The 56,006-nt window shown below is 41.4% G+C and carries 68 protein-coding genes, 1 rRNA gene, 1 pseudogene and 2 other annotated features; of the genes and pseudogenes, 69 read left to right on the top strand and 1 reads right to left on the bottom strand.

The annotated features are described in order from the left end of the window. The 68 genes and pseudogenes from rrf to rpsI form a co-directional block, all read left to right on the top strand. Positions 1–72, top strand: a 5S ribosomal RNA gene (gene rrf, locus ACFX4H_RS26890); the annotation flags it as partial. A gap of 360 nt (positions 73–432) precedes the next feature. Beyond that, positions 433–894: a CtsR family transcriptional regulator gene (locus tag ACFX4H_RS25155; RefSeq protein WP_034305095.1), complete on the top strand. Its 462-nt coding sequence runs from the start codon at positions 433–435 to the stop codon at positions 892–894. A 21-nt stretch (positions 895–915) separates the two neighbouring features. After that, positions 916–1,467, top strand: a complete 552-nt coding sequence (gene mcsA, locus ACFX4H_RS25160; protein WP_034305093.1) for a protein-arginine kinase activator protein McsA — start codon at positions 916–918, stop codon at positions 1,465–1,467. Continuing rightward, the gene (gene mcsB, locus ACFX4H_RS25165; RefSeq protein WP_034305092.1) at positions 1,464–2,540 is read left to right on the top strand and encodes a protein-arginine kinase McsB; all 1,077 of its coding nucleotides are present in this window, start codon (positions 1,464–1,466) and stop codon (positions 2,538–2,540) included. The genes mcsA and mcsB overlap by 4 nt, the downstream gene beginning before the upstream one ends. A 130-nt stretch (positions 2,541–2,670) precedes the next feature. Next, on the top strand, positions 2,671–5,112 hold the full coding sequence (gene clpC, locus ACFX4H_RS25170) for an ATP-dependent protease ATP-binding subunit ClpC (RefSeq protein WP_034305090.1): 2,442 nt from the start codon (positions 2,671–2,673) through the stop codon (positions 5,110–5,112). A 198-nt stretch (positions 5,113–5,310) separates the two neighbouring features. After that, positions 5,311–6,699 carry a DNA repair protein RadA gene (gene radA, locus ACFX4H_RS25175; RefSeq protein WP_034305087.1) on the top strand — a complete coding sequence of 463 codons (1,389 nt, stop codon included), beginning with the start codon at positions 5,311–5,313 and terminating at the stop codon, positions 6,697–6,699. Positions 6,700–6,701: 2 nt separating this feature from the next. Continuing rightward, on the top strand, positions 6,702–7,775 hold the full coding sequence (disA, locus tag ACFX4H_RS25180) for a DNA integrity scanning diadenylate cyclase DisA (RefSeq protein ID WP_034305085.1): 1,074 nt from the start codon (positions 6,702–6,704) through the stop codon (positions 7,773–7,775). A 226-nt stretch (positions 7,776–8,001) separates the two neighbouring features. Then, positions 8,002–9,081, top strand: coding sequence for a PIN/TRAM domain-containing protein (locus tag ACFX4H_RS25185; protein ID WP_096340940.1), 1,080 nt, complete (start codon positions 8,002–8,004; stop codon positions 9,079–9,081). 21 nt (positions 9,082–9,102) lie between these two features. Continuing rightward, on the top strand, positions 9,103–9,792 hold the full coding sequence (gene ispD, locus ACFX4H_RS25190) for a 2-C-methyl-D-erythritol 4-phosphate cytidylyltransferase (RefSeq protein ID WP_034305081.1): 690 nt from the start codon (positions 9,103–9,105) through the stop codon (positions 9,790–9,792). Between the two features lie 14 nt (positions 9,793–9,806). Next, complete coding sequence (gene ispF, locus ACFX4H_RS25195) at positions 9,807–10,286, top strand: 2-C-methyl-D-erythritol 2,4-cyclodiphosphate synthase (RefSeq protein ID WP_034305078.1); 480 nt, start codon at positions 9,807–9,809, stop codon at positions 10,284–10,286. An 89-nt stretch (positions 10,287–10,375) separates the two neighbouring features. Next, entirely contained in the window at positions 10,376–11,833 is a 1,458-nt protein-coding gene (gltX, locus tag ACFX4H_RS25200) for a glutamate--tRNA ligase (protein WP_034305075.1), read from the top strand. Between the two features lie 42 nt (positions 11,834–11,875). Further along, positions 11,876–12,124 (top strand) — a binding site (T-box leader). 85 nt (positions 12,125–12,209) lie between these two features. Next, positions 12,210–12,860 carry a serine O-acetyltransferase gene (cysE, locus tag ACFX4H_RS25205; RefSeq protein ID WP_034305073.1) on the top strand — a complete coding sequence of 217 codons (651 nt, stop codon included), beginning with the start codon at positions 12,210–12,212 and terminating at the stop codon, positions 12,858–12,860. A gap of 1 nt (position 12,861) precedes the next feature. Next, entirely contained in the window at positions 12,862–14,259 is a 1,398-nt protein-coding gene (gene cysS / locus ACFX4H_RS25210; protein ID WP_057276472.1) for a cysteine--tRNA ligase, read from the top strand. 3 nt (positions 14,260–14,262) lie between these two features. After that, positions 14,263–14,685 carry a Mini-ribonuclease 3 gene (locus ACFX4H_RS25215; protein ID WP_034305071.1) on the top strand — a complete coding sequence of 141 codons (423 nt, stop codon included), beginning with the start codon at positions 14,263–14,265 and terminating at the stop codon, positions 14,683–14,685. Further along, the gene (rlmB, locus tag ACFX4H_RS25220) at positions 14,682–15,425 is read left to right on the top strand and encodes a 23S rRNA (guanosine(2251)-2'-O)-methyltransferase RlmB (protein ID WP_034305069.1); all 744 of its coding nucleotides are present in this window, start codon (positions 14,682–14,684) and stop codon (positions 15,423–15,425) included. The genes ACFX4H_RS25215 and rlmB overlap by 4 nt, the downstream gene beginning before the upstream one ends. A 4-nt stretch (positions 15,426–15,429) precedes the next feature. Then, the gene (locus ACFX4H_RS25225) at positions 15,430–15,939 is read left to right on the top strand and encodes an NYN domain-containing protein (RefSeq protein ID WP_034305067.1); all 510 of its coding nucleotides are present in this window, start codon (positions 15,430–15,432) and stop codon (positions 15,937–15,939) included. 85 nt (positions 15,940–16,024) lie between these two features. After that, positions 16,025–16,657: an RNA polymerase sporulation sigma factor SigH gene (gene sigH / locus ACFX4H_RS25230; RefSeq protein WP_094246690.1), complete on the top strand. Its 633-nt coding sequence runs from the start codon at positions 16,025–16,027 to the stop codon at positions 16,655–16,657. A gap of 193 nt (positions 16,658–16,850) precedes the next feature. Beyond that, entirely contained in the window at positions 16,851–17,000 is a 150-nt protein-coding gene (gene rpmG, locus ACFX4H_RS25235; protein WP_072273931.1) for a 50S ribosomal protein L33, read from the top strand. A gap of 50 nt (positions 17,001–17,050) precedes the next feature. Beyond that, positions 17,051–17,233: a preprotein translocase subunit SecE gene (gene secE, locus ACFX4H_RS25240; protein WP_034305062.1), complete on the top strand. Its 183-nt coding sequence runs from the start codon at positions 17,051–17,053 to the stop codon at positions 17,231–17,233. A 258-nt stretch (positions 17,234–17,491) separates the two neighbouring features. Then, positions 17,492–18,025: a transcription termination/antitermination protein NusG gene (gene nusG / locus ACFX4H_RS25245; RefSeq protein ID WP_048677866.1), complete on the top strand. Its 534-nt coding sequence runs from the start codon at positions 17,492–17,494 to the stop codon at positions 18,023–18,025. A gap of 174 nt (positions 18,026–18,199) precedes the next feature. Next, a complete protein-coding gene (gene rplK, locus ACFX4H_RS25250) occupies positions 18,200–18,625 on the top strand; it encodes a 50S ribosomal protein L11 (RefSeq protein ID WP_034305057.1) in 426 nt (141 codons plus the stop codon). A gap of 104 nt (positions 18,626–18,729) precedes the next feature. Beyond that, positions 18,730–19,422 carry a 50S ribosomal protein L1 gene (rplA, locus tag ACFX4H_RS25255; protein ID WP_048677868.1) on the top strand — a complete coding sequence of 231 codons (693 nt, stop codon included), beginning with the start codon at positions 18,730–18,732 and terminating at the stop codon, positions 19,420–19,422. Between the two features lie 50 nt (positions 19,423–19,472). Continuing rightward, positions 19,473–19,623 (top strand) — a sequence feature (ribosomal protein L10 leader region). A 39-nt stretch (positions 19,624–19,662) separates the two neighbouring features. Then, positions 19,663–20,163 carry a 50S ribosomal protein L10 gene (rplJ, locus tag ACFX4H_RS25260; RefSeq protein ID WP_048677870.1) on the top strand — a complete coding sequence of 167 codons (501 nt, stop codon included), beginning with the start codon at positions 19,663–19,665 and terminating at the stop codon, positions 20,161–20,163. Positions 20,164–20,225: 62 nt separating this feature from the next. Continuing rightward, positions 20,226–20,585 carry a 50S ribosomal protein L7/L12 gene (gene rplL, locus ACFX4H_RS25265; protein ID WP_048677872.1) on the top strand — a complete coding sequence of 120 codons (360 nt, stop codon included), beginning with the start codon at positions 20,226–20,228 and terminating at the stop codon, positions 20,583–20,585. Between the two features lie 195 nt (positions 20,586–20,780). Then, positions 20,781–21,386 (top strand): class I SAM-dependent methyltransferase, encoded by a 606-nt coding sequence (locus tag ACFX4H_RS25270; RefSeq protein WP_063577540.1) that lies wholly within the window; start codon positions 20,781–20,783, stop codon positions 21,384–21,386. Positions 21,387–21,624: 238 nt separating this feature from the next. Then, positions 21,625–25,194, top strand: a complete 3,570-nt coding sequence (gene rpoB, locus ACFX4H_RS25275) for a DNA-directed RNA polymerase subunit beta (protein ID WP_377436470.1) — start codon at positions 21,625–21,627, stop codon at positions 25,192–25,194. A 184-nt stretch (positions 25,195–25,378) separates the two neighbouring features. Beyond that, positions 25,379–28,975 (top strand): DNA-directed RNA polymerase subunit beta', encoded by a 3,597-nt coding sequence (gene rpoC / locus ACFX4H_RS25280; protein WP_053537043.1) that lies wholly within the window; start codon positions 25,379–25,381, stop codon positions 28,973–28,975. Between the two features lie 295 nt (positions 28,976–29,270). After that, on the top strand, positions 29,271–29,519 hold the full coding sequence (locus ACFX4H_RS25285) for a 50S ribosomal protein L7ae-like protein (protein ID WP_034305040.1): 249 nt from the start codon (positions 29,271–29,273) through the stop codon (positions 29,517–29,519). A 104-nt stretch (positions 29,520–29,623) separates the two neighbouring features. Continuing rightward, positions 29,624–30,046: a 30S ribosomal protein S12 gene (gene rpsL / locus ACFX4H_RS25290; RefSeq protein WP_034305038.1), complete on the top strand. Its 423-nt coding sequence runs from the start codon at positions 29,624–29,626 to the stop codon at positions 30,044–30,046. Between the two features lie 41 nt (positions 30,047–30,087). After that, the gene (gene rpsG / locus ACFX4H_RS25295) at positions 30,088–30,558 is read left to right on the top strand and encodes a 30S ribosomal protein S7 (protein WP_048677878.1); all 471 of its coding nucleotides are present in this window, start codon (positions 30,088–30,090) and stop codon (positions 30,556–30,558) included. Positions 30,559–30,602: 44 nt separating this feature from the next. Next, positions 30,603–32,681 carry an elongation factor G gene (fusA, locus tag ACFX4H_RS25300; protein WP_048677880.1) on the top strand — a complete coding sequence of 693 codons (2,079 nt, stop codon included), beginning with the start codon at positions 30,603–30,605 and terminating at the stop codon, positions 32,679–32,681. A gap of 121 nt (positions 32,682–32,802) precedes the next feature. Then, on the top strand, positions 32,803–33,990 hold the full coding sequence (tuf, locus tag ACFX4H_RS25305; RefSeq protein WP_054398381.1) for an elongation factor Tu: 1,188 nt from the start codon (positions 32,803–32,805) through the stop codon (positions 33,988–33,990). 410 nt (positions 33,991–34,400) lie between these two features. Beyond that, entirely contained in the window at positions 34,401–34,709 is a 309-nt protein-coding gene (gene rpsJ, locus ACFX4H_RS25310) for a 30S ribosomal protein S10 (RefSeq protein WP_019244375.1), read from the top strand. Between the two features lie 40 nt (positions 34,710–34,749). After that, the gene (gene rplC, locus ACFX4H_RS25315; protein WP_048677885.1) at positions 34,750–35,379 is read left to right on the top strand and encodes a 50S ribosomal protein L3; all 630 of its coding nucleotides are present in this window, start codon (positions 34,750–34,752) and stop codon (positions 35,377–35,379) included. A 25-nt stretch (positions 35,380–35,404) separates the two neighbouring features. Beyond that, complete coding sequence (rplD, locus tag ACFX4H_RS25320; protein WP_034305025.1) at positions 35,405–36,028, top strand: 50S ribosomal protein L4; 624 nt, start codon at positions 35,405–35,407, stop codon at positions 36,026–36,028. Further along, positions 36,028–36,312, top strand: a complete 285-nt coding sequence (gene rplW, locus ACFX4H_RS25325; protein ID WP_034305023.1) for a 50S ribosomal protein L23 — start codon at positions 36,028–36,030, stop codon at positions 36,310–36,312. The genes rplD and rplW overlap by 1 nt, the downstream gene beginning before the upstream one ends. 26 nt (positions 36,313–36,338) lie before the next feature. Then, on the top strand, positions 36,339–37,169 hold the full coding sequence (gene rplB, locus ACFX4H_RS25330; RefSeq protein ID WP_034305021.1) for a 50S ribosomal protein L2: 831 nt from the start codon (positions 36,339–36,341) through the stop codon (positions 37,167–37,169). 60 nt (positions 37,170–37,229) lie between these two features. Then, complete coding sequence (gene rpsS, locus ACFX4H_RS25335) at positions 37,230–37,508, top strand: 30S ribosomal protein S19 (protein WP_034305018.1); 279 nt, start codon at positions 37,230–37,232, stop codon at positions 37,506–37,508. A 17-nt stretch (positions 37,509–37,525) separates the two neighbouring features. After that, positions 37,526–37,867 carry a 50S ribosomal protein L22 gene (rplV, locus tag ACFX4H_RS25340; RefSeq protein WP_034305017.1) on the top strand — a complete coding sequence of 114 codons (342 nt, stop codon included), beginning with the start codon at positions 37,526–37,528 and terminating at the stop codon, positions 37,865–37,867. A gap of 3 nt (positions 37,868–37,870) precedes the next feature. Beyond that, positions 37,871–38,527: a 30S ribosomal protein S3 gene (gene rpsC, locus ACFX4H_RS25345; protein ID WP_034305014.1), complete on the top strand. Its 657-nt coding sequence runs from the start codon at positions 37,871–37,873 to the stop codon at positions 38,525–38,527. A gap of 1 nt (position 38,528) precedes the next feature. Further along, on the top strand, positions 38,529–38,963 hold the full coding sequence (gene rplP, locus ACFX4H_RS25350; protein ID WP_034305012.1) for a 50S ribosomal protein L16: 435 nt from the start codon (positions 38,529–38,531) through the stop codon (positions 38,961–38,963). Next, positions 38,953–39,156 (top strand): 50S ribosomal protein L29, encoded by a 204-nt coding sequence (gene rpmC, locus ACFX4H_RS25355; protein WP_034305010.1) that lies wholly within the window; start codon positions 38,953–38,955, stop codon positions 39,154–39,156. Before rplP ends, rpmC begins: the two co-directional genes overlap by 11 nt. Before the next feature lie 18 nt (positions 39,157–39,174). After that, complete coding sequence (rpsQ, locus tag ACFX4H_RS25360) at positions 39,175–39,438, top strand: 30S ribosomal protein S17 (protein WP_048677887.1); 264 nt, start codon at positions 39,175–39,177, stop codon at positions 39,436–39,438. A gap of 41 nt (positions 39,439–39,479) precedes the next feature. Further along, positions 39,480–39,848, top strand: a complete 369-nt coding sequence (rplN, locus tag ACFX4H_RS25365; protein ID WP_034305005.1) for a 50S ribosomal protein L14 — start codon at positions 39,480–39,482, stop codon at positions 39,846–39,848. 43 nt (positions 39,849–39,891) lie between these two features. After that, the gene (rplX, locus tag ACFX4H_RS25370; protein WP_034305002.1) at positions 39,892–40,203 is read left to right on the top strand and encodes a 50S ribosomal protein L24; all 312 of its coding nucleotides are present in this window, start codon (positions 39,892–39,894) and stop codon (positions 40,201–40,203) included. A gap of 29 nt (positions 40,204–40,232) precedes the next feature. Continuing rightward, complete coding sequence (gene rplE, locus ACFX4H_RS25375; protein ID WP_048677889.1) at positions 40,233–40,772, top strand: 50S ribosomal protein L5; 540 nt, start codon at positions 40,233–40,235, stop codon at positions 40,770–40,772. A gap of 25 nt (positions 40,773–40,797) precedes the next feature. Further along, complete coding sequence (locus ACFX4H_RS25380; RefSeq protein WP_034304998.1) at positions 40,798–40,983, top strand: type Z 30S ribosomal protein S14; 186 nt, start codon at positions 40,798–40,800, stop codon at positions 40,981–40,983. A gap of 30 nt (positions 40,984–41,013) precedes the next feature. Further along, complete coding sequence (gene rpsH / locus ACFX4H_RS25385; RefSeq protein ID WP_034304995.1) at positions 41,014–41,412, top strand: 30S ribosomal protein S8; 399 nt, start codon at positions 41,014–41,016, stop codon at positions 41,410–41,412. A 30-nt stretch (positions 41,413–41,442) separates the two neighbouring features. Continuing rightward, complete coding sequence (rplF, locus tag ACFX4H_RS25390) at positions 41,443–41,979, top strand: 50S ribosomal protein L6 (protein ID WP_048677892.1); 537 nt, start codon at positions 41,443–41,445, stop codon at positions 41,977–41,979. Positions 41,980–42,011: 32 nt separating this feature from the next. Continuing rightward, positions 42,012–42,374 carry a 50S ribosomal protein L18 gene (rplR, locus tag ACFX4H_RS25395; RefSeq protein ID WP_034304989.1) on the top strand — a complete coding sequence of 121 codons (363 nt, stop codon included), beginning with the start codon at positions 42,012–42,014 and terminating at the stop codon, positions 42,372–42,374. 22 nt (positions 42,375–42,396) lie between these two features. Continuing rightward, positions 42,397–42,897 carry a 30S ribosomal protein S5 gene (rpsE, locus tag ACFX4H_RS25400; protein ID WP_034304987.1) on the top strand — a complete coding sequence of 167 codons (501 nt, stop codon included), beginning with the start codon at positions 42,397–42,399 and terminating at the stop codon, positions 42,895–42,897. 16 nt (positions 42,898–42,913) lie between these two features. Next, positions 42,914–43,096 (top strand): 50S ribosomal protein L30, encoded by a 183-nt coding sequence (gene rpmD / locus ACFX4H_RS25405; RefSeq protein WP_034304984.1) that lies wholly within the window; start codon positions 42,914–42,916, stop codon positions 43,094–43,096. 32 nt (positions 43,097–43,128) lie between these two features. Beyond that, positions 43,129–43,569 carry a 50S ribosomal protein L15 gene (gene rplO / locus ACFX4H_RS25410; RefSeq protein ID WP_034304982.1) on the top strand — a complete coding sequence of 147 codons (441 nt, stop codon included), beginning with the start codon at positions 43,129–43,131 and terminating at the stop codon, positions 43,567–43,569. Beyond that, positions 43,569–44,864: a preprotein translocase subunit SecY gene (gene secY / locus ACFX4H_RS25415; RefSeq protein WP_034304981.1), complete on the top strand. Its 1,296-nt coding sequence runs from the start codon at positions 43,569–43,571 to the stop codon at positions 44,862–44,864. Before rplO ends, secY begins: the two co-directional genes overlap by 1 nt. A 58-nt stretch (positions 44,865–44,922) precedes the next feature. Further along, positions 44,923–45,576, top strand: coding sequence for an adenylate kinase (locus ACFX4H_RS25420; protein WP_048677894.1), 654 nt, complete (start codon positions 44,923–44,925; stop codon positions 45,574–45,576). Positions 45,577–45,647: 71 nt separating this feature from the next. Continuing rightward, a pseudogene (locus ACFX4H_RS25425) lies at positions 45,648–46,099 on the top strand (M24 family metallopeptidase); the annotation flags it as partial. 42 nt (positions 46,100–46,141) lie between these two features. Then, positions 46,142–46,360: a translation initiation factor IF-1 gene (gene infA / locus ACFX4H_RS25430; protein ID WP_028390440.1), complete on the top strand. Its 219-nt coding sequence runs from the start codon at positions 46,142–46,144 to the stop codon at positions 46,358–46,360. Positions 46,361–46,400: 40 nt separating this feature from the next. Further along, positions 46,401–46,514 (top strand): 50S ribosomal protein L36, encoded by a 114-nt coding sequence (gene rpmJ, locus ACFX4H_RS25435; RefSeq protein ID WP_003156543.1) that lies wholly within the window; start codon positions 46,401–46,403, stop codon positions 46,512–46,514. Between the two features lie 22 nt (positions 46,515–46,536). Beyond that, positions 46,537–46,902: a 30S ribosomal protein S13 gene (gene rpsM / locus ACFX4H_RS25440; RefSeq protein ID WP_034304978.1), complete on the top strand. Its 366-nt coding sequence runs from the start codon at positions 46,537–46,539 to the stop codon at positions 46,900–46,902. A 22-nt stretch (positions 46,903–46,924) separates the two neighbouring features. Further along, positions 46,925–47,314, top strand: coding sequence for a 30S ribosomal protein S11 (rpsK, locus tag ACFX4H_RS25445; protein WP_028390438.1), 390 nt, complete (start codon positions 46,925–46,927; stop codon positions 47,312–47,314). A gap of 176 nt (positions 47,315–47,490) precedes the next feature. Further along, the gene (locus ACFX4H_RS25450) at positions 47,491–48,435 is read left to right on the top strand and encodes a DNA-directed RNA polymerase subunit alpha (RefSeq protein WP_034304976.1); all 945 of its coding nucleotides are present in this window, start codon (positions 47,491–47,493) and stop codon (positions 48,433–48,435) included. A gap of 83 nt (positions 48,436–48,518) precedes the next feature. Then, on the top strand, positions 48,519–48,881 hold the full coding sequence (gene rplQ / locus ACFX4H_RS25455; RefSeq protein WP_034304973.1) for a 50S ribosomal protein L17: 363 nt from the start codon (positions 48,519–48,521) through the stop codon (positions 48,879–48,881). Between the two features lie 366 nt (positions 48,882–49,247). Then, complete coding sequence (locus tag ACFX4H_RS25460; protein WP_034304970.1) at positions 49,248–50,087, top strand: energy-coupling factor ABC transporter ATP-binding protein; 840 nt, start codon at positions 49,248–49,250, stop codon at positions 50,085–50,087. Further along, complete coding sequence (locus tag ACFX4H_RS25465) at positions 50,063–50,929, top strand: energy-coupling factor ABC transporter ATP-binding protein (protein WP_053537046.1); 867 nt, start codon at positions 50,063–50,065, stop codon at positions 50,927–50,929. Before ACFX4H_RS25460 ends, ACFX4H_RS25465 begins: the two co-directional genes overlap by 25 nt. Next, on the top strand, positions 50,929–51,726 hold the full coding sequence (locus ACFX4H_RS25470) for an energy-coupling factor transporter transmembrane component T family protein (RefSeq protein ID WP_048677921.1): 798 nt from the start codon (positions 50,929–50,931) through the stop codon (positions 51,724–51,726). Before ACFX4H_RS25465 ends, ACFX4H_RS25470 begins: the two co-directional genes overlap by 1 nt. Before the next feature lie 14 nt (positions 51,727–51,740). Beyond that, the gene (truA, locus tag ACFX4H_RS25475) at positions 51,741–52,481 is read left to right on the top strand and encodes a tRNA pseudouridine(38-40) synthase TruA (RefSeq protein WP_187050331.1); all 741 of its coding nucleotides are present in this window, start codon (positions 51,741–51,743) and stop codon (positions 52,479–52,481) included. Positions 52,482–52,748: 267 nt separating this feature from the next. Further along, entirely contained in the window at positions 52,749–53,186 is a 438-nt protein-coding gene (rplM, locus tag ACFX4H_RS25480; RefSeq protein ID WP_034304960.1) for a 50S ribosomal protein L13, read from the top strand. A gap of 20 nt (positions 53,187–53,206) precedes the next feature. Beyond that, a complete protein-coding gene (gene rpsI, locus ACFX4H_RS25485) occupies positions 53,207–53,599 on the top strand; it encodes a 30S ribosomal protein S9 (protein ID WP_034304957.1) in 393 nt (130 codons plus the stop codon). A gap of 127 nt (positions 53,600–53,726) precedes the next feature. Here rpsI and ACFX4H_RS25490 read toward each other — a convergent pair whose 3' ends face one another. After that, complete coding sequence (locus ACFX4H_RS25490; protein WP_283866910.1) at positions 53,727–55,175, bottom strand: DHA2 family efflux MFS transporter permease subunit; 1,449 nt, start codon at positions 55,173–55,175, stop codon at positions 53,727–53,729. Positions 55,176–55,344: 169 nt separating this feature from the next. Here ACFX4H_RS25490 and ACFX4H_RS25495 point away from each other — a divergent pair, with 169 nt between their 5' ends. Continuing rightward, on the top strand, positions 55,345–55,893 hold the full coding sequence (locus ACFX4H_RS25495; protein WP_063589557.1) for a TetR/AcrR family transcriptional regulator: 549 nt from the start codon (positions 55,345–55,347) through the stop codon (positions 55,891–55,893). Positions 55,894–56,006 lie beyond the last annotated feature (113 nt).

Raw genomic sequence — 56,006 nt, forward strand, 5'->3', positions numbered from 1 at the left:
CACGGCAGTTAAGCTCTTCAGCGCCGATGGTAGTTGGGGGTTTCCCCCTGTGAGAGTAGGACGCCGCCAAGCCATTTAAAAAGATCAGCCATCCGGCTGGTCTTTTTTTGTTTGTAATTAAAAAATTTTTCCGTTTGCAGGGACAGTACGGGCTGGCCTTATTTGAATTGGTTGCCATATCATGAGGAGGAATGGATGAGCTGGGGAAAAGGGGCAGAATTCTTAAGGAGAAGAAAAATTTCAGGTTTTACATCCATCTATATAGGGTATTTATGTAAGATATTTCAACTTTAATGTTCAATGGGGTATGTAACTACATATAATTTGGAGAAAATGGATATTACAGAAAGAAAATGCGTTTAAGTTGCAAAATGCATTATTCCTTGTATAATAATAGTCAAATATAGTCAAAGTCAGAATGGAGGAGGCTGAGTGAGAAACATATCTGATGTTATCGAAACTTATTTGAAGCAAGTACTTGAAATAAGTCAAAAAGATATCTTGGAGATAAAAAGAAGTGAAATAGCGGATAAATTTCAGTGTGTTCCTTCTCAAATCAATTACGTAATAAATACCAGGTTTACCATCGAGAGAGGTTATGTTGTAGAGAGTAAGCGTGGAGGCGGCGGTTATATACGCATCATGAAAGTGGAATCACAGGATTCCGTGCAACTTATCAACCACTTATTATCGCTTATTGGTTCCAGGGTAACTCAATCGATGGCTGAAGGAGTAATTTCACGGCTGATGAATGAAGACGTCATTAATGAAAGAGAAGCAAAGATTATGATGAGCGTCATAGATAGATCGGTGATTTATATCGACCTGCCTGACCGCGATGAGCTTAGGGCAAGAATTTTAACAGCGATGCTTACTACTTTAAAATATAAATGAAACTGGCAGAGGTGATGAACGTTGATTTGCCAAGAATGTCATCAAAGGCCTGCTACCCTGCACTTCACCAAAATCATCAATGGGAAAAAGACTGAAGTCATGATTTGTGAGAAATGTGCTCAGGAAAAAGGTGAAATGTTCATGGAGGCAGGTGGACCTGGTTTTTCAATAAATAATTTATTAGCAGGATTGTTGAATATGGAGTCGAATATTCAACAGACAAAGGCAAATGCATTTCCGAAAACGGAAGAGAGGCGCTGCCCGCATTGTCATCGATCTTATAAAGAATTTGTCCATATTGGCAAGTTTGGCTGTGCCGAATGTTATAAAACGTTCAATGAACAGTTAAATCCCATTTTAAAGAGGGTTCATAGCGGCAATACAGCACACATAGGGAAAATTCCAAAAAGGATTGGCGGCGCCATATATCTTCGAAAGCAAATTTTGGATTTGAAAGAAGTTTTAAAGGTCCACATTGATCAAGAGGAGTTTGAGAAGGCGGCAGAAGTAAGAGATAAGGTTCGTTCCCTTGAAAAAAGGTATGAAGCACAAGAGGGAGGCGAGGAATTATGAGCTTGGAAAAGTTTGTAGAAAACGCCTTGAGTTCCTGGATGAGTGCCGAAGGTCCGGAAATCGATATTGTATTGAGTTCACGGATTCGGCTGGCCAGGAATTTCAAAGACTTTACCTTCCCAACCTCCTTTTCGAACGAAGAAGCTAATAAAATCATTGAATTGATTAAAAAAAGGATCGAAGAGGAAGTAACACCAGAGATTGGGAAATTGGAGCTATTAGAGATTGACCAATTGCAGCCACTGGAAAAGCGCGTTCTGGTTGAAAAACATTTAATCAGTCCTCATTTAGTTGAAGATTCAGCGAAAAGCGCATGTCTCCTTTCGGAAAATGAAGAAATAAGTATCATGATAAACGAAGAGGACCATCTCCGTATTCAATGTTTAATGTCGGGGTTGCAGCTAAAGGAAACCTTAAAGATTGCAAATGTTCTTGACGATTGGATTGAAGAATCCATAGACTATGCATATGATGAAGAAAGAGGATACCTGACTAGTTGTCCGACTAATGTGGGAACAGGGTTAAGGGCTTCAGTCATGATGCATCTGCCGGGTCTGGTCCTTACACAGCAGATGAATAATATCATACCGGCTATCAATCAATTGGGGTTGGTGGTTCGAGGGATTTATGGAGAGGGCAGTCAAGCGTTGGGGAATATTTTTCAAATTTCCAATCAAATCACTCTTGGAAAATCGGAAAGGGATATCGTTGAAGATCTAACGAGTGTAGTGCAACAAATCATAGCCCAGGAACGGTCAGCGAGGGATGCATTGGCGAGGACTTCCCACATACAATTAGAAGATAGAATTTTCCGTTCATATGGGGTTTTGTCCAATGCTCGAATAATCGAGACAAAGGAAGCAGCTACATGTATCTCCGATGTTAGGTTAGGGATAGATCTTGGGTATATAAAGAGTATTTCCAAAAGCATTCTAAATGAATTGATGATTTTGACGCAGTCGGGATTTTTACAAAAGTACGCAGGCGGCCCTTTAAGACCCCATGAAAGGGATATCCGTAGAGCAGCACTCATCCGGGAACGCTTGAATTTCACGGAATCTTCCTCCTCATAGAGGTTATTGACCCCTTTAGGGAGAATTAAATTTCATGTAATAGATATGGAGCAAGAATAAGCTTCTGCCATTACTTAGAGAATTGCCAGCAATTTTATTCAAAACGAAAATTCTTAAGGAGGAATTCCCTATGATGTTTGGTCGTTTTACTGAAAGAGCCCAGAAAGTATTAGCATTAGCCCAAGAAGAAGCAATCCGTTTAGGTCATAATAATATTGGCACGGAACATATTTTACTGGGCCTGGTCCGAGAGGGTGATGGTATTGCAGCCAAAGCGTTATATGCTCTTGGATTGGGTCCGGAGAAGATTCAGAAAGAAGTGGAAAATTTAATTGGCCGTGGACAGGATACGGCTCAAACGATACATTATACCCCAAGAGCCAAGAAGGTCATTGAGCTTTCCATGGATGAAGCAAGAAAATTAGGTCACTCATATGTTGGGACAGAGCATGTCCTTCTAGGTCTTATACGAGAAGGGGAAGGTGTCGCTGCCCGCGTATTGAATAATCTGGGAGTAAGTTTAAATAAAGCCCGACAACAAGTATTACAACTTTTGGGCAGCAATGAATCAGGTGGTCATCAAGGTTCAGCCGCTGCAAATGCAAGCACGCCGACACTAGATGGCCTTGCCCGTGATTTAACGGCGATTGCCAGGGAAGGAAGCTTGGATCCGGTTATCGGAAGAAGTAAGGAAATACAGCGTGTCATTGAGGTATTAAGCCGTCGTACAAAAAATAACCCAGTATTGATCGGTGAACCTGGCGTTGGTAAAACAGCCATTGCTGAAGGGCTTGCCCAACAGATTATCAATAATGAGGTACCTGAGATTTTACGTGATAAACGCGTCATGACACTTGATATGGGTACTGTTGTGGCTGGCACTAAATACCGGGGTGAATTTGAGGATCGGTTGAAGAAAGTCATGGATGAAATACGCCAGGCAGGTAATATCATCCTATTCATCGATGAATTGCATACATTGATTGGTGCAGGTGGTGCAGAAGGTGCCATCGATGCCTCCAATATCCTTAAACCATCATTGGCCCGTGGTGAATTACAATGTATCGGTGCTACAACTTTGGATGAGTACCGCAAGTATATTGAAAAGGATGCTGCCCTTGAACGTCGCTTCCAGCCAATCCAAGTCGATGAACCGACAATTGAGGAATCCATCCAAATTCTCAAAGGTCTTCGTGACCGTTATGAGGCACATCACCGCGTATCGATCACTGACGAAGCGATTGATGCTGCAGTCAAATTATCAGACCGTTATATTTCCGATCGCTTTTTACCTGATAAAGCGATTGACTTGATTGATGAAGCTGGTTCCAAAGTTAGGCTGCGCTCATACACAACGCCACCTAACCTAAAGGAACTTGAAGTGAAACTAGATGATGTTCGCAAGGAAAAGGATGCTTCCGTTCAAAGTCAGGAATTTGAAAAAGCTGCTTCGCTTCGCGATACAGAACAACGCTTAAGAGAACAATTGGAAGAAACGAAAAAAACTTGGAAAGAAAAACAAGGGCAGGAAAACAGTGAAGTGACCGTGGATGACATTGCACACGTCGTATCCAGCTGGACGGGAGTGCCGGTCACTAAATTGGCGCAAACGGAGTCAGACAAACTGCTTAATATGGAGTCAATCCTCCATGATCGTGTAATTGGGCAGGAAGAGGCCGTCATTGCGGTTTCTAAAGCAGTACGACGTGCAAGGGCAGGTTTGAAAGATCCTAAGCGTCCAATTGGTTCATTCATCTTCTTGGGGCCTACAGGGGTCGGTAAAACCGAGCTAGCCCGTGCTTTGGCTGAATCCATTTTTGGTGATGAAGATGCCATGATCCGCATCGATATGTCCGAATATATGGAGAAACATTCGACTTCACGTCTTGTTGGATCGCCTCCAGGATATGTTGGGTACGAAGAAGGCGGTCAGTTAACGGAAAAAGTGCGGAGGAAACCATACTCCGTCGTTCTTCTTGATGAAATAGAAAAGGCGCATCCGGATGTCTTCAATATTCTTCTTCAAGTGTTGGAAGACGGAAGACTGACAGATTCCAAGGGGCGTACTGTCGATTTCAGGAATACCATTCTGATCATGACATCGAATGTAGGGGCGTCTGCCTTGAAAACTGATAAGTATGTCGGCTTTAACATCCAGGATACTGGGCAGGACTATAAAAATATGAAAGGGAAAGTGATGGAAGAACTCAAACGTGCATTCCGTCCGGAATTCCTGAATCGTATTGATGAAACTATCGTGTTCCACTCATTAGAGAAAGATCATTTGAAACAAATCGTTACATTAATGTCAAATCAGCTTACTACCCGTTTGAAAGAACAGGAGATATACTTGGAGCTGACAGATGCGGCTAGAGAAAAAATTGCCACGGAAGGTTTTGATCCGGAATATGGGGCAAGGCCAATCCGCAGGGCGCTTCAGAAGCATGTAGAGGATTATCTATCCGAAGAGTTGCTTAAAGGCAACGTGAAAAAAGGGCAAACGGTAGTAATGGATGTCGTGAATAATGAGTTTGCAATCCGACAAGGCGAGCCTGTTAATGTAAGTGAATAACCTGATCCTAAACTTCGAGGTACACGCAGATTCTTTTGCAGTGTACCTCTGTTTTTTATCCATAGGTAGATATGAGTATAAACGGGACAAGCAAAGTGAATATTTTTTTAAAAAAACTTAGCCTTAAGAAGGTTTAAATAAAACAGAGATATAATATCCTTAATATAGATATTTTTTCCAAAGGAAGAGGAGTAATTTATGGCTGTAAAAAAGAAAACGAAATTTATGTGTCAGTCTTGTGGGTATGAGTCCGCGAAATGGATGGGGAAATGCCCAGGCTGCGGTGAATGGAACAAAATGGTCGAGGAAACCGAAATCGTTAAACCTGCAAGAAAAGGCGCTTTTACCCATTCAGAGGTTAGAGTTTCCGGGGAACGGGAGAAGGCAGCACCCATAACGACCATTCAATCGGAAAAAGAACCACGCATTAAGACGGATCTAATGGAATTGAATCGTGCTCTTGGGGGCGGGATCGTACAGGGATCACTTGTATTGATCGGAGGGGACCCGGGTATCGGTAAGTCCACCCTGCTTTTACAGGTATCATCCCAATTGGCGCATAAACAGAAAAAAGTGCTTTATATATCAGGTGAAGAATCAGTCAAGCAAACCAAATTGAGAGCGGACCGGCTTGGGACCATGTCGGAAAATCTATTCGTTTATTCTGAAACCGATATGGACTATATCCAACAAGCAATTACAGACGTTAAACCGGATTTGGTCATTATTGACTCGATTCAAACGGTTTACCATTCGGAGGTTACATCTGCCCCGGGAAGCGTTTCACAAGTGAGGGAATGCACAGCCTCACTCATGCGCATTGCTAAAACGAACGGGATTGCGATTTTTATCGTCGGTCACGTTACAAAAGAAGGGGCCATTGCGGGACCACGGCTGCTTGAGCACATGGTTGACACCGTATTATATTTTGAAGGTGAAAGACACCATACATATCGAATTATACGTGCGGTTAAAAATCGCTTTGGTTCGACGAATGAGATGGGTATTTTTGAAATGAAAGAACATGGATTGGAAGAGGTGGCGAATCCATCGGAAATTTTCCTTGAAGAACGGTCGCAAGGAGCTTCGGGGTCCACAGTCGTCGCATCCATGGAGGGCACAAGGCCGGTGCTTGTTGAAATTCAAGCATTGATTTCTCCTACGAGTTTTGGCAATCCGAGGCGGATGGCCACGGGAATTGATCACAATCGAGTTTCGCTTTTAATGGCTGTCCTGGAAAAGAGAGTGGGCTTGCTGCTCCAAAACCAAGATGCGTATTTAAAGGTTGCTGGCGGTGTCAAGCTGGATGAACCGGCAATTGACCTCGCTGTCGCAATAAGCATTGCATCAAGCTTCCGTGATAAACCAACAAACCCTGCCGATTGCATCATTGGTGAAGTGGGGCTGACTGGTGAAGTTAGAAGGGTGTCTCGAATTGAACAAAGGGTGCAGGAAGCAGCGAAATTAGGGTTTGAGCGGGCTATCATACCGGCTAATAATATAGGAGGGTGGACCGCGCCGAAAGGTATTAAGATCATTGGTGTTTCATCGGTTTCGGAGGCTCTTAAACAATCGTTAGGGGGTTAAGCATGACAGATAAAAAAGGGTATGAGAAAACAAAATTGGAAATTCTGCAAATCGTAGCACCGGGTACCCCGCTTCGGGAGGGTATTGAAAATGTCCTGAGGGCGAACACGGGCGGTTTGATAGTGGCCGGATATAATGAGAAGGTGCGAACGATCGTGGATGGCGGCTTCGAAATCAACTGCAGCTGTACCCCCAGTACATTATATGAGTTGGCGAAGATGGACGGGGCCATCATTTTAAATGAAACCGCCGATAAGATCATTTTCGCAAATGCCCAATTAGTGCCTGATAACAGTACACCTTCCACTGAAACGGGAATGAGGCATAGGACAGCGGAACGGGTGGCAAGGGAGACCAAGTCGTTGGTCATCGCAATCTCACAACGCCGGAATGTCATCACTTTATATCAGGGCAATTTCCGGTATGCCCTTAAAGATATAGGAGTCATACTTGCCAAGGCTAATTTAGCCATCCAGACCTTGGAAAAATACAAGGTGGTCCTGCAGCAGAGCATATCGGTTTTAGGAGCGCTCGAGTTTGAGGAAATCGTGACCTATGCCGATCTTTTGCAGGTATTTCACCGTTATGTGATGGTGCTCAGGATCAAGGCGGAGCTGCTGACGTACCTTAATGAGCTTGGTACGGAAGGAAGGCTGATCCGTTTGCAAATGAATGAAATCCTGGCAGATATCGAAACGGAAGGGAAATGGCTTATCAAGGATTATACCTCCAGTAATGATGAAAATCCCGAGGAAATCATTTTTAGGCTTCAAGAGTTGGCCATGCAGGAAAAATTGGATGAAAGCATTCTTCTTAAGGTGCTGGGCTATCATGGATACATTCATCTTGATGAGTCAGTACATCCCCGTGGTTACCGTATTCTTCATAAAATCCCACGCTTGCCGGGTTTGATCATCGAAAATTTAGTGAAACAGTTCGGAAGCTTTAGTGAAGTCAATAAAGCTACGGTTGAAAACCTTGACGACGTGGAGGGCATAGGAGAAGTCCGGGCCAATAAAATTAAAGAAGGACTCCGAATTTTGAAAAATCAGCTGGTCACAAATAGAAGGATGTAAGGTGCAGCCGGCTTTAAAAATACTCCTGAACGGGCTTGAAATTGATTGGTGTTTATTTTTGACACTCAAAACTCGGGGTGCTAGGCTAATATTACGAAAAAGAGAAGAATTCATATTTGTAAATCCACTAATTCCTTAAGTGAATTTAACGTATATAGTGAAAACGAATTTTCGAAGGTTTCATTTTATTTTATTGGTCAATAATGAGTAGAAGGAGGTGAAAGGGATGTTAAAACGCATTATACAAGCATGCTTCTTAATAGTAGGCGGAACACTTGGTATGTTGCTTATTCCGGAATTATTAACTGTTCTACATGCAGACGATATTGCTTTATTAAACAATCCTTATGTAAGTGTACTGTTGGGTGCCATTATCTTTTATCTTATAACTTTTTGGGCAGTAGATCACGTGATCTATTTTATGAAATGGCTGGAGGAACAGCTTGTAAAGATACCGATTACGGATATAATCTTTGGCAGCGTAGGTCTTTTAGTTGGATTGCTGGCAGCGTTCTTGGTTGGATCCGCATTCAGTGCCATCAAGGTGGTTCCTATCATCCTTACGCTTTTATTTGGATATCTTGGTTTTCAGGTGGGCTTTAAAAAACGCGATGAGCTATTGAGTTTATTCACGAAAAGCAATAAGAAAAAGAACACGGATGGTGAAGCAAGCGAAGAGGATGAAGAGGGGTATAGCAAGCGCCTGAAGATTCTCGATACAAGCGTCATCATTGATGGCAGAATTGCGGATATTTGTCAGACAGGCTTTCTGGAGGGTACCATAGTCATTCCTCAATTCGTATTAAACGAATTGCAGCACATTGCCGATTCATCTGATGCATTGAAAAGGAATCGTGGAAGGCGCGGTTTGGATATCCTGAATCGGATTCAAAAAGACCTGCCGATTAAAGTGGAGATGTACGAGGGGGATTTTGAAGACATTCAGGAAGTGGACAGTAAACTGGTGAAGCTTGCCAAAATATCGGGCGGAATGGTCGTTACCAATGATTTCAATTTAAACAAAGTATGCGAGTTTCAAAATGTGGCGGTACTTAATATCAATGACCTGGCCAATGCCGTAAAACCTGTTGTGCTTCCTGGGGAAGAGATGAACGTTCAGGTCATAAAGGACGGGAAAGAGCAGAACCAGGGCATCGCTTATTTGGACGATGGAACCATGATCGTTGTCGAGGGTGGCCGTGACCATATCGGGAAACGGATCGATGTACTTGTCACAAGTGTATTGCAAACCTCTGCAGGCCGCATGATATTCGCTAAACCGAAACTATTAGAAAAAGCATTATAAAGAAGAGTAGGAGAAACCGTTATGTTTTATGAAGTAGTGATACCTGCAGCTGGACAAGGCAAAAGAATGAAAGCGGGCAAGAATAAACTTTTTATTGAACTATCGGGTATCCCGATCATTGTTTATACACTGCGTGTCTTCGAAGAAGATCCTGACTGCCGGGGGATTATCCTTTCGATAAACCCGGCAGAAAAGGATTATTTCAATCAATTGATAGCAGCGTATGGTCTTAAAAAGGTCAAGAAACTGGTCATGGGTGGCAAGGAGCGGCAACAAAGCGTTTATAATGGACTGCAACATGCAGATGAAGACATCGTCCTGGTCCATGACGGTGCCCGCCCTTTTATTACCCTAGGTCAAATCAGTGAATTGACTACTGCCGCCTCCCTTCATGGAGGTGCCGTAATTGCAGTGCCTGTTAAGGATACGATTAAAAAAGCGGCAAACAAAAAGGTATTGGAAACAGTGGAACGATCAAGCTTGTGGGCGGTGCAAACTCCACAAGCTTTTCGTGTATCCATATTAAAAAGGGCGTATGAACAGGCAGAAGCTGAAGGATTTTTAGGGACGGACGATGCAAGTTTACTAGAGCGGATCAATGAACAGGTAGTTATTATTGAGGGCAATTATGATAATATTAAGATTACGACTCAGGAAGACCTTTATTTTGCAGAAGCGATTTTACATAAACAACAACATGGAAAACGATGATTGGGGAGAATGATATGTTTAGAATAGGACAAGGATATGACGTTCATCAGCTTGTGGAAGGCAGGCCTTTGATAATTGGCGGGATTACGATTCCGTATGAGAAAGGACTGCTGGGTCATTCGGATGCGGATGTCCTTCTGCATACTGTTGCCGATGCCTGCTTGGGGGCAATTGGTGCAGGGGATATCGGTAAGCATTTTCCGGATACGGACCCTGAATTTAAAGATGCCGATTCGGCAAAACTGCTGCAGTATATTTGGGCGATCGTAAAAAAAGAAGGATATTCCCTAGGCAATGCGGATTGTACAATCATTGCACAAAGCCCGAAAATGGCACCTTATATCGAGGAAATGCGAGGCAGGATTGCAGAACTTTTAGATGCCTCGATAGACAGGATTAATGTAAAGGCGACCACTACGGAGAAACTTGGATTTACAGGCAGGGGCGAAGGAATCGCGGCACAGGCTGTTGTCTTATTGGTCAAATCAAACTAAATCGTTTTTAGAGTGGATGCCTTTATCCCAATGTATTTAAATGATAATATAAACAATAGAATAGAACGACTGGGAGGTCTATATATATCATGAGCAGCGATATTCGAGTTCGCTATGCACCGAGTCCGACTGGACATTTACATATTGGTAATGCACGGACTGCTTTATTTAATTATTTATACGCACGAAATAAAGGCGGGAAATTCATCATCCGTATTGAAGATACCGACCAAAAGAGAAATATTGAAGGCGGAGAGGAAAGTCAGCTTAAATATTTGAAATGGCTTGGCATGGATTGGGATGAAGGTGTTGATGTTGGCGGTGAATACGGTCCATACCGTCAATCCGAAAGGAACGACCTTTATCAGGAATTGTATCAAGAGCTTTTGGATAAGGGTTTAGCATATAAATGCTATTGTACGGAAGAAGAGCTTGAAGCAGAGCGTGAAGGACAGGTCGAACGCAATGAAACGCCAAAATATTCCGGGAAGTGCAAGCATTTAACTGAGGAAGAGCAAGCGGAACTAGTGGCACAAGGAAGAAAACCGAGCATTCGCTTTGCCGTTCCAGCTGGGAAGGTCCTTACCTTCAAAGATATGGTCAAGGATGAGGTTTCATTTGAAACGGATGGCTTTGGTGATTTTGTCATCGTTAAAAAAGATGGCATTCCAACTTATAACTTTGCAGTGGCCGTCGATGATCACTTGATGAAGATTTCCCATGTCCTTCGCGGTGATGATCATATCTCCAATACTCCAAAACAATTGATGATTTATGAAGCTTTCGGCTGGGAACCGCCGGTATTCGGACATATGACGCTGATTGTAAACGAAAGCAGGAAGAAACTGAGTAAACGTGATGAGTCGATCATTCAATTCATTGAGCAATATGAAGAGCTTGGTTATGTACCTGAAGCTTTATTCAATTTCATTACATTACTAGGATGGTCTCCGGTCGGGGAGGAAGAGATATTCACGAAGGAAGAATTCATTAATCTTTTCGATGCTGACCGTCTGTCTAAATCACCTGCACTTTTCGATAAGCAAAAGCTTACTTGGATGAATAATCAATATGTGAAGCAATTGGACGTCAATCGTGCAGTGGAATTGTCATTGCCTCACTTAATTAAAGCCGGGAAGGTTTCAGAGACACTGACCGCCGAAGAAGAAGAGTGGGTACATGGGCTTGTTTCACTTTTTCAAGAACAGATGAGCTATGGAGCGGAAATAGTCGAGCTTTCTGAACTGTTTTTCAAGGATGACGTCGAGTTCGAGCAAGAAGCTAAGGAAGTGCTGGCTGAAGAACAGGTACCGGAAGTCATGAAAGCTTTCCTTCAGGAGATCGAAGGGCTTGAAGAATTTAATGCGGATGAAATCAAGAAGTCGATTAAAGCCGTACAAAAAAGCACAGGGCATAAAGGGAAAAAATTATTCATGCCGATAAGGGCTGCCGTCACAGGTCAAACACATGGTCCTGACTTGCCTAAGGCAATTTCATTACTGGGCCAAGAAAAAATTAAACAGCGTATTCAGAGTATTTTATATTAACAATTTGTCGAAAATGTAATATAGTATTTAATAATCTTACAAAAGAACGCGTAGATGGGGAGAAGTAAGTAAACGAAGCTTTTTAGAGAGAACCATAACCTGCTGAAAGTGGTTCAGGCCTCTCGTTTTCTGAAATGCACCCTTGAGTCCTTTGCTGAACTAACCTATAGTAGGCACAGGCGGAATGTCCTCCGTTACAGGGATTAAAGTTGGGGATGAAAAAACAGGAAAAAGCTTTACCTGGTTCGTACATTCCAAACAGAGTGGAACCGCGCTTCAAGCGTCTCTGTCTATTTGGACAGAGACGCTTTTTTATATGCTTTAAAAGCTTCAAAAGGGGATGTTGGAAAAGGACGGAACATAGGGGGGAATCATTTTGTTAAAGATGTTTAAAGAAGATATCGAAGTGGTTTTTGATCAAGATCCTGCTGCGCGCAGCTATTTGGAAGTCATATTGACGTACGCGGGTTTACATGCGATTTGGAGTCATAGGATGGCTCACGCACTATTTAAGAGGAAATTCTTTTTCCTGGCGAGAAGCATATCTCAAATCAGCCGGTTTTTTACCGGAATTGAAATTCATCCAGGGGCTACGATTGGCCGTCGTTTCTTCATTGACCATGGTATGGGGATCGTCATTGGCGAAACTTGTGAAATTGGCGACAATGTATCCGTCTTTCAAGGTGTAACCCTTGGGGGGACCGGAAAAGAAAAGGGAAAACGTCATCCTACGATAAAGGATAATGTTTTGATAGCTACAGGAGCAAAAGTGCTGGGTTCCATCACTGTTGGGGAAAACTCGAAAATCGGTGCGGGATCGGTCGTTTTAAAGGAAGTGCCACCTAATTCTACAGTGGTGGGCATTCCAGGTAAAGTGGTCATTCAAGATGGTATCAAAATCAATAAAGACCTAAATCATTGTGATCTTCCTGATCCAATCGCTGATCGCTTTAAGGAATTGGATAGTGAAATCAGAGCCTTAAGAGCAAGGTTGGCCGAACAGAAGCAGGAAGAAAGGAGTCTATAATATGGCGATTAAAATATATAACACAGCAACAAGAAAAAAGGAAACCTTCGTCCCGATTGAAGAGGGAAAAGTGAAGATGTATGTATGCGGACCCACTGTCTATAATTACATTCATATTGGCAATGCAAGACCGGCAATCGTATTCGATACCGTTCGTAGGTATTTGGATTACCGTGGATATGATGTGCAATTCGTTTCGAACTTCACGGATGTGGATGATAAGCTGATTCGCGCGGCAAAAGAATTGGGGGAAGATGTCCCGACCATATCTGAGCGTTTCATCAAGGCGTATTTTGAAGACGTGTCGGCACTGGGCTGCAAAAAAGCGGATGCTCACCCGACCGTAATGGAGAACATGGATGCAATCATTGAATTCATCTCGGCGCTAATCGAGAAAGGTTTCGCTTATGAATCGGAAGGGGATGTGTACTACCGCACTCGTAAGTTTGAAGGATATGGCAAGCTTTCACATCAGTCCATCGATGAGCTTCGAGTGGGGGCACGTATTGAAATAGGGGAGAAAAAACAAGATGCCCTTGATTTTGCCCTTTGGAAAGCGGCTAAGGATGATGAAATATCATGGGAGAGCCCATGGGGTAAGGGGCGTCCTGGTTGGCATATCGAATGCTCCGCAATGGTCAAAAAGTATTTGGGGGATACCATCGATATTCATGCAGGAGGTCAAGATCTGGCATTCCCGCATCATGAAAATGAAATTGCACAATCCGAAGCATTGACGGGTAAGACCTTTGCGAATTATTGGATGCATAATGGGTATATAAATATTGAGAATGAAAAAATGTCTAAGTCCTTAGGCAATTTCGTCCTTGTGCATGACATCATTCAGAAGCATGATCCACAAGTGTTACGCTTCTTCATGTTATCAGTACATTACCGTCATCCGATCAATTATAGTGAAGAAGTGCTTGAAAATGTAAAAGCGTCCCTTGAACGCTTAAGGACATCATATCAAAATTTAAAGCATCGCCTTCAAGTAAGTGACGGATTGACTGAGAATAATGATGTTTGGTTGGAGAAGCTGAATGATTTACATGAACAATTCATTAAGGAAATGGACGATGATTTCAACACGGCTAATGCAATATCCATGCTTTTTGAACTTTCCAAACAGGCAAATTATTACTTGATGGAGAAAAACACAGACAAGGAAGTAATTGATGCTTTCCTTGATAAATTCAACACCTTATTTTCTGTCCTCGGTTTGTCCCTTGAAGAAGAGGGGCTACTGGATGAAGAAATTGAAGGGTTGATACAGCAAAGGATTCAAGCGCGGAAAGATCGCAATTTTGGCTTATCTGATGAAATTCGCGATCGCTTGAAAAACATGAATATCATATTAGAGGATACCCCTCAAGGTACAAGATGGAAAAGAGGGTAATTAATGCTTCATTACGATAGTAAGGTAGATGCAAAAATGCTGAACAGTCTTGCTTTAGCATATATAGGTGATGCTGTATACGAAACGTATATACGGCATCACCTCATTCAAAAAGGGGCGGTCAAGCCCAATCTACTTCACAAAAAAGCTACATCTTTTGTAGCTGCTAAAGCGCAAAATAAAATCATCCACTTCTTTCTGGAGTCAGATTGGCTATCGGAAGAGGAATCCGCTGTCGTTCGGCGCGGCCGAAATGCGAAATCCGGTACGGTACCGAAGAATACAGATGTGCAAACGTATCGCTACAGTACAGCCTTCGAGGCTCTTATGGGATTTTTGTATTTATCCGGTCGAATAGAAAGAATGGAAGAACTCATCAAAAAATCCATTGAATACATTGAAGAAGAAAAGGGGAGTAACCCATGAGCGAAGAATATATCATTGGCAGAAACCCCGTATTGGAGGCACTTCGCTCCGAACGGGAAGTTAATAAAATTTGGATAGCCGAGGGCTCGCAAAAAGGCTCGATGCAACCACTTATCGGTCTCGCGAAGGAAAAGAAGGTTCTCGTGCAAATCGTACCGAAGAAAAAAATTGACCAAATGGTAGAAGGCATCCATCAAGGCGTTATCGCGCAAGTGGCTGCATATGAATATGTGGAACTGGATGACTTATTCGCTAAAGCGGCTGAACGGGACGAAGCACCTTTTTTCATGATCCTTGATGAGGTTGAAGATCCGCATAATTTAGGTTCGATCATGAGGACGGCCGATGCAGTCGGGGCCCATGGAATCATCATACCGAAAAGAAGAGCGGTTGGCTTGACGGCAACAGTGGCTAAAGCTTCGACTGGTGCAATCGAATATATTCCTGTAGCTCGCGTTACAAATTTGGCAAGAGCGGTGGAAGAATTGAAAGAGCGAGGGGTATGGATAGTCGGTACCGATGCGAAAGGCAGCGATGATTACCGTAACATGGACGGAAAGATGCCTATCGGACTTGTTATCGGCAGCGAAGGAAAAGGCATGGCCCGGTTAATGAAAGAGAAATGTGATTTTCTCATCCGTCTTCCAATGGCAGGAAAAGTAACTTCGTTAAATGCATCGGTAGCAGCCGGTTTATTGATGTATGAGGTTTATAGAAAAAGAAATCCCCTAGGGCAATGACGAAATGAATATTCTGTTGGTGGACGGTTATAACATTATTGGAGCTTGGCCGGAACTGAGAGAATTAAAAGAACGGGATCTTGCTGCTGCAAGGGACCGATTGATAGAAATGATGGCGGAATATCAAGCATTTACCGGATACCGTGTAATTGTCGTATTTGATGCTCAATATGTTCAGGGAATTGCCCGCATATTCAAAAATCACAAAGTTGACGTAATTTTTACAAAAGAAAATGAAACTGCGGATGAAAGAATAGAAAAGATGGCCATCGAACTGAATAATGTCAAAACGCAAATTCAAGTGGCAACCTCTGACTTCACGGAACAGTGGGTGATCTTTGGCCAAGGGGCTCTAAGGAAATCTGCTCGTGAACTGCTAATTGAAATGGAAGAAATTCAAGGCGAAATCAAGAAAGATGTAAGAAAAACAACAACGATAAGACCAGTTGCTAAAATTCCTTTAAGTGAAGAAGTGGCAGAAATTTTCGAAAAATGGCGCCGGGGGAAAATTTGAACCATTGACGGGTAAAATTTACCTGCTGTATAATATTTCTATCTGAGTCAGGTCAGGGGGATATAATGTGGGTCTCAAATTCGGAATGAAGCTGAACGAAAAGTATCTTCAGTTTGAGGATGATGAATTGATAGGGTTGGTGCACACTGGAGACAGTGAAGCGCTTGATTATTTGATCCAAAAGTATCGTAATTTTGTAAGAGCGAAGGCAAGGACTTATTTCTTGATTGGTGCCGATAAGGAAGACATCGTGCAAGAAGGTATGATTGGTTTATATAAAGCCGTCCGTGATTTTAAAGGGGATAAGTTATCTTCTTTTAAAGCATTTGCAGAACTATGCATTACGAGGCAGATCATTACAGCTATCAAAACAGCAACACGTCAAAAACATATTCCGCTCAATTCCTATGTTTCCCTGGACAAGCCAATTTATGATGAGGAATCGGACCGAACTCTAATGGATATCATATCGGGTACGAAGGTTTTGGACCCGGAAGAACTGATCATCAACCAAGAAGAGTTTGACGATATCGAATTAAAGATGGCCGAGCTCCTGAGTGATCTTGAGAGAAAAGTGTTAGCTCTTTACCTGGATGGACAAACCTACCAAGAAATTTCGGAAGAGTTGAACCGGCATGTTAAGTCAATCGACAACGCCCTTCAGCGGGTGAAAAGAAAGCTCGAGCGCTATCTGGAAGTAAGGGAAATCAGTTTATAATCCCTCCGCTTTTTCCGCTTAATTTCATCTGTCCCTTCTCCACATGGAAGTTTTTTATTCACTAAGATTTTTAGATGCAAGCCGATGTTTTGATTTACGTTGTCCATAATGGGTGGAACCCGCTTTGATATTGACAATAAAAAACAGTCGTGATAAGGTTTTATGGATATAGTAGATAGGATAGGTGTATCTAATGCGAAAAAAAATAGTTCTTGCCTGCAACGATTGCGGTTCAAGAAATTATAGTTATGAGAGCAAACAATCGACAAGCGGCGAACGGCTGGAAATCAAGAAATTTTGCAGTACGTGCAACTCACACTCGATTCACAAAGAAACGAAATAACCGTTTTATAAATAGATTGACAGAAGCTTCTAATGCTTGGAGGTACATTCATGAAACGTTTTACCGAATTTTTCAGCGGAGTCGCTCGCGAAATGCAAAAGGTAAGCTGGCCGAAACGCAAGGAGCTTACCAAATATACAATCGTGGTGGTAACGACTGTAGTATTTATGGCTTTATTCTTTACAGTGGTCGATTTGGGTATTTCCGAATTAATTCGCTTAGTTATTGAATAAGAGATTCGAAAATAAGGTATAATAGTGATAGAATAATATGTGTCAGCAGAAAAGCCCGGAAACGGGTTTTTTAATTTGTCTTTTTTAATAAGTGAAGAAGTTCAAAAACGAGTGCTGCTGTAATACGAATCATCACAATATATTCTAGTTAAGTTCGGGATGACGCCTGTATGGTTTTTTGGCTAAAACGTTCAAAGATAAAGATTAATAAAGAAAATGATCGATTGCAGGGAGGGAAGGACGTTAAAGTCCTAACACATGGAAAAGAATTGGTATGTAGTTCACACCTATTCAGGTTATGAGAACAAGGTTAAAGCTAACTTGGAAAAACGTGTTGAAACTATGGGGATGGAAGACAAGATCTTTCGCGTTGTAGTTCCAGAAGAAGAAGAAACAGAAGTGAAAGATGGCAAAAAGAAAGTGACCAAAAAGAAAGTGTTTCCAGGTTATGTGTTGGTTGAGATCATCATGACGGATGATTCATGGTATGTTGTCCGGAATACGCCTGGGGTAACAGGTTTTGTGGGTTCATCTGGAGCTGGGTCAAAACCGACTGCATTGCTTCCGGAGGAAATTGAAGTCGTTCTTAAACGCATGGGCGTAGATGAAAGCAAAATCGAAGTTGATTTTGAAATCGGTGATACGGTTCAAGTTAAAGAAGGACCATTTGCAACTTTTGCAGGACCGATTGAAGAACTTGATAAAGACAAAGGGAAAGTAAGGGTCCTAGTCAATATGTTCGGCCGTGATACACCGGTAGAACTTGATTTTAATCAAGTGGAAAAATTATAAACGGAAAAAAACTTGAAATTGCCTTTTGAAAGTGGTAAAATTTCAAAGGTCAGTATGTTTCAATTTTTAGGCCTCAACGATACAAGCATTCTTTATTAATATATAAAGAATTCAAGATGAGTGGGAGGGTATTACCCTATTACCACATCACGGACTTATAAGGAGGTGTGTCTCGTGGCTAAAAAAGTAATTAAAATGGTTAAATTGCAAATTCCTGCTGGTAAAGCGAATCCGGCACCGCCAGTCGGTCCTGCATTAGGTCAAGCTGGTGTAAACATCATGGGATTCTGTAAGGAGTTCAACGCTCGTACAGCAGATCAAGCTGGTCTAATTATTCCTGTTGAAATCACGGTATTTGAAGACCGTTCATTTACATTCATTACAAAAACTCCACCGGCTGCAGTATTGCTTAAGAAAGTAGCTGGTATCGAGTCTGGTTCTGGTGAACCTAACCGTAATAAAGTTGCTACAGTCAAGCGTGATCAAGTGCGCGAGATTGCTGAAACTAAAATGCCTGACCTAAACGCTGCAAGCGTCGAAGCTGCAATGCGTATGGTTGAAGGTACTGCTCGCAGCATGGGTATTGTCATCGAAGACTAATCCATGTAATTGCTATTTGTTTCTACGGGGTTGCGATTGATACTCGCAACCTTTATTCGTGGGAGGTCATTCCGTTAAAACCACAATTTAGGAGGATTTATATCATGGCAAAAAAAGGTAAAAAGTATCTTGAAGCAGCTAAGCTTGTAGAAGTTTCTAAGGCTTATGCTGTAACTGAAGCAATCGAAGTTGCTAAAAAAGCAAACTTCGCAAAATTCGATGCGACTGTTGAAGTTGCTTTCCGTTTAGGCGTAGACCCTAAGAAAGCTGACCAACAAATTCGTGGAGCTGTTGTTCTTCCGAATGGTACTGGTAAAACTCAACGCGTATTAGTATTCGCAAAAGGCGAAAAAGCAAAAGAAGCGGAAGCTGCTGGTGCTGACTACGTTGGCGAATCTGACTACATCAACAAAATCCAACAAGGATGGTTCGAATTCGATGTAATCGTTGCGACTCCAGACATGATGGGTGAAGTTGGTAAACTTGGCCGTGTATTAGGACCTAAAGGTTTAATGCCTAACCCTAAAACTGGCACAGTAACTTTCGATGTAACGAAAGCTGTTAATGAAATCAAAGCTGGTAAAGTTGAATACCGCGTAGATAAAGCTGGTAACATCCATGCTCCAATCGGTAAAGTATCTTTCGAAGATGCTAAACTAGTGGAAAACTTCACTACTATCTATGATACATTATTGAAAGTTAAACCTGCGGCTGCTAAAGGAACTTACATGAAAAACGTTTCTGTAACAACTACAATGGGCCCTGGCGTGAAAGTTGATCCTTCTTCTTTCAAATAAATAATTGACATACCAAAACTATTATTGTTATAATAAGTTTTGTTGTGAATAAATGAATACTATTTGTACCGTAGACAGTAGGTGCTCATTACGAGCTTAATTCCCTGCCGAGGTAATTCGATAATAATAGTCCTTGACTATGACTTTTGAAATTACTGCCTTCATGTCTGCAATAGAGATGAAGGCTTTTTCTTTGAAACGGTATAAATGTTTTCAAGCAAATCTACAGGAGGTGTAAGGATGAACGCAATTATTGAACAAAAGCAAAAAATCGTTGCTGAGATTTCTGAAAAGTTAACTTCAAGCCAATCAACAGTAGTTGTTGACTACCGTGGATTGACTGTTGCTGAAGTAACAGAACTTCGTAAGCAACTTCGTGAAGCTGGCGTTGAGTTTAAAGTTTACAAAAACTCTATGACTCGCCGTGCTGCTGAAAGTGCTGAACTTAGCGCTTTGAACGAATCATTAACAGGTCCAAACGCAATTGCATTCTCAACTGAAGATGTTATTGCGCCAGCAAAAATCCTTAACGATTTTGCGAAAAAACATGAAGCGTTAGAAATCAAAGCTGGAGTTATCGAAGGAAATGTTGCAACTGCTGAAGAAATTAAAGCTCTTGCAGAACTACCTTCACGCGAAGGCCTACTTTCAATGCTACTCAGCGTGCTACAAGCACCTATGCGCGGACTTGCTCTTGCTACAAAAGCTGTTGCAGAGCAAAAAGAAGAACAAGGCGCGTAAGCTAACCGCTTATTTAGCCTGCTGATTCAAAAAAAACCAACCATTTCGAGGAGGAAATAAAAATGACTAAAGATCAAATCATTGAAGCAGTTAAAAACATGACTGTTTTAGAATTAAACGACCTTGTAAAAGCAATCGAAGAAGAATTTGGCGTAACTGCTGCTGCACCTGTAGCTGTAGCTGCTGCTGGTGGCGCTGCTGCTGAAGAAAAAACTGAGTTTGATGTAGTTCTTACATCAGCTGGAGATCAAAAAATCAAAGTTATCAAAGCTGTACGTGAAGTTACAGGTCTTGGACTTAAAGAAGCAAAAGAACTTGTTGACAACACTCCAAAAGCAATCAAAGAAGGCGCTTCTAAAGAAGAAGCTGAAGAAATCAAAGCTAAACTTGAAGAAGTTGGAGCTGGCGTTGAAGTTAAGTAATCTTGCATAAACAAAAAGCTCGCTATCATTGGCGGGCTTTTTTTCTTCATTTTTAAAGAAATGACGGGAACTGGCCGTTAATGGTTTGGTAACGAGGATATCGTTACTGGAATATTCCGGCGTGCAAGCATCCATTCTTCAATTCTCTTCTCTCATTAAATCTTCAATATTCCTTTCTGATAGGGGGAGATGACTCTGACAGAACATTACTACTCACATAAACCGGATGTCGTAAGCAATCCGAAATTTTGGGATTTCACATTAAAGGGACGTACATTTCGCTTCAAAAGTGATAATGGTGTTTTTTCGAAAAAGGAAGTTGATTTCGGATCGCGTCTTTTGGTTGAGAGTTTCAACCTTAGTGAAGCTGTAGAAGGAAATATTCTCGATGTTGGTTGCGGGTATGGACCGATCGGGATATCGATTGCGGCAGCTTATCCCGATAGAACGATAGAAATGATTGATATAAATAGCCGGGCAGTTGAATTGTCAAAAGAGAATGCTGCTTCTAATGGGATCGCAAATGTGAAGATTTACGAAAGCGATCGTTTTGACAAAGTTGCCTCCAATCAATTCGCAGCGATACTTACGAACCCTCCCATTCGCGCAGGTAAAAGTGTAGTCCACGAAATTTTAGAAGAAAGCTATCGCAGTTTGGTAGCAGGTGGAGAATTATGGGTTGTCATTCAAAAAAAACAAGGGGCTCCATCCGCAATGGATAAAATGGAGCAATTATTTGGAAATGTTGAAGTGCCTGTTAAGAAAAAAGGTTACTATATACTATTATCCAAAAAGGTTTGACTCTAAATTTTCGCTATGTTAGTATTATAAAATGCATATATATAATTCCGTAACTATGCAATTTTTATACCATTGGTGTATAATCAATGGATAATATGGGAAAAATATATAAATAATAGTTCGTTTTATGAGAAATAGTGGTTTTTAAAATAAAAACCATTTTCTTTTTGTCTATGGAAATGATTCCTTTTCCGAGGCAAATGGATCCTTATAACGCTTGATTTAAGGGGTGAATCAGTTGACAGGTCAACTTGTTCAGTATGGACGACACCGCCAACGTAGAAGTTATGCAAGAATCAGTGAGGTTTTGGACCTTCCGAATCTGATTGAAATTCAAACAGCTTCTTATCAATGGTTTCTAGATGTAGGTTTAAAGGAAATGTTCCAGGATATTTCTCCTATTGAGGATTTTACAGGTAATTTATCGTTAGAATTCATCGATTACAGCTTAGCTGAGCCGAAGTATTCTGTGGAAGAAACAAAAGAACGCGATGTTACGTATTCTGCACCACTTCGTGTGAAAGTGCGCCTTGTTAACAAAGAAACAGGGGAAGTAAAAGACCAAGATGTATTTATGGGCGACTTCCCGCTGATGACTGAAACAGGTACATTTGTCATCAATGGTGCTGAACGGGTAATTGTATCCCAATTAGTGCGCTCACCGAGTGTTTACTACAATGGGAAAATGGATAAAAACGGTAAGCTTGGGTTCTCTGCGACCGTTATTCCTAACCGTGGCGCATGGCTCGAATACGAAACAGACGCCAAGGATGTTGTGTATGTTCGAATCGACCGCACCAGGAAATTACCGATCACGGTATTGATGCGTGCCCTTGGATTCGGAACAGATCAAGAAATCATCGATTTGATCGGTGACAACGAATACCTTCGCAACACTCTTGAAAAGGATAACACCGAGAGTGTGGAAAAAGCATTACTAGAAATCTATGAGCGTCTACGCCCAGGTGAACCGCCTACTGTCGAAAACGCGAAAAGTCTTTTAGTATCACGCTTTTTTGATCCGAAACGTTATGATTTAGCTAATGTAGGCCGTTATAAAATAAACAAAAAACTGCATATTAAGAACCGTTTATTCGGACAACGTATTGCAGAGACTTTGATTGATCCTGAAACGGGAGAAATCATTGTTGAAAAAGGTACAATGCTTGATCGTCGGACTCTTGATAGGATTCTGCCTCATATCGAAGGTGGAATAGGATTCAAAACATTCCATCCTTCAGGTGGTGTAGTAGAGGAAGAAACTCTTCTTCAACCTATTAAAGTGTTTGCACCAAACGATGCTGAAGGCGAAAAAGTGATCAATATCATCGGTAATGCTTATGTGACCGACCAGGTCAAAAACATTACACCGGCTGATATCATTTCTTCCATCAGTTATTTCTTTAATTTATTGCATGGTGTGGGAATCACGGATGACATTGACCATTTAGGTAACCGTCGTCTGCGTTCCGTTGGTGAATTGCTGCAGAACCAATTCAGAATTGGTTTATCCCGTATGGAGCGTGTTGTCCGTGAAAGAATGTCAATTCAGGATACGAACACAATCACTCCACAACAACTAATCAACATTCGCCCGGTCATTGCATCCATTAAAGAGTTCTTTGGAAGTTCACAGCTTTCCCAGTTCATGGATCAAACGAACCCGTTGGCTGAGTTGACGCATAAACGTCGTCTATCTGCATTGGGACCTGGTGGTCTGACACGTGAGCGTGCTGGCTTTGAAGTACGTGACGTTCATTATTCCCACTATGGCCGCATGTGTCCGATTGAAACGCCTGAGGGACCGAATATTGGTTTGATTAACTCGTTATCCAGTTTTGCAAAGGTTAACCCATATGGCTTCATTGAAACACCATACCGCCGTGTGGACCCTGAAACAGGTAAAATTACAAGCCAAATCGATTACTTAACAGCTGATGAGGAAGATAACTATGTAGTTGCCCAAGCGAATGTACGACTGTCGGATGACGGCTCATTCCTTGATAACGATGTTGTTGCACGTTTCCGTGGTGAAAATACCGTTGTTCCGCGTGACCGCGTAGATTACATGGATGTATCTCCTAAACAGGTTGTATCTGCCGCGACTGCATGTATTCCTTTCTTGGAAAACGATGACTCCAACCGTGCCCTTATGGGAGCGAACATGCAACGTCAAGCAGTTCCTTTGCTTCAACCGGAAGCCCCTCGGGTAGGAACGGGTATGGAGTATGTTTCAGCGAAAGACTCCGGTGCTGCCGTAATCTGTAAACACCCTGGTATCGTAGAGCACGTTGAATCACGTGAAGTATGGGTACGTAGGGTAAGTGAAGTAGACGGGCAGCAAGTAAAAGGAAATCTTGATAAATATCGTCTATTAAAATTCATTCGTTCCAACCAAGGAACGTGCTATAATCAACGCCCTATCGTAAGTGTTGGCGACAATGTCGTAACAGGTGAAATTCTTGCTGATGGTCCTTCAATGGAAAAAGGTGAGTTGGCACTTGGACGTAACGTATTGGTAGCCTTCATGACATGGGATGGATATAACTATGAAGATGCCATCATCATGAGTGAACGATTGGTTAAAGATGATGTGTACACTTCCATTCATATTGAAGAATATGAATCTGAATCACGCGATACAAAATTAGGGCCTGAAGAAATCACCCGTGATATCCCTAACGTAGGGGAAGATGCGCTTCGTAATCTTGATGAGCGCGGAATTATCCGTGTGGGTGCTGAAGTGAAAGACGGAGACCTTCTCGTTGGTAAAGTCACGCCTAAAGGTGTAACGGAACTGACTGCTGAGGAACGTCTATTACATGCAATCTTCGGTGAAAAAGCACGTGAAGTAAGGGATACATCACTTCGTGTACCTCACGGCGGCGGAGGAATCGTTCTTGATGTTAAAGTATTTAACAGAGAAGACGGCGATGAACTGCCTCCTGGTGTAAACCAACTCGCACGTGTATATATCGTTCAAAAACGTAAAATCCATGAAGGCGATAAAATGGCCGGACGACATGGTAACAAAGGGGTAATCTCCAGGATTCTTCCTGAAGAAGATATGCCTTATCTGCCGGACGGCACTCCAGTCGACATCATGTTAAACCCATTGGGTGTACCTTCACGTATGAACATCGGTCAGGTGTTGGAGCTACACTTGGGTATGGCTGCACGCGCACTTGGCATTCATGTAGCATCCCCTGTATTCGATGGTGCCACTGAGGAAGACGTTTGGGGTACGATTGAAGAAGCCGGGATGTCCCGTGATGCAAAAACTGTCCTTTATGATGGTCGTTCAGGTGAAGCATTCGATAACCGTGTATCAGTTGGTGTCATGTACATGATCAAACTGGCGCATATGGTCGATGATAAACTTCATGCACGTTCAACTGGACCTTACTCCCTTGTTACGCAGCAACCACTTGGTGGTAAAGCGCAATTTGGTGGACAGCGTTTCGGTGAGATGGAAGTATGGGCACTTGAAGCTTATGGTGCCGCTTATACATTACAAGAAATCCTAACCGTTAAATCAGATGATGTCGTGGGTCGTGTTAAAACGTACGAAGCGATTGTCAAAGGTGAAAATGTCCCTGAACCAGGCGTTCCTGAGTCATTCAAAGTATTGATTAAGGAGCTTCAAAGTTTAGGATTGGATGTTAAAATCCTCAATGCCGAAGATCGTGAAATCGAAATGCGTGATTTGGAAGATGAAGATGAAGCCAACCAAGCAGACAAATTAAGCCTTGATTCAGAAACTAAAGATATGGTTGCTTCCGAAGTAGGGGCACCTGTCAAAGAATAAAATTAAATATAAACATATCAGTTATATATTACCTGCTCTGACTGGCAGCGAGATGTTCATTAGAAAATCATGCTGCCTTGTTAGAGCCTTATTGATTCAATCAACCATCATCCGGTGTAAGATTGCCTCATAACGTGACGGCAATCAAGGGTTAAAACTGGAGATTAAAAGGGAGGTAGGCCCCTTGTTAGACGTTAATAATTTTGAGTATATGAAAATTGGTCTTGCTTCACCAGACAAGATTCGTTCTTGGTCCCATGGAGAAGTTAAAAAACCAGAAACAATCAACTATCGTACGTTAAAGCCAGAAAAAGACGGTTTATTCTGTGAGAGAATTTTTGGACCTCAAAAGGACTGGGAATGTCATTGCGGAAAATATAAACGTGTTCGTTATAAAGGCGTAGTCTGTGACCGTTGTGGAGTTGAAGTCACCCGTGCTAAGGTGCGTCGTGAGCGTATGGGTCATATTGAGCTGGCAGCACCAGTTTCACACATATGGTATTTTAAAGGAATTCCTAGCCGTATGGGACTTGTTCTTGATATGTCTCCACGGGCTTTGGAAGAAGTTATTTACTTTGCATCTTACGTAGTAACTGAAACGGGCGATACAACTTTAGAAAAGAAACAGCTTCTTTCTGAAAAGGAATATCGTACATACCGTGAAAAATACGGTAAGAAATTCCAAGCTGCCATGGGTGCGGAAGCTATTAAAAAACTTTTACAAGATATTGATACGGAAAAGGAAGTAGAGTCGTTGAAAGAGGAGCTTAAAACAGCTCAAGGACAACGCAGAACCCGTGCAATCAAACGCTTGGAAGTGCTTGAAGCATTCCGTAACTCCGGAAATGAGCCTTCATGGATGATCCTTGACGTGCTTCCGGTCATTCCACCGGAGCTTCGTCCTATGGTTCAACTTGATGGAGGACGTTTTGCCACATCTGATTTAAATGATTTATATCGCCGTGTTATCAACCGTAATAATCGGTTGAAAAGATTACTGGACCTTGGAGCACCAAGCATTATCGTTCAAAATGAGAAGCGTATGCTGCAAGAAGCTGTCGATGCTCTTATCGATAATGGCCGTCGTGGCCGTCCGGTAACTGGACCAGGTAACCGTCCGTTAAAATCTTTATCTCACATGTTAAAAGGTAAACAAGGTCGTTTCCGTCAAAACCTTCTTGGTAAACGTGTTGATTACTCTGGCCGTTCCGTTATCGTAGTCGGACCAAACTTAAAGATGTACCAATGTGGTCTTCCGAAAGAAATGGCGATTGAATTATTCAAACCATTCGTAATGAAGGAGCTTGTTCAAAGAGGTCTGGCGCATAACATCAAATCCGCTAAGCGCAAAATTGAACGTTTATCTCCTGAAATATGGGATGTCCTAGAAGAAGTTATTAGAGAACACCCAGTACTATTGAACCGTGCACCGACTCTTCATAGACTTGGGATCCAAGCATTTGAACCAACGTTGGTTGAAGGTCGCGCAATTCGTTTGCATCCGCTCGTATGTACAGCTTACAACGCTGACTTTGACGGTGACCAAATGGCGGTCCACGTTCCTCTATCTTCTGAAGCACAAGCCGAAGCACGCATGCTTATGCTTGCAGCACAGAACATTTTGAACCCTAAAGATGGTAAACCTGTCGTTACACCTTCTCAAGATATGGTATTAGGTAACTATTACTTAACATTGGAAAGAGAAGGCGCTATCGGTGAGGGTATGATCTTTAAAGATACAAGTGAAGCATTACTTGCATACCAAAACGGATATGTACACTTACATTCCCGTTGTGCCGTACATGCATCGTCACTAAATAATGAAACATTCACTGAAGAACAAAACGGCCAACTTCTAATTACGACTGTTGGAAAATTGATCTTCAATGAAATTTTACCTAAATCATTCCCGTATATTAACGAACCGACACGTTATAATCTGGAAACCAAAACTCCAGAGAAATATTTTGTCGAAAAAGGCGCTAATATCCCTGAATTGATTAAGTCCCAACCTGCTATCGATCCTTTCAAGAAGAAAATTCTTGGAAATATCATCGCGGAAGTCTTTAAACGCTTTAAAATTACCGAAACATCCAAAATGCTTGACCGGATGAAAGATCTTGGATTCAAATATTCGACAAAAGCTGGTATTACCGTTGGTGTGGCTGATATTGTCGTTTTAAAAGAAAAACAAGAAATCATTACTGAGGCTCAAACCAAAGTGGATAACGTCTTGAAACAATTCAGACGCGGTCTTATTACTGAGGATGAGCGTTATGATCGCGTCATTTCGATTTGGAGTGCTGCCAAGGATACCATTCAGTCCAAACTTATGGACTCCCTGGACCGACGCAACCCGATCTTCATGATGAGTGATTCCGGTGCCCGTGGTAATGCTTCCAACTTTACGCAGCTTGCTGGTATGCGTGGTTTGATGGCCAACCCGGCTGGACGTATCATTGAATTACCGATCAAATCAAGTTTCCGTGAAGGTTTAACCGTGTTGGAGTACTTCATCTCTACACATGGTGCGCGTAAAGGTCTTGCCGATACAGCGCTTAAAACGGCCGATTCCGGTTACCTTACCCGTCGACTTGTTGACGTTGCCCAAGATGTCATCATCCGTGATGACGATTGTGGAACGGACCGCGGCTTGAAAATTTCAGCCTTGAGAGAGGGTACTGAAATAATTGAGCATCTTGAAGAGCGTCTAGTTGGCCGTTATGCAAGAAAAGCGATCAGACATCCAGAAACAAATGAAGTAATCGTGGCTGAAAACGATCTTATTACTGAAGATCTTGCTAACTATATTGAATCACTTGGAATCGAAACAGCATGGATCCGTTCTGCCTTTACATGTAACACCAGCCATGGTGTATGTAAAAAATGTTATGGACGCAACTTGGCTACCGGTCAAGAAGTTGAAGTGGGCGAAGCAGTCGGTATCATTGCCGCTCAATCAATCGGAGAACCTGGTACACAGTTGACGATGCGTACATTCCATACAGGTGGGGTTGCTGGGGACGATATCACTCAAGGTCTTCCTCGTATCCAAGAAATATTTGAAGCAAGAAATCCTAAAGGTCAAGCTGTCATTTCCGAAATTGAAGGAACGATTGTTTCCATCAATGAAATTCGGGATAAACAACAGGAAATCGTTGTTCAAGGTGCTGTTGAATCACGCACATATACTGCGCCGTACACAGCACGTTTAAGAGTAACTGTTGATACACCTGTCCGTCGTGGTGAAGAGTTGACAGAGGGTTCCATCGATCCGAAAGAATTGTTGAAGGTTACAGACGTGCTTACTGTTCAGGAATACCTGCTTCATGAAGTTCAAAAAGTATACCGGATGCAAGGTGTTGAAATCGGTGATAAGCACATCGAGGTAATGGTTAGACAAATGATGCGTAAAGTCCGTGTGCTTGATGCAGGTGAAACTGAAGTGCTTCCAGGAACATTATTGGATGTCAACCAGTTCACTACTGCAAACACTGATGCATTGCTGACCAACAAATTACCGGCTACAGGCCGTCCTGTATTGCTAGGTATCACAAAAGCATCTCTTGAAACGGATTCCTTCTTGTCCGCCGCGTCATTCCAAGAAACAACTAGGGTCTTGACTGATGCAGCAATAAAAGGAAAACGTGATGAATTGCTTGGGCTTAAAGAAAATGTCATCATCGGTAAACTTGTCCCTGCAGGAACGGGAATGCTTAGATACAGAAAAGCAAACCCTGTCGTTGTTGACGAAAGTGCCGATACAGTAACAGTGGATTAATGGAAAAAGGACCAGCCCAATAATTTAAACTGAAAACCACACTCCCGTTTCCTATTGGAGGAGATGAAGGATCAGAATTAATTGAGCTGGTCTCTCTTATTACTAAAGGCCAGCTGAAAAGCCTATGAGAATTTGATAATTTCCGTTTGGGAAAATTGAAAATCTTAATAGAATTATGTAAGGAAAACCTTTTGCTTGAATTATTTTTTTGAAAGAAGTTGACAGTATCCGACTTATAATGATACTATAGCAAAGGTGCTCCTATGTTACCCTGTAACTTTGGAGGATATGGACCATGTCTTATGAAAAAGTAATACAGGCAAAGTCAGTGATTATAGGGACGAAGCAAGCAGTTAGAGCTCTTAAAAACAATTTAATTCAAGAAGTTATCATCGCTGATGATGCAGATATATACTTGACTGGGCGTGTCGTTGAGACCGCCAAAGAATTGGATGTTCCTATCACATATGTTGATTCGATGAGAATGCTTGGCAAAGCATGTGGTATTGATGTCGGAGCAGCAACTGTTGCCATTAAAAAGTAAAAATGTTTTTGCAATAATATTTGCAAAGACTTTGTTTTTACCCATTTATGAACCACCTGGATGTGTGGTACTAGAAATGAAAACGTGAAGGGAGGAAAAATGTAATGCCTACTATTAATCAATTAGTGCGTAAAGGACGCGAGTCTAAAGAGGTTAATTCAAAATCTCCAGCACTTAACAAAGGCTACAACAGCTTTAAAAAAGCACAAACTAACGTATCATCTCCGCAAAAACGTGGTGTTTGCACTCGTGTGGGTACTATGACACCGAAAAAACCAAACTCCGCGTTACGTAAATATGCGCGTGTACGTTTAACAAACGGTATCGAGGTAACAGCTTATATCCCAGGTATCGGTCACAACCTACAAGAACACAGCGTGGTTCTTATCCGTGGCGGACGTGTAAAAGATTTACCAGGGGTACGTTACCATATCGTACGTGGTGCTCTTGATACAGCTGGAGTTAACAATCGTATGCAAGGCCGTTCTAAATACGGTACTAAGCGTCCGAAAGCAGCAAAAAAATAATCTAAAACCAAAATTGAACTTTCTTGAAAGGAGGAAATATAATGCCTCGTAAAGGACCTGTAACGAAAAGAGACGTATTACCAGATCCAATATATAATTCAAAACTTGTGACTCGCTTAATCAACAAATTAATGGTTGATGGACAAAGAGGTAAATCACAAAAAATTCTTTACTCTGCATTTGATTTAATCAAAGAACGTACTGGCAATGAGCCGATCGAAGTTTTCGATCAAGCACTTAAAAACATCATGCCTGTACTAGAAGTAAAAGCACGCCGTGTGGGTGGAGCTAACTACCAAGTACCAGTTGAGGTGCGTCCAGACCGTAAATCGACTCTAGGACTTCGTTGGTTAGTAAACTACTCTCGCCTTCGTGGAGAAAAAACGATGGAAGAGCGTTTAGCTTATGAAATCATGGATGCTGCCAACAATACTGGAGCAGCAGTTAAGAAACGTGAAGATACACACAAAATGGCTGAAGCCAACAAAGCTTTCGCACATTATCGCTGGTAAGATTAATCACTATAAAATCCTTATAGAAGGAAGGAGAAAGACAAATGGCAAGAGAGTTCTCCTTAGCAAACACTCGTAATATCGGTATCATGGCTCACATCGATGCTGGTAAAACGACAACAACAGAACGTGTTCTATATTATACTGGTAAAATTCACAAAATCGGTGAAACGCACGAAGGTGCTTCACAAATGGACTGGATGGAACAGGAACAAGAACGCGGAATCACGATCACTTCCGCTGCAACAACTGCGCAGTGGAAAGGTCACCGTGTAAACATCATCGATACACCGGGACACGTAGACTTCACAGTTGAAGTTGAACGTTCTTTGCGCGTACTTGATGGAGCTGTAGCTGTACTTGATGCCCAATCAGGTGTTGAGCCTCAAACTGAAACGGTTTGGCGCCAAGCTACAACTTATGGTGTACCACGTGTCGTATTCGTAAATAAAATGGACAAAATCGGTGCAGACTTCTTGTATTCAGTTGGAACTATCCACGATCGTTTACAAGCTAACGCTCACCCAGTTCAGTTACCAATCGGAGCAGAGGATCAATTCTCTGCAATCATTGACCTAATTGAAATGAAAACTCATTTCTACGGTAATGACCTAGGAACTGATATCACTATCGGTGAAATTCCTGAAGAACACCGGGAATTAGCTGAAGAATACCGAGAAAAGTTAATTGAAGCAGTAGCAGAAGTTAATGAAGACTTAATGGAAAAATACCTTGGCGGCGAAGAAATCAGCATTGCTGAATTAAAAGCAGCCATCCGTACAGCAACCGTTAATGTTGAATTCTTCCCAGTTATCTGCGGTTCGGCTTTCAAAAACAAAGGTGTTCAATTAATGCTTGATAACGTTATCGACTTCCTTCCTTCTCCATTGGATGTACCAGCTATCAAAGGTACATTACCGGATTCAGAAGATGAAGTTGAACGTCATTCAGATGATTCTGAACCGTTCTCTGCTTTAGCGTTTAAAGTTATGACTGACCCTTACGTTGGTAAACTTACATTCTTCCGTGTGTACTCTGGTACACTAGAATCAGGATCTTATGTAATCAACTCAACTAAAGGAAAACGTGAGCGTATTGGACGTATCCTTCAAATGCACGCAAACAGCCGTGAAGAAATTTCTACTGTATATGCAGGAGATATCGCAGCAGCCGTTGGTTTGAAAGATACTACAACTGGAGATACTCTATGTGATGACAAGAACCAAGTAATTCTTGAGTCCATGGTATTCCCAGAGCCAGTTATCTCTCTATCAGTTGAGCCGAAATCAAAAGCAGACCAAGACAAAATGTCTCAAGCTTTACAAAAGCTTCAAGATGAAGATCCAACATTCCGTGCGCATACTGACCAAGAAACTGGTCAAACAATCATCGCTGGTATGGGTGAACTTCACTTGGACATCCTTGTTGACCGTATGCGTCGCGAATTCAAAGTGGAAGCAAACGTTGGTGCTCCTCAAGTAGCATACCGTGAAACTTTCCGTGGTTCAGCTAAAGTTGAAGGTAAATTCGTTCGCCAATCTGGTGGTCGTGGACAATTTGGACACGTATGGATCGAATTTGGTCCAAACGAAGAAGGTAAAGGATTCGAATTTGAAAATGCTATCGTCGGTGGTGTAGTACCACGTGAATATATCCCTGCTGTACAAGCTGGATTAGTTGATTCACTTGACCGTGGTGTACTTGCTGGTTACCCGCTAGTCGACATCAAAGCTAAATTATTCGACGGATCTTACCATGACGTTGACTCCAATGAAATGGCATTTAAAATCGCTGCATCTATGGCACTTAAAAATGCAGCATCTAAATGTAGTCCTGTCATCCTTGAACCGATCATGAAAGTGGAAGTAGTTATTCCAGAAGATTATCTAGGCGACATCATGGGAGATATCACATCTCGTCGTGGTCGTGTAGAAGGTATGGAAGCTCGCGGTAACACGCAAATGGTTAAAGCGATGGTTCCACTATCTGAAATGTTCGGATATGCTACATCTTTACGTTCTAACACTCAAGGACGCGGAACATTCTCTATGCACTTCGATCATTATGAAGAAGTACCTAAGAGCATTTCTGAAGAAATCATCAAAAAAAATAAAGGTGAATAATTGATTTTCATCTCTTATTAAAGTATAACTATCTTATGTAAGCTGTGATGGAAGAATTAGTCTTCTTTCACAGCCCCTATATACTTAATTTTTTATTTATAATTTTAAGGAGGAATTCCTAATGGGAAAAGCTAAATTTGATCGTTCAAAACCGCACGTTAACGTTGGAACAATTGGTCACGTTGACCATGGTAAAACAACTCTAACTGCTGCAATCACAACTGTACTTGCTAAATCTGGTGGAGCTGAAGCTCGCGCTTATGACCAAATCGATGGTGCTCCAGAAGAAAGAGAACGTGGTATCACAATCTCTACTGCACACGTTGAGTACGAAACAGCTACTCGTCACTATGCACACGTTGACTGCCCAGGACATGCTGACTATGTTAAAAACATGATCACAGGTGCTGCACAAATGGACGGCGGAATCCTAGTAGTATCTGCTGCTGATGGCCCAATGCCACAAACTCGTGAGCACATCCTTCTTTCTCGTCAAGTAGGTGTACCATACCTAGTAGTATTCATGAACAAATGCGACATGGTAGATGACGAAGAACTTCTTGAATTAGTAGAAATGGAAATCCGTGATCTACTATCTGAATACGAATTCCCTGGCGATGACATTCCAGTTATCAAAGGATCTGCCCTAAAAGCTCTTCAAGGAGAAGCTGCTTGGGAAGAAAAAATCCATGAATTAATGACAGCTGTTGACGAGTACATCCCAGAACCAACTCGTGACACTGACAAGCCATTCATGATGCCAGTTGAGGATGTATTCTCAATCACTGGTCGTGGAACAGTTGCAACTGGTCGTGTTGAGCGTGGACAAGTTAAAGTCGGTGACGTTGTTGACATCATCGGTTTCAACGAAGAGTCTAAACCAACAACTGTAACTGGTGTTGAAATGTTCCGTAAACTTCTTGACTATGCTGAAGCTGGTGACAACATCGGTGCACTTCTTCGTGGTGTATCCCGTGAAGATATCCAACGTGGACAAGTTCTTGCTAAACCAAGCACTATCACTCCGCACACAAAGTTCAAAGCTGAAGTTTATGTTCTTTCTAAAGAAGAAGGTGGACGTCACACTCCATTCTTTACAAACTACCGTCCTCAGTTCTACTTCCGTACAACTGACGTAACTGGTATTTGTAACCTTCCTGAAGGCGTAGAAATGGTTATGCCTGGAGATAACATCGAAATGACTGTAGAACTTATCGCTCCAATCGCTATCGAAGAAGGTACTAAATTCTCTATCCGTGAGGGTGGACGTACTGTAGGCGCTGGCGTAGTTGCTACAATCCAAGAATAATTGATTGATAAAACAATATTGGAAGGGACGCCTTCCGGAAGAAGCAGATGGGACGCCATCTGCTTCTTTTTTATTTGTAAAGAATATTCATTCTTTCTTCTATAATAACTGGAGTTTATTTAATGGGTTTCTTGATAATTACAAATGAAGAAAATGGATACGAAAGACCTCGTAGAATGTACTTGTAAATACTTGTGATAGTATGTATAATAATAAAAGTGTGTTGCACAAGAAAAAATATAAGTTTGACTTGCATTTCACTTGTGTTATATGTATAATAGACAATGTTGGTCTTTGACTGCGATGATATGGAAGGTTGCTGACACACCCGGCCGCTTTGCCATGGCGAGTGTGTGGGAAATTTCCATTGAGAAGGTCTATTTTAAAATAGGCGAAAAGGAGGGAAAATTATGGCAAAACAAAAAATTCGTATCCGTTTAAAAGCATATGATCACAGAATCCTTGATCAATCTGCTGAGAAAATTGTTGAAACTGCAAAACGTTCTGGTGCGGCTGTATCTGGTCCGATTCCATTACCTACTGAAAGATCGGTATACACGATCCTACGTGCGGTTCATAAATACAAAGATTCTCGTGAACAATTCGAAATGCGTACGCATAAACGTCTAATCGACATCGTTAACCCAACTCCACAAACAGTTGACTCATTGATGCGTTTAGATTTACCATCAGGCGTTGACATTGAAATTAAATTATAATTCATATAAATATGAACAATTACTCTAGGAGGTGTGACTTATGACCAAAGGAATCTTAGGAAGAAAAATCGGTATGACTCAAGTTTTTGCTGAAAACGGTGAACTTATTCCGGTAACAGTTATCGAAGCAGCTAATAACGTGGTTCTTCAAAAGAAAACTGTTGAAACTGATGGCTATGAAGCAGTTCAAGTTGGTTTTGAAAACAAACGTGAAAAGCTTTCTAACAAACCTGAAAAGGGCCATGTTGAAAAAGCAAATACTACTCCTAAGCGCTTCATTCGCGAATTCCGCGGAACGGATCTTACTGAATATGAGATCGGTCAAGAAGTCAATGTTAGTATTTTCGCTGAAGGCGATTTAGTAGATGTATCAGGAATTTCAAAAGGTAAAGGTTTCCAAGGCTCTATCAAGCGTCATGGACAATCTCGCGGACCTATGTCTCATGGTTCTCGTTACCACCGTCGCCCAGGTTCAATGGGTCCTGTAGCTCCAAACCGCGTATTCAAAGGTAAACTTTTACCAGGACGTATGGGTGGAGATCAAATCACTGTTCAAAACTTAGCTATCGTTAAAGTTGATGTTGAACGTAACCTACTATTGATCAAAGGTAATGTACCTGGTGCTAGAAAAGCATTGATCAAAGTTAAATCTGCTGTTAAAGCAAAGTAATTTCTGAGAAAGGAGGAGCAATAGAATGCCAAAAGTTACATTGTTCAACCAAACAGGTTCACAAGTTGGCGACATCGAACTAAATGAATCCATCTTTGGTATCGAACCTAATAATCACGTATTATTTGAAGCAATCATCATGCAACGAGCTTCCTTACGTCAAGGAACTCATAAAGTTAAAAACCGTTCTGAAGTTGCAGGCGGTGGACGTAAACCTTGGAAACAAAAAGGAACTGGACGTGCGCGTCAAGGTTCTATCCGTTCTCCACAATGGCGTGGCGGTGGCGTTGTTTTTGGACCAACTCCAAGATCTTACGCTTACAAGCTACCTAAAAAGGTACGTCGTTTAGCTATTAAATCTGCATTGTCTGCAAAGGCATTGGAAGAGAACATTTTGGTACTTGAAAGCTTGTCTTTCGAAGCTCCAAAAACAAAAGAGTTTGTAGCGGTACTTAAAAACCTTTCTGTAGATACTAAAACGTTAGTGGTTACTGACGGTTTAGATGAGAAAGTTGCTCTTTCTGCACGTAACATCCCTGGTGTTACTGTAGTTGAAGCTGATGGTCTTAATGTTCTTGATGTTGTTTCACACAACAAATTGATCTTGACTAAATCAGCTGTCGAAAAAGTAGAGGAGGTGCTTGCATAATGGATGCACGCGATATCATTAAGCGCCCCGTAATCACTGAACGCTCTTCAGACATAATGGCTGAAAAGAAATATACTTTTGAAGTTGATGTTAGAGCTAATAAAACTCAAGTTAAAGATGCTGTTCAAGAAATTTTCGGCGTTAAAGTTGAGAAAGTAAACATCATGAACTACAAAGGTAAATTCAAACGCATGGGCAAACATGCAGGCTATACTAACAAGCGCCGTAAAGCTATTGTTAAATTAACTGCTGACAGCAAAGAAATCGAGCTATTCGAGGCTTAATTCATTAGAGAAGGAGGGAAATACAAATGGCGATTAAGAAGTATAAACCTACCTCTAACGGTCGACGTAATATGACAACTTCCGATTTTGCTGAGATCACTACAGACAAACCGGAAAAATCATTACTTGCTCCTTTACACAGCAAAGGCGGCCGTAATAACCAAGGTAAGTTAACAGTTCGTCATCAAGGTGGCGGCCACAAGCGTCAATACCGTATCATCGATTTCAAACGGAATAAAGATGGTATACCAGGACGCGTTGCTACTATTGAGTACGATCCAAATCGTTCTGCAAACATTGCATTAATTAATTACGTTGATGGAGAAAAACGTTATATCCTAGCTCCGAAAAACCTAGAAGTAGGTTTGGAAGTTATGTCAGGTCCAGAAGCTGACATCAAAGTGGGTAACGCACTACCTCTAATTAACATCCCAGTTGGTACAGTAATTCATAACATCGAGCTTAAACCAGGAAAAGGTGGACAATTAGTCCGTTCAGCAGGTACATCTGCTCAAGTACTTGGTAAAGAAGGCCGTTATGTACTTGTACGTTTAAACTCAGGTGAGGTTCGTATGATTCTTGCTACTTGCCGTGCTTCAATCGGTCAAGTCGGTAATGAACAACATGAACTTATCAACATTGGTAAAGCTGGCCGTAACCGTTGGTTAGGTAAACGCCCAACAGTTCGTGGATCTGTAATGAACCCGAATGATCACCCACACGGTGGTGGTGAAGGTAAAGCGCCAATCGGACGTAAATCACCAATGTCTCCATGGGGTAAACCTACTCTTGGATTCAAAACTCGTAAGAAGAAAAATAAATCCGATAAATTTATCGTACGTCGTCGTAAAAAATAACGGGATTGAGCTACGGTTCATAAATAGAACCGTAGAACAGTCACGAAGGGAGGTACTCGCATGGGTCGTAGCTTAAAAAAAGGGCCTTTTGTTGATGATCATTTATTGGTAAAAGTTGAAAAATTAAATGAAGCTGACAAGAAACAGGTAGTAAAAACTTGGTCTCGTCGCTCAACAATCTTCCCGCAATTCATCGGACACACAATCGCCGTTTATGACGGTCGTAAGCACGTGCCGGTTTATGTAACAGAAGATATGGTAGGTCACAAACTAGGCGAATTCGCGCCTACACGCACTTATAAAGGTCACGCAAGTGATGACAAGAAAACAAGACGTTAATGAGAGGAGGGCATCTCATGCAAGCTAAAGCTGTCGCTAAAACAGTTCGTATTGCTCCTCGTAAAGTGCGTTTAGTCGCAGATTTAATTCGAGGAAAACAAGTAGGTGAAGCAGTAGCGATTCTTCGCTTAACACCAAAATCTGCTTCTCCAGTCGTAGAAAAAATTCTGAAATCTGCTATCGCAAATGCAGAACATAACTACGAAATGGATATTAATAACCTAGTCGTTTCAGAAGCATACGTTAATGAAGGACCAACATTAAAACGTTTCCGTCCTCGCGCTCAAGGTCGTGCGAGTGCAATTAACAAACGTACTAGTCATATTACAATCGTTGTATCAGAAAAGAAGGAGGGGTAATCTGTGGGTCAAAAGGTAAATCCAATCGGTATGCGTATCGGGATAATCCGTGACTGGGAATCCAAATGGTACGCTGATAAAGACTACGCAGTTCTTTTGCATGAAGACATCAAAGTTCGTGAATATATCGCGAAACGTCTAAATGATGCTTCTGTTTCAAAAGTTGAAATCGAGCGTGCAGCTAACCGTATCAATGTATCTGTCCACACTGCTAAACCAGGAATGGTTATCGGTAAAGGCGGTACTGAGGTCGAAGCACTTCGTAAAGCTTTGAACCAGTTGACTGGCAAAAGAGTTCATATCAATATCATCGAAATTAAAAGAGCAGATCTTGACGCAAAATTGGTTGCAGAAAACATCGCTCGTCAATTAGAAAACCGTGTTTCATTCCGTCGTGCTCAAAAGCAAGCTATCCAACGTACTATGCGTTCTGGAGCAAAAGGAATCAAAACTCAAGTTTCTGGTCGTCTTGGCGGTGCTGATATTGCTCGTGCTGAACATTACAGCGAAGGAACAGTTCCACTTCACACACTTCGTGCAGACATAGACTATGCTCATGCTGAAGCAGATACTACTTACGGTAAGCTAGGCGTGAAAGTTTGGATCTACCGTGGAGAAGTTCTTCCTACTAAGAAGAAATCTGAGGAAGGAGGAAAATAATATGTTATTGCCAAAACGCGTAAAATACCGTCGTGAACACCGCGGTAAGATGAGAGGGATGGCTAAGGGCGGCACTGAAGTTCACTTCGGAGAATTTGGACTTCAAGCTCAAGAAGCTTCCTGGATCACAAACCGTCAAATCGAAGCAGCTCGTATTGCGATGACTCGTTATATGAAACGTGGAGGGAAAGTTTGGATCAAAATCTTCCCAAGCAAACCTTACACAGCTAAGCCGCTTGAAGTACGGATGGGTTCCGGTAAAGGTGCTCCTGAAGGATGGGTAGCAGTTGTTAAACCGGGCAAAGTTATGTTTGAAATCTCTGGTGTATCTGAAGAGGTGGCAAGAGAAGCATTGCGCCTTGCAGCACACAAACTTCCAATCAAATGCAAGTTTGTAAAAAGAGAGGAAATTGGTGGTGAAACAAATGAAAGCTAATGAAATCAAAGATCTAACCACTGCTGAAATTGAACAAAAACTAAAATCTCTTAAAGAAGAACTATTTAATCTTCGTTTCCAGTTAGCTACTGGACAACTTGAAAATACAGCTCGCATCCGTGAAGTTCGCAAATCGATTGCTCGTATGAAAACAGTTGTTCGTCAAAGAGAAATCGGTGTCACTAATCGATAATGAATGGAGGTTTGCAGAATGAGCGAACGCAACCAACGCAAAATCTACACTGGACGCGTAGTATCCGACAAAATGGATAAAACAGTTACAGTTGTTGTAGAGACCTATAAAAAGCATTCTTTATACGGTAAACGCGTGAAATATTCTAAAAAGTTTAAAGCTCATGACGAGCTAAACGAAGCTAAAGCAGGCGACGTAGTACGTATCATGGAAACTCGTCCACTTTCAGCTACAAAACGCTTCCGTCTTGTAGAAGTAGTAGAAAAAGCAGTAATCATTTAATCTAGTTCGGATTAAGCTAATTCCGAAGGGAGGTACCGTACATGATTCAACAAGAATCTCGTTTAAAAGTCGCTGACAATTCAGGTGCTCGTGAAGTGCTAACAATTAAAGTCCTAGGTGGTTCAGGCCGTAAGACTGCAAACATCGGTGATATCATCGTTTGTACAGTTAAACAGGCAACACCAGGAGGCGTTGTTAAAAAAGGTGAAGTCGTTAAGGCTGTTGTTGTCCGTACAAAACGTGGTATGCGTCGTCCTGACGGTTCTTACATTCGTTTCGATGAAAACGCATGTGTAATTATCCGTGACGATAAGAGCCCACGTGGAACACGTATTTTTGGACCTGTTGCTCGTGAATTACGTGACAATAGTTTCATGAAGATCGTTTCTCTTGCTCCAGAAGTTCTATAATATGTAAAATTTGTATAAAGCCTTTCAAGGAGGTGCCAAGCTAATGCATGTTAAAAAAGGTGACAAAGTCGTAGTCATCTCTGGTAAGGACAAAGGCAAACAAGGAACAATTCTTTCTGCATATCCGAAACAAAATCGTGTACTTGTTGAAGGAATTAACATCGTGAAAAAGCATTCAAAGCCATCTCAACTTAATCCACAAGGTGGAATTATCAGTAAAGAAGCTGCTATTCACGTATCCAATGTAATGCCACTTGATCCTAAATCAGGTAAACCGACTCGTGTTGGATATAAGATCGAAAATGGTAAAAAAGTACGCGTAGCTAAAATATCAGGTGAATCTTTAGATAAATAAGTCATAAATGAAGGGAGGTACACTAAGCAATGAGCCGCCTTAAAGAAAAATTCAAAAGTGAAATTACACCGTCATTGATGGGTAAATTCAACTATCAATCAGTAATGCAAGTACCAAACATTGAGAAAATCGTTATTAACATGGGTGTGGGTGACGCAGTTTCTAACTCGAAAGCTTTAGATACAGCTGTTGAAGAACTTACATTGATCACAGGTCAAAAACCAGTTATAACAAAAGCAAAAAAATCAATCGCAGGTTTCCGTTTGCGTGAAGGTATGCCTATCGGAGCGAAAGTTACATTACGTGGTGAGCGTATGTATCAATTCCTTGATAAGCTAGTATCTGTATCTTTACCGCGTGTACGTGATTTCCGCGGCGTTTCAAAGAAATCCTTTGACGGACGTGGAAACTATACATTAGGCGTTAAAGAACAACTTATCTTCCCTGAGATTGATTACGATAAAGTGAGCAAAGTTCGTGGTATGGACATCGTTATCGTAACGACTGCCAACACTGACGAAGAAGCTCGTGAACTACTTACTCAAGTTGGAATGCCGTTCCAAAAGTAATCTCTAAATAAAGGGAGGCGAAATCGTGGCTAAAAAGTCTATGATCGTAAAGCAAAAACGCGAACAGAAGTTTAAAGTACAAGAATATACACGTTGCGAACGTTGCGGACGTCCACATTCTGTATTACGTAAATTTAAACTTTGTCGTATTTGTTTCCGCGAACTTGCATATAAAGGACAAATTCCTGGCGTTAAAAAAGCTAGCTGGTAAAACCCGAGTTTGGGAAGGAGGTAAAATATAATGGTCATGACAGATCCTATTGCAGATATGCTTACTCGCATCCGTAATGCGAATATGGTTCGTCACGAAAAACTGGAAGTTCCTGCTTCAAAGATCAAAAAGGAAATTGCTGAGATCTTAAAAAGTGAAGGCTTCGTACGTGACTTTGAATTAATCGAAGACAACAAACAAGGTATCATCCGTATCTTCTTAAAATACGGTGCAAACAACGAACGTGTTATCACTGGTCTAAAACGTATCAGCAAACCTGGTTTGCGTGTATATGCAAAAACTGGAGAGGTACCACGCGTTCTTAACGGTTTAGGTATCGCAATTGTTTCTACTTCTCACGGAGTTTTAACAGACAAAGAAGCTCGCTCTAAACAAGTTGGCGGAGAAGTTTTAGCATACGTTTGGTAATACATTTTCACAAGAATGGAGGTGCACATTATGTCTCGTATAGGTAAAAAACCTATTGAAATCCCTGCAGGCGTAACAGTTACTGTTACTGGAAGTGAAGTAACTGTTAAAGGACCTAAAGGTGAATTATCTAGATCATTCAGTCCTGACCTTTCAATCGTTGTTGAAGAGAACGTGTTAACTGTAACACGCCCGTCTGACGAGAAGACTCACCGTTCTTTACACGGTACTACTCGCGCGCTTATCTCTAACATGATTGAAGGTGTATCAACAGGTTTCGTAAAATCACTTGAACTTATTGGGGTTGGGTACCGTGCACAAAAGCAAGGTAACAAGCTTATCCTTAACGTAGGATATTCCCACCCTGTAGAAATAGAGCCAGAAGCTGGCGTTGAAGTCGAAGTTCCTTCTAATACAAAAGTAATCGTAAAAGGTGCAAGCAAAGAACGTGTAGGAGCTCTAGCAGCTAATATCCGTGATGTTCGCCCGCCAGAACCGTATAAAGGTAAAGGTATCCGTTACGAAGGCGAATTCGTTCGTCGTAAAGAAGGTAAAACAGGTAAGTAATGCCGCATAAGTAAACGAAAGGAGTGACGTAAATGATTACGAAGCTTGATAAAAATGCTACTCGTCAGAAAAGACATGCGCGTGTACGTGCTAAGCTTTCTGGAACAGAAGCTCGTCCTCGTTTAAATGTGTTTCGTTCAAACAAACACATTTACGCACAATTAATTGACGATGCAAAAGGCGTAACATTGGCAAGTGCTTCAACTCTTGATAAAGAGATCGGTATCGAAGCAGGTAGCAATGCTGAAGCAGCTCAAAAAGTTGGCGAACTTATTGCGAAACGTGCTGTTGAAAAAGGTTTCAAAGCTGTGGTTTTTGACCGCGGTGGTTACCTCTTCCATGGTCGTGTTAAAGCATTGGCTGACGCTGCTCGTGAAAACGGCTTAGAATTTTAATGGATAAGGAGGGACATAACAGATGCGTAGCATTGATCCTAATAAATTAGAACTTGAAGAACGCGTAGTTACAGTAAATCGTGTAGCTAAAGTTGTTAAAGGCGGACGTCGTTTCCGTTTCACTGCACTAGTTGTTGTTGGTGATAAAAATGGTCATGTTGGATTTGGTACTGGTAAAGCTCAAGAAGTTCCGGATGCTATCCGTAAAGCTATTGAGGATGCTAAGAAAAATCTAATTACTGTACCAATGGTTGGTACTACTATTCCTCACCTTGTGAACGGTCGCTATGGCGCAGGTCACATTCTATTGAAACCAGCTTCTGAAGGTACAGGAGTAATTGCTGGTGGTCCTGTTCGTGCGGTACTTGAATTAGGCGGAGTTAGCGATATCTTGTCTAAATCACTAGGTACTAATACACCTATTAATATGGTTCGCGCAACAATTGAAGGATTGAAGCAATTGAAACGTGCTGAAGACGTAGCTAAGTTACGTGGAAAATCAGTACAAGAACTGTTAGGATAAGGAGGGAAATCGAATTATGGCTAATAAATTAGAAATCACCCTCACTCGCAGCTTGATTGGTCGTCCTGAAGATCAACGTGTTACAGTTAACACTTTGGGTTTACGCAAAATGCATCAAACGGTTGTTCAAGAAGATAACCCTGCGATTCGCGGTATGATTACCAAAGTTGCTCATCTTGTTACTGTAAAAGAACAATAAAATAATTTTTAACTTAACAAGGAGGTGCCAACATGAAACTTCATGAGTTAAAAGCTGCAGAAGGTTCTCGTAAAGAACGTAAACGTAAAGGTCGCGGTATTGGATCTGGTAACGGTAAAACAGCAGGTAAAGGACACAAAGGACAAAACGCTCGCTCCGGCGGCGGTGTGCGTCTTGGATTTGAAGGGGGTCAAACTCCTCTATTCAGACGTTTACCTAAACGTGGATTTACCAACATCAACCGTAAAGACTATGCTATCGTGAACCTTGATACGTTAAATCTTTTCGAAGACGGTACTGAAGTAACACCAGCTCTTCTACTTGAGACTGGCGTTGTAAGTAAAGAAAAAGCAGGAATCAAGATTCTTGCCAAAGGAAGCATTGAGAAAAAGCTTACTGTTAAAGCTCACAAATTCTCGTCTACTGCTAAAGAAGCTATCGAAGCTGCTGGCGGTAATACAGAGGTGATCTAATGTTTCGCACGATCTCCAATTTTATGCGCGTGGGTGAAATAAGGAATAAGATTATTTTTACCCTTCTAATGTTAATCGTCTATCGCATCGGTACATTTATACCTGTACCGCATGTGAATGCCGATTTTCTCGCTGAACAGGACCAGCTGAGCGTCATCGGGCTTTTAAATACCTTTGGCGGCGGGGCACTGCAAAACTTTTCCATTTTAGCGATGGGTATCATGCCGTACATCACGGCATCCATTATCGTTCAGCTGTTACAGATGGATGTTGTTCCTAAGTTCACTGAATGGTCTAAACAAGGGGAAGCAGGGCGCCGTAAATTAGCGCAATTCACTCGTTACTTCACTATTATCCTAGGATTTATCCAAGCAGTTGGAATGTCCTATGGGTTCAATAATATGTCAGGTGGACAGTTGATTGAAAATCCTGGAATTGCAACATACTTGCTTATTGCGACTGTCTTAACGGCAGGAACAGCTTTTCTTTTGTGGTTAGGGGAGCTGATCACTGCTAAGGGTGTGGGTAATGGGATTTCCATCATTATCTTTGCTGGTATCGTAGCTAGTTTGCCTACTACGGCAAATCAGATTTACGCACAGCAATTTGAAAATGCCGGTGATCAATTATTCTTACGAATCATAACGATTATCCTCATAGTTTTAGCAGTATTAGCAATCGTGGTTGCTGTTATCTTCATTCAGCAGGCATTACGTAAAATTCCTATTCAGTATGCGAAACGTGCTGCGGTAGGTCGTACGCAAATGGGTGGCCAGTCTACTCATTTACCATTGAAAGTAAATGCTGCGGGGGTTATTCCGGTAATCTTTGCAATGGCATTTATTATTACTCCCACTACAATCGCTTCTTTCTTTGGAAAGAACAGCGTGACTAGCTGGATATCAACAAATCTTGATTACACCAAACCAATTGGTATGATCATATATGTTGCTCTTATCATTGCTTTTGCGTATTTTTATGCTTTCATTCAGGTTAATCCTGAACAAATGGCTGAGAATTTGAAAAAGCAAGGTGGCTATGTGCCGGGGATTCGTCCAGGTAAGAGTACACAAGAATATTTAACACGTGTTTTATACCGTTTGACGTTTGTAGGCTCGATATTCTTGGCCATCATTGCCGTTTTACCGGTATTTTTCATTAAGCTTGCTGATCTACCTCAATCTGCACAGATTGGTGGTACCAGTTTGCTGATCGTAGTCGGGGTTGCCCTTGATACGATGAAGCAGCTGGAATCACAACTTGTGAAGAGACACTATAAAGGCTTTATAAAGTAATGAGTTTTGGGAACGGCTTGTTCCCTTTACCCATTATAGAGTTTGAGGGGGAAGAAAATTGAATCTAGTGTTAATGGGTCTGCCGGGTGCTGGTAAAGGCACTCAAGCTGAACAAATCGTAGAAAAATATAATATCCCTCATATCTCTACTGGAGATATGTTCCGAACAGCTATCAAAGATGGAACAGACCTAGGTCTAAAGGCGAAATCATTCATGGACAAAGGCGAATTGGTACCTGATGAAGTTACCATTGGCATCGTACGTGAGCGTTTAAGCAAGGAAGACTGCCTAAGAGGATTTTTGCTTGATGGATTTCCACGTACTGTGGCACAGGCAGAGGCACTTGAAAGCATTCTAACTGATTTAGATCGCAATATGAATTTTGTCATTAATATCGATGTTGATAAAAGCATCTTAATGGAAAGATTGACAGGACGTCGTATTTGCAAATCATGTGGTGCGACATACCATCTTGTATTCAATCCTCCTGCTAAAGATGATGTATGCGACCGCTGCGGCGGAGAATTATATCAACGTGCCGACGATAATGCTGAAACGGTTCAAAATCGCTTAGATGTGAATTTGAAACAAACCAAGCCACTTCTTGATTTCTACGGAGACAAAGGTTACTTGGTCAACATTAACGGACAGCAAGATATTAATAAGGTATTTGAAGATATCGATGTGTTGCTTGGTGCTTTACAAAATTAATCATATGTATTGATTTATGAAATTCATACCATTTTTATAACTTACTAGTTAAACTTGGTGCATTCCTATAATACAAAGGGTATAATGGATTTCGCGAGAGCATTCGCACATTTATTAATCAGGTTCTTGTACTTGGTATTCCCTGAATTGGGCGATTACTTTTTAAGTGATCTTCATGGACATATCCGGTCGGCAAAATTGATGAAGAAATGCAGTGACTCTATTGGGATTCCTAAAGAGTCGTGATATAGAGGGTTGAAAGAAGCTATGTCAGGCGTGCGCCTTTCAAACATCTCCCATGCTATTCAAACCTATGTCGAGACTAATTGCTTCTCTATTTCGAGAGTATGTCGGTCACGGAATCGGTCAAGACTTACATGAGGACCCATAAAATCCTCATTTCGGTCCAACTGATAAAGGTCCTCAGTTAAAGCCTGGTTCTACAAAATGGTGAATACTTGATGCAGAATTGTAAGACTTATGAGGATAATTGGACTGTAGTAATGTTGACGGAAAGATGTGCACCTTTAATAGGTTCACGCATAGAGAAGGGAGAATCACTTTAATGGCGAAAGATGATGTAATTGAAGTAGAAGGCACAGTACAAGAGACTTTGCCAAATGCAATGTTTAAGGTAGAATTAGAAAATGGTCATACTGTTTTAGCTCATGTATCCGGTAAAATTCGTATGCACTTTATTCGCATTTTGCCTGGAGATAAAGTTACGGTTGAGCTTTCCCCGTATGATCTAACTCGCGGCAGAATCACATACCGGTTCAAATAATCCGGTTACGCTCCGATCTGTATAAGGAGGTTAGATAGCAATGAAAGTCAGACCATCAGTCAAACCAATCTGCGAAAAGTGTAAAGTTATCCGCAGAAAAGGTAAAGTAATGGTTATTTGCGAAAACCCTAAACATAAACAAAAACAAGGCTAAATAGAAGGAGGTGCACTCAAGCATGGCACGTATTGCTGGAGTAGATATTCCCCGTGACAAACGTATTGTTATCTCATTAACATATATATATGGTATTGGAAAACAAACAGCGATCAAGATTCTTGCAGAAGCAGGCGTTTCTGAAGAAACTCGCGTTCGTGACTTAACGGAAGACGAATTGAACAAAATTCGTGATATCATTGACAAGCTTAAAGTAGAAGGCGACCTTCGTCGTGAAATCTCCCTAAACATCAAACGTTTAATGGAAATCGGTTCATACCGTGGTTTACGTCACCGTCGTGGTCTTCCTGTTCGCGGTCAAAATACAAAAAACAATGCTCGTACGCGTAAAGGACCTCGTCGTACAGTAGCTAACAAGAAAAAATAATTAGTAAAGGAGGTTACTTTTCATGGCACGTAAAACTAATACACGTAAACGTCGTGTGAAAAAGAATATAGAAACTGGTATTGCACATATTCGTTCAACATTCAATAACACTATCGTTACGATCACTGACTCTCATGGTAATGCTATTTCTTGGTCAAGTGCTGGAGCTCTAGGATTCCGTGGATCTCGTAAATCCACTCCATTTGCTGCACAAATGGCTGCTGAAACAGCTGCTAAAACATCAATTGAACATGGTATGAAAACTCTTGAAGTTACAGTTAAAGGACCTGGTGCTGGACGTGAGGCTGCCATTCGTGCACTTCAAGCTGCTGGCCTAGAAGTAACTGCAATTAAAGATGTAACTCCAGTTCCACATAACGGATGCCGTCCACCAAAACGTCGCCGTGTTTAATTTTTCTGTATAGATTTTGTATTCCTGTCAATAATGGGATATAATACTGAGTTTGCGTTCTTACAGAGGATTAATTTTCAGTTGTTGCGCACAGCGGGAACGTATACATGGGGAATTTCGGTTTAAGTGACTTGTTTACTTGCCGGGGTTTTGACGTTTTGAAGGAGGGTTTATTGATGATCGAAATAGAAAAACCAAAAATCGAAACGGTTGAAATCAACGACGATACCAAGTACGGTAAATTCGTCGTAGAGCCACTAGAGCGTGGGTATGGTACTACATTGGGTAACTCCTTACGTCGTATTCTTTTATCCTCACTCCCAGGTGCTGCTGTCACAGCTATACAAATTGATGGAGTGCTACATGAGTTCTCAACAATTGAAGGCGTCGTGGAAGATGTAACATCTATCATTCTTAATGTGAAAAAACTAGCTCTTAAGATTTACTCTGATGAAGAGAAGACGCTGGAAATTGACGTTCAGGGTGACGGAGTCATCACGGCTGCTGATATCACTCATGATAGTGATGTAGAAATTCTTAATCCGGATTTATATATTGCTACAATTGGTAAAAACGGTCATATGCGTATGCGTTTATCTGCACGTCGCGGCCGCGGCTACACTCCTGCTGTTCAAAACAAGAGAGAAGACCAGCCAATTGGTGTAATTCCAATCGATGCTCTTTACACTCCGGTTTCACGCGTATCTTTCCAAGTTGAAAATACACGTGTTGGACAGTTGTCTAACTTTGACAAGTTAACGTTTGATGTTTGGACTGATGGCAGTACTGGTCCGCAAGAAGCGGTAGCACTTGGAGCTAAGATTTTAACAGAGCATTTAAATATCTTTGTTGGTTTAACCGATGAAGCTCAAAATGCTGAAATCATGGTTGAAAAAGAAGAAGATCAAAAAGAAAAAGTTCTTGAGATGACGATCGAAGAATTAGACCTTTCTGTTCGTTCTTACAACTGCTTGAAACGTGCTGGAATCAATACCGTTCAAGAGCTAGCTCATAAAACGGAAGAAGATATGATGAAAGTACGTAATCTAGGTCGTAAATCACTTGAAGAAGTGAAAGCGAAACTAGAAGAATTAGGCTTAGGTCTTCGTAAAGACGACTGATAACATGGCGGAATCAATCCATTATGTTGTGAGCCTTGTTATTGACACACAATATAGAACTTCAACAAAGGAGGGAATCTCTAATGGGTTACAGAAAGTTAGGACGCACTAGCGCACAACGTAAAGCATTACTTCGTGATTTAGCTACGGATCTTATTATCCATGAGCGCATTGAAACTACTGAAGCACGTGCAAAAGAATTACGTTCTGTAGTAGATAAAATGATCACTCTTGGTAAACGTGGTGACTTGCATGCACGCCGTCAAGCTGCATCTTTCATCCGTAACGAAATCGCTGACGCTGAGAATGGCACAGATGCCCTTCAAAAATTATTCAGTGACGTGGCTCCACGTTATGAAGAACGTCAAGGTGGATACACTCGTATCATGAAAGTTGGTCCACGCCGCGGTGACGGTGCACCAGTCGTGGTTATTGAATTAGTTTAATAACAACGATGAAAAAGGGCGGGACAAATGAATATACTCACTTGTTCTATGCCCTTTTTCTTTTTTTAAATAGAAATTCTGTACTTTAGAAATTCGCATTGAGTGTTACGATGGCTGGCGGAACCTGTATCATGCAGGGAGCCTTCACGTCTAGCTCAAGCATCCCTTCCCGCTTTTGATAAGCGATTATAAGATAACCTGTTTTTCGTAACAGGCCCGCTGTTAGCTGCTCTTAATTTACCGAAAATTCTTTCGGTGGAAGGGGTGCAGCGTTTTTTTATATTTTCAGAAGGAAAAACTACTATATTTATATTGAGTGAGCAGAGCTTAGTTTAGGCGAGTGCAGTCGAGGATGAGGAGGGCCACATGGTGAAGAAGCTGGTTTCTTTAAATAATATTGTTTTTAAATATGAGGGTCAGTCTCGAAACGCCTTGGATGATGTTTCTTTTGATATTCATCAAGGGGAGTGGCTAGCGATTGTCGGACATAATGGTTCTGGCAAGTCGACATTAGCGAAGTTATTGAATGGCCTTCAGTTCGCTAACTCAGGTACCATTACGATTAATGATCAACTTTTGACAGAAGAATCCGTTTGGGATGTACGCCAGAAAATTGGCATGGTTTTTCAAAACCCAGATAATCAATTTGTAGGCACTACAGTTCAGGATGATGTGGCTTTTGGTTTAGAAAACGCCGGTGTTTCTCAGCAGGTTATGGTGGAGCGTGTTCATGGTGCGTTAAATAAGGTTAAGATGAATGCCTTTCTTAATCAAGAGCCGCACCATCTATCCGGCGGTCAAAAGCAAAGAGTGGCCATTGCAGGTGTAATAGCCTTGCAGCCAGACATAATCATCTTAGATGAAGCAACCTCCATGCTTGACCCAAGAGGCCGTGAAGAAGTGCTTGAAACAGTTAGGGAATTAAAACAGGAAAACGAGATCACTGTCATATCAATCACCCATGATCTTGAGGAAGCTGCGAAAGCTGATCGAATGATAGTCATGAACCAAGGTCGGTTATATCGTGAAGGTTCGCCTCAGGATATTTTTGAGTTAGAGGAAGAATTGATTGCTCTTGGTCTGGACATTCCCTTTTCAGTGAAACTAACCAAGGAGTTACAAAAAAATGGTGTTCGTGTAGTTGATGGGCATTTGACAGAGGAAGAGTTGGTGAAGGATTTATGCGAATTACACTCGATGATGTAGAATACCGCTATCAGGTGAATACTCCTTTTGAACATCTAGCCCTTCATGATGTCAATATTTCAATGGAGCCGGGAACCTATACCGCAATCATCGGGCATACAGGGTCCGGGAAATCCACGCTACTGCAGCATTTGAATGCTCTTTTAAAACCGACGAAGGGTCGGGTTTTCATTGGGGATCGGACGATTGAAGCAGGAAGAAAAGAAAAGGCTTTGCGGCCAATAAGACAAAAGGTCGGAATTGTTTTTCAGTTTCCGGAACATCAGTTATTTGATGAAACGGTTGAAAAGGATATATGTTTCGGTCCTATGAATTTTGGCGTTTCTGAAATCGATGCAAAGAAACTGGCCAGGAAAGCCATCGCGCAAGTCGGATTGAATGAGGAAGTTCTTGAAAAGTCTCCATTCGATTTATCCGGTGGACAGATGCGACGGGTGGCCATCGCTGGGGTACTTGCCATGGAGCCGGAAGTATTGGTGCTTGATGAGCCCACAGCGGGACTGGATCCGCGAGGACGCAAAGAAATCATGGATATGTTTTATGATCTGCATAAAGCAAGGGGCATTTCAACGATTCTGGTGACCCATAGCATGGAGGATGCAGCCAAGTACGCGGATGACATCATCATCATGCATAAGGGTACGGTGTTCAAAAAAGGAACCCCCCAGGAAATTTTCTCAGAGCCGGAACAATTAATGGAGCTTGGCCTGGATGTTCCTGATACGGTCCGCTTTCAGCTAAAGCTCCAGAAGGAACTTGGTGTTCGATTTGATCATCCATGTCTTAATATCGGTGATTTAGCGATAGAAATAGATAAAGCCATGAAACGGGGGAACCGCTGATGCTGGATAAAATGATTATCGGGCGTTATGTCCCTGCAAATTCATTGATGCACAAGATGGACCCAAGGGCTAAATTGCTCCTCGTGTTCCTGTTTGTTTGTGTCGTCTTTTTGGCGAATAATGTCGTTTCTTACGGTTTGCTTGCGGTATTCACCATCCTTTTGATCAGTCTTTCCAAAATACCGCTTCGCTATCTTTATAATGGGTTGAAGCCAATCTTTTTCTTGATCGTATTTACATTCCTTCTCCATATATTGTTTACGAAGGAAGGGGAATTGCTTTTTGAATACGGTTGGTTTGAAATCTATGAAGGCGGTTTGATTCAAGGTTTTTTCATATCCATTAGATTTACTTTACTAATCCTTGTTACGTCACTTTTAACTTTGACGACATCCCCGATATCCATTACAGACGGGATGGAAGAGCTGTTGGGACCTTTGAAAAAGTGGAAGATGCCTGTACATGAACTGGCATTGATGATGTCCATTGCCCTTCGATTCATCCCGACGCTAATGGAGGAAACGGAAAAAATCATGAAGGCACAAACTGCAAGGGGCGTTGACTTTTCATCTGGCCCGATAAAGGACAGGGTTAAATCGATTGTACCTCTGCTGGTTCCTTTATTTGTCAGTTCGTTCAAACGGGCCGAAGAATTGGCAACTGCCATGGAATCAAGAGGATACCGTGGCGGGGAAGGCCGCACGAAATATCGCCAATTGAACTGGAAGACGAGTGATAGTCTTTTGATGGTCTCAATAGGTGTTCTAACGGTCATGTTATTTTTATTACGTTCATAATAAGGAAGAGAACTATGCCAAAATATAAATGTGTGATCGCTTATGACGGCACGGATTTTGCTGGCTATCAGGTGCAGCCTGAGAAACGCACCATACAAAGTGAATTCGAGGCAGTCTTGGCCCAAATGCATAAAGGCACAATTATAAAAGTGACTGCTTCAGGCAGGACAGACTCAGGGGTCCATGCAAAGGGGCAGGTACTTCACTTTGAGTCGCCCCTTACATTCCCTACTGAAAATTGGATAAAGGCGTTCAGCGCTCTTCTTCCGACCGATATCATCGCTCTGGAGGTCGATATCGTGCCTGACGATTTTCATGCGAGGTTCCATACTACTGGGAAAGAGTACCGTTATATCGTAGCCCGTTCGAAACTGCGGGATCCGTTTAAGCGGAATTACGCCTATCATTATCCATACCCTTTAAATATGGAGGCGATAAGGGAAGCAATCTCCTATTTGATAGGGACACATGACTTTACAAGTTTTTGTTCGGCAAAAACGGAAGTGGTCGATAAAGTTCGAACCATAAAAGAAATGGATTTTGAAGAGAGCGATGATTTCCTGGTTTTCCGCTTCGTTGGCGAAGGCTTTTTATATAATATGGTGCGTATCTTGGTTGGGACGCTCCTGGATGTCGGCAGCGGCAAGATGTCACCCCATGATATGAGCGGGATTTTGGACAAGAAGGACCGCAGCTTTGCAGGGAAAACAGCCCCAGCCCAAGGCTTATATTTATGGAAAGTATTTTACAAATAAAAATATTTTTAAAGTGATACCAGTTTTTTTACAAATGGGTAATGGGCTGAAATCAGTAATGGAGCGGTTTGATGCGATACTGAGCTTTTCCTGGAGTTGAAGAGAGTGTTTTATAGACAACTTATCCTAGTGTAACATTCCCTTGACAATGAATCTGGGAGAAGTTAATATAATATGGTATGTATTTTAATCCCACGATAAGCCCCGGAAGTTTATTGTGATTGAAAATAAATATAAAAAATTAAAAAGTTTTTTAGGAGGTTAACCATGCGTACGACATTTATGGCGAAAGCTAATGAAGTAGAACGTAAATGGTATGTGATTGACGCTGAAGGCAAAACTTTGGGTCGCCTTTCTACTGAAGTAGCATCCATCTTACGTGGTAAACATAAACCAACTTTTACACCGAACATTGACACTGGTGATCATGTAATTCTTATCAATGTTGAAAAAATCCATTTGACTGGTAAAAAATTGACTGACAAAATTTATTACCGTCACACTATGCATCCAGGCGGTCTTAAAACTAGAACTGCTCTTGAAATGCGTACAAACTACCCTGAGAGAATGCTTGAACTTGCTATCAAAGGTATGCTTCCAAAGAATTCTCTTGGTCGTCAAATCTACAAAAAATTACACGTATACGCTGGAGCTGAGCACCCACACGCTGCTCAACAACCGGAAGTATACGAATTACGCGGATAATTACTAAGGAGGTTACTATCTTGGCACAAGTTCAATATTATGGTACTGGTCGCCGTAAGAGCTCAGTAGCTCGTGTACGTTTAGTACCAGGCGAAGGTCGCATCGTTATTAACGGTCGTGACATCAATGAATATATTCCTTTTGCAGCATTACGTGAAGTTGTTAACCAACCACTAGTTGCAACAGAAACTACTGGAAATTACGACGTTCTAGTAAACGTTAGCGGTGGTGGATATACTGGTCAAGCTGGAGCAATCCGTCACGGTATCGCTCGTGCATTGCTACAAGTTGATCCAGAATACCGTCCATCTCTTAAAACTGCTGGTTTACTAACTCGTGACCCACGTATGAAAGAACGTAAAAAATACGGTCTTAAAGGCGCACGTCGTGCACCTCAGTTCTCAAAACGTTAATTCTATTACCGTTTCGAAAGGCTCTCAACCATATTGGTTGGGGGTCTTTTTTTTTGACCGAAATATTAAAAAAGCATATCCGTGATCTCCCGGATATGCTTTATTTTAAATATTTCAGTTAACAATCTTAGTTTTGAGATTCACCTTCACCTTTATTGATTGCGGCTTTTTTCGGCATGAAGCATGCTATTATTAATGCCACAAAAGATAAGGCCAGCATGAAAACATAGGCATCACTTGAGCCAAGGATGGAAGCTAATGCCTCTAGTCGTATAGCTGTAATGTTTTCATTTTCCATTGATAGCTCAGAGGCATGTGAAGTTGCCTGCATTGTATATACTGTGATGACAACTGCTGTTCCGATGGCACCTGACAATTGGCGAATGGTATTATTTACAGCTGAACCATGGGAACCCAATTCTCTTGGTAAAGCATTCAACCCTGCTGTATTTAATGGCATGGTAATGAAGCTCAAACCAATTCGTAATATTATGGTACGAATCATGATATACATATACGTCGTTGAGTCGCTTATATCTATGACTCCCCACATCGAAACAATGATGAATACCAAACCTGTAATAAAGAGTGGTTTGGCACCGTATTTATCAAACATTTTACCTGTGACTGGGGATAAGAAGGCATTAATCACAGCTCCGGGTAATAGAAGTAAACCTGCTTCAAATGCTGTAAAACCTCGTCCATTTTGCAAGTAGATTGGTAAAAGGATCAAATCCGCATACATGATCATCGTAATTAGTACATTGATGAAGGATGTAAGCGTGAAAGTTTTATACTTGAATACAGTTAAATTTAATAGTGGATCGCTCGATTTCATTTGACGTAAACAGAATAGAGCCGACACGATCATTCCGACGATTATTGCAGTGATGACAACGGGATCATCCCATCCCTTGCTTCCTGCGCTACTAAATCCAAATAATATACAGCCGAAACCAATCGTTGATAAAATGACACTTGTAATATCCAATTTTGCTTTTGTTGTCTCTGTAACATTCATTAAATATTTGAACGCTAGAACGATGACGATTAGTAAGAATGGGATTAACCCAATGAATAGCCATCTCCATGAAACATATTCAATGATAAAACCAGATAAGGTAGGGGCAATGGCCGGGGCAAAAATTATCGCAAAGCCGATTGTCCCCATGATGCTTCCGCGCTTTTCGCTAGGATATAAATATAAAATAACCGTCATCATTAGAGGTATAATAATCCCGGCACCGATTGCTTGAATCATTCTTCCCGTTAACAGCACGCCAAAATTCCCTGCACATGCGCAAAGTACAGAACCGATGAACAAAAAGAACATCGAGCTAATAAAAAGCTGCCTTGTTGTATACCGTTGCATTAAAAAGGCAGTGATTGGCACTAAAACACCGTTCACTAGCATAAACCCTGTAGATAACCATTGTACAGTTGCAGCCGTTACATCAAATACTTCCATTAATCCACTCAATGCAACATTTAATAAAGTCTGATTTAATGTTGATAAAAAACAACCGGCAATCAGTACGATTAATAAAACTTTTTTATTTCTTTCGGTAATGTCCATCGTAAACCCCTTCGTTTTTGACTTGCATTCTCAACACTGTGTCGATAAAATCGATGGTAACAAAAATATATGTTACTTACCATGAACAGTTTTCTTGAAAATGTTCACTAATCGACATAGAAATATATGCTGTTGAGAAAGTTAAAGAAAATCTATAAAGGAGATTAAAATGTCTATACCTAAAAAAGAAGATCCTCGTACAATTCGCTCAAGGGAAATGTTTAAAGATGCTGTCATTGCTCTCTTATGCGAGGACCCCATTATTTCGAATTTAACGGTCCGGGAAATCGCAGCCAAAGCAGGGCTGAATCGGACAACATTTTACCTGCATTATCAGGATATTCAAGATTTATTAACGCAAATCACCGATGAGATTCTAAATGAGCTATCTGAGAAAGTTTTTGCTTTAATACATGCAAAAGACTTATCGGAAAAACAACAGCTAACAAAATTGCTTGATTATTTATATATCCATCGAAATTATTTACTTATTTTATTTAAAACGAATCAGTTTGAAGAACAATTGTTTTCATTATTAAAGCAATTAGTAGAAATAAGAAGGAAGAATACCAAAGAGGATTTACCTGCTGATTATGTTGATATTGACATTAAAACGGCCTCATTGGCAGGCATTATAATATGGTGGTTAAGAAAGGGGCTTCATTTTAGTTCGGATTATATTGCCAATCAAATTTATTTAATGTACAGAGTGCAATGATTCTTAATCCGTTAGAATGAATTTGAATTTCATTAATTCTTTTTAATGACCGGATATAATATGACCCACAACATGCTCCATGCACCCTTCTGCGTCATTTATAAATCCCTGCC

It is taken from the genome of Peribacillus sp. YIM B13477, assembly GCF_042787955.1.
Taxonomy (GTDB): Bacteria; Bacillota; Bacilli; order Bacillales; family DSM-1321; genus Peribacillus; species Peribacillus frigoritolerans.

Bases quoted from the DNA above. Each gene is read 5' to 3' on its own strand.
- rplO (WP_034304982.1), top strand. From the start codon at position 43,129: ATGAAACTTCATGAGTTAAAAGCTGCAGAAGGTTCTCGTAAAGAACGT.
- rpsQ (WP_048677887.1), top strand. From the start codon at position 39,175: ATGAGCGAACGCAACCAACGCAAAATCTACACTGGACGCGTAGTATCC.
- rpmD (WP_034304984.1), top strand. From the start codon at position 42,914: ATGGCTAATAAATTAGAAATCACCCTCACTCGCAGCTTGATTGGTCGT.
- ACFX4H_RS25460 (WP_034304970.1), top strand. From the start codon at position 49,248: ATGGTGAAGAAGCTGGTTTCTTTAAATAATATTGTTTTTAAATATGAG.
- rplQ (WP_034304973.1), top strand. From the start codon at position 48,519: ATGGGTTACAGAAAGTTAGGACGCACTAGCGCACAACGTAAAGCATTA.
- rplF (WP_048677892.1), top strand. From the start codon at position 41,443: ATGTCTCGTATAGGTAAAAAACCTATTGAAATCCCTGCAGGCGTAACA.
- rlmB (WP_034305069.1), top strand. From the start codon at position 14,682: ATGAGCGAAGAATATATCATTGGCAGAAACCCCGTATTGGAGGCACTT.
- rpsS (WP_034305018.1), top strand. From the start codon at position 37,230: ATGGGTCGTAGCTTAAAAAAAGGGCCTTTTGTTGATGATCATTTATTG.
- rpsH (WP_034304995.1), top strand. From the start codon at position 41,014: ATGGTCATGACAGATCCTATTGCAGATATGCTTACTCGCATCCGTAAT.
- ispD (WP_034305081.1), top strand. From the start codon at position 9,103: ATGTTTTATGAAGTAGTGATACCTGCAGCTGGACAAGGCAAAAGAATG.
- rplN (WP_034305005.1), top strand. From the start codon at position 39,480: ATGATTCAACAAGAATCTCGTTTAAAAGTCGCTGACAATTCAGGTGCT.
- rpsG (WP_048677878.1), top strand. From the start codon at position 30,088: ATGCCTCGTAAAGGACCTGTAACGAAAAGAGACGTATTACCAGATCCA.
- secE (WP_034305062.1), top strand. From the start codon at position 17,051: ATGAAACGTTTTACCGAATTTTTCAGCGGAGTCGCTCGCGAAATGCAA.
- rplC (WP_048677885.1), top strand. From the start codon at position 34,750: ATGACCAAAGGAATCTTAGGAAGAAAAATCGGTATGACTCAAGTTTTT.
- tuf (WP_054398381.1), top strand. From the start codon at position 32,803: ATGGGAAAAGCTAAATTTGATCGTTCAAAACCGCACGTTAACGTTGGA.
- rplA (WP_048677868.1), top strand. From the start codon at position 18,730: ATGGCAAAAAAAGGTAAAAAGTATCTTGAAGCAGCTAAGCTTGTAGAA.
- ACFX4H_RS25285 (WP_034305040.1), top strand. From the start codon at position 29,271: ATGTCTTATGAAAAAGTAATACAGGCAAAGTCAGTGATTATAGGGACG.
- ACFX4H_RS25450 (WP_034304976.1), top strand. From the start codon at position 47,491: ATGATCGAAATAGAAAAACCAAAAATCGAAACGGTTGAAATCAACGAC.
- rplV (WP_034305017.1), top strand. From the start codon at position 37,526: ATGCAAGCTAAAGCTGTCGCTAAAACAGTTCGTATTGCTCCTCGTAAA.
- ACFX4H_RS25490 (WP_283866910.1), bottom strand. From the start codon at position 55,175: ATGGACATTACCGAAAGAAATAAAAAAGTTTTATTAATCGTACTGATT.
- gltX (WP_034305075.1), top strand. From the start codon at position 10,376: ATGAGCAGCGATATTCGAGTTCGCTATGCACCGAGTCCGACTGGACAT.
- mcsB (WP_034305092.1), top strand. From the start codon at position 1,464: ATGAGCTTGGAAAAGTTTGTAGAAAACGCCTTGAGTTCCTGGATGAGT.
- infA (WP_028390440.1), top strand. From the start codon at position 46,142: ATGGCGAAAGATGATGTAATTGAAGTAGAAGGCACAGTACAAGAGACT.
- rplM (WP_034304960.1), top strand. From the start codon at position 52,749: ATGCGTACGACATTTATGGCGAAAGCTAATGAAGTAGAACGTAAATGG.
- radA (WP_034305087.1), top strand. From the start codon at position 5,311: ATGGCTGTAAAAAAGAAAACGAAATTTATGTGTCAGTCTTGTGGGTAT.
- rplX (WP_034305002.1), top strand. From the start codon at position 39,892: ATGCATGTTAAAAAAGGTGACAAAGTCGTAGTCATCTCTGGTAAGGAC.
- ACFX4H_RS25465 (WP_053537046.1), top strand. From the start codon at position 50,063: ATGCGAATTACACTCGATGATGTAGAATACCGCTATCAGGTGAATACT.
- truA (WP_187050331.1), top strand. From the start codon at position 51,741: ATGCCAAAATATAAATGTGTGATCGCTTATGACGGCACGGATTTTGCT.
- disA (WP_034305085.1), top strand. From the start codon at position 6,702: ATGACAGATAAAAAAGGGTATGAGAAAACAAAATTGGAAATTCTGCAA.
- rpsK (WP_028390438.1), top strand. From the start codon at position 46,925: ATGGCACGTAAAACTAATACACGTAAACGTCGTGTGAAAAAGAATATA.
- rplL (WP_048677872.1), top strand. From the start codon at position 20,226: ATGACTAAAGATCAAATCATTGAAGCAGTTAAAAACATGACTGTTTTA.
- ACFX4H_RS25215 (WP_034305071.1), top strand. From the start codon at position 14,263: ATGCTTCATTACGATAGTAAGGTAGATGCAAAAATGCTGAACAGTCTT.
- ACFX4H_RS25495 (WP_063589557.1), top strand. From the start codon at position 55,345: ATGTCTATACCTAAAAAAGAAGATCCTCGTACAATTCGCTCAAGGGAA.
- rpmJ (WP_003156543.1), top strand. From the start codon at position 46,401: ATGAAAGTCAGACCATCAGTCAAACCAATCTGCGAAAAGTGTAAAGTT.
- rpsE (WP_034304987.1), top strand. From the start codon at position 42,397: ATGCGTAGCATTGATCCTAATAAATTAGAACTTGAAGAACGCGTAGTT.
- fusA (WP_048677880.1), top strand. From the start codon at position 30,603: ATGGCAAGAGAGTTCTCCTTAGCAAACACTCGTAATATCGGTATCATG.
- ACFX4H_RS25225 (WP_034305067.1), top strand. From the start codon at position 15,430: ATGAATATTCTGTTGGTGGACGGTTATAACATTATTGGAGCTTGGCCG.
- rplD (WP_034305025.1), top strand. From the start codon at position 35,405: ATGCCAAAAGTTACATTGTTCAACCAAACAGGTTCACAAGTTGGCGAC.
- rplR (WP_034304989.1), top strand. From the start codon at position 42,012: ATGATTACGAAGCTTGATAAAAATGCTACTCGTCAGAAAAGACATGCG.
- secY (WP_034304981.1), top strand. From the start codon at position 43,569: ATGTTTCGCACGATCTCCAATTTTATGCGCGTGGGTGAAATAAGGAAT.
- sigH (WP_094246690.1), top strand. From the start codon at position 16,025: ATGAAGCTGAACGAAAAGTATCTTCAGTTTGAGGATGATGAATTGATA.
- rplJ (WP_048677870.1), top strand. From the start codon at position 19,663: ATGAACGCAATTATTGAACAAAAGCAAAAAATCGTTGCTGAGATTTCT.
- clpC (WP_034305090.1), top strand. From the start codon at position 2,671: ATGATGTTTGGTCGTTTTACTGAAAGAGCCCAGAAAGTATTAGCATTA.
- rplE (WP_048677889.1), top strand. From the start codon at position 40,233: ATGAGCCGCCTTAAAGAAAAATTCAAAAGTGAAATTACACCGTCATTG.
- rplB (WP_034305021.1), top strand. From the start codon at position 36,339: ATGGCGATTAAGAAGTATAAACCTACCTCTAACGGTCGACGTAATATG.
- rplP (WP_034305012.1), top strand. From the start codon at position 38,529: ATGTTATTGCCAAAACGCGTAAAATACCGTCGTGAACACCGCGGTAAG.
- ispF (WP_034305078.1), top strand. From the start codon at position 9,807: ATGTTTAGAATAGGACAAGGATATGACGTTCATCAGCTTGTGGAAGGC.
- rpsL (WP_034305038.1), top strand. From the start codon at position 29,624: ATGCCTACTATTAATCAATTAGTGCGTAAAGGACGCGAGTCTAAAGAG.
- rpsJ (WP_019244375.1), top strand. From the start codon at position 34,401: ATGGCAAAACAAAAAATTCGTATCCGTTTAAAAGCATATGATCACAGA.
- nusG (WP_048677866.1), top strand. From the start codon at position 17,492: ATGGAAAAGAATTGGTATGTAGTTCACACCTATTCAGGTTATGAGAAC.
- ACFX4H_RS25185 (WP_096340940.1), top strand. From the start codon at position 8,002: ATGTTAAAACGCATTATACAAGCATGCTTCTTAATAGTAGGCGGAACA.
- rpsM (WP_034304978.1), top strand. From the start codon at position 46,537: ATGGCACGTATTGCTGGAGTAGATATTCCCCGTGACAAACGTATTGTT.
- rpmC (WP_034305010.1), top strand. From the start codon at position 38,953: ATGAAAGCTAATGAAATCAAAGATCTAACCACTGCTGAAATTGAACAA.
- rplW (WP_034305023.1), top strand. From the start codon at position 36,028: ATGGATGCACGCGATATCATTAAGCGCCCCGTAATCACTGAACGCTCT.
- ACFX4H_RS25470 (WP_048677921.1), top strand. From the start codon at position 50,929: ATGCTGGATAAAATGATTATCGGGCGTTATGTCCCTGCAAATTCATTG.
- cysS (WP_057276472.1), top strand. From the start codon at position 12,862: ATGGCGATTAAAATATATAACACAGCAACAAGAAAAAAGGAAACCTTC.
- rpmG (WP_072273931.1), top strand. From the start codon at position 16,851: ATGCGAAAAAAAATAGTTCTTGCCTGCAACGATTGCGGTTCAAGAAAT.